54 protein-coding genes and 1 tRNA gene (2 of these 55 only partly in view) are annotated in these 54,980 nt (G+C 64.3%); 26 read left to right on the top strand and 29 right to left on the bottom strand.

The annotated features are described in order from the left end of the window. Positions 1-126 carry the 3' portion of a helix-turn-helix domain-containing protein gene (locus ACZL02_RS18510; RefSeq protein WP_472940359.1) on the top strand. Its footprint begins 99 nt before the window's first position, so 126 of the gene's 225 nt are visible here — the last part of the coding sequence; the start codon falls outside the window, past its left edge; its stop codon occupies positions 124-126. 1,596 nt (positions 127-1,722) lie between these two features. Next, complete coding sequence (locus tag ACZL02_RS18505; protein ID WP_472940358.1) at positions 1,723-4,140, top strand: beta strand repeat-containing protein; 2,418 nt, start codon at positions 1,723-1,725, stop codon at positions 4,138-4,140. A gap of 248 nt (positions 4,141-4,388) precedes the next feature. On the opposite strand, the gene ACZL02_RS18500 is transcribed toward ACZL02_RS18505, so the two are convergent. The 3 genes from ACZL02_RS18500 to ACZL02_RS18490 all read right to left on the bottom strand — a co-directional run bounded on the left by ACZL02_RS18500 (position 4,389) and on the right by ACZL02_RS18490 (position 6,930). Next, a complete protein-coding gene (locus ACZL02_RS18500; protein WP_472940357.1) occupies positions 4,389-4,616 on the bottom strand; it encodes a helix-turn-helix domain-containing protein in 228 nt (75 codons plus the stop codon). A 1,033-nt stretch (positions 4,617-5,649) separates the two neighbouring features. Further along, positions 5,650-6,042, bottom strand: coding sequence for a MerR family transcriptional regulator (locus tag ACZL02_RS18495; RefSeq protein WP_472940356.1), 393 nt, complete (start codon positions 6,040-6,042; stop codon positions 5,650-5,652). 156 nt (positions 6,043-6,198) lie between these two features. Continuing rightward, a complete protein-coding gene (locus tag ACZL02_RS18490; RefSeq protein WP_472940355.1) occupies positions 6,199-6,930 on the bottom strand; it encodes an SOS response-associated peptidase in 732 nt (243 codons plus the stop codon). A 37-nt stretch (positions 6,931-6,967) separates the two neighbouring features. Here ACZL02_RS18490 and ACZL02_RS18485 point away from each other — a divergent pair, with 37 nt between their 5' ends. Continuing rightward, positions 6,968-8,425, top strand: coding sequence for a hypothetical protein (locus ACZL02_RS18485; protein ID WP_472940354.1), 1,458 nt, complete (start codon positions 6,968-6,970; stop codon positions 8,423-8,425). 343 nt (positions 8,426-8,768) lie between these two features. Here ACZL02_RS18485 and ACZL02_RS18480 read toward each other — a convergent pair whose 3' ends face one another. Next, a complete protein-coding gene (locus ACZL02_RS18480; protein ID WP_472940353.1) occupies positions 8,769-9,098 on the bottom strand; it encodes a hypothetical protein in 330 nt (109 codons plus the stop codon). Positions 9,099-9,304: 206 nt separating this feature from the next. Here ACZL02_RS18480 and ACZL02_RS18475 point away from each other — a divergent pair, with 206 nt between their 5' ends. Beyond that, positions 9,305-10,282, top strand: a complete 978-nt coding sequence (locus ACZL02_RS18475) for a class I SAM-dependent methyltransferase (RefSeq protein WP_472940352.1) — start codon at positions 9,305-9,307, stop codon at positions 10,280-10,282. Between the two features lie 2 nt (positions 10,283-10,284). Here ACZL02_RS18475 and ACZL02_RS18470 read toward each other — a convergent pair whose 3' ends face one another. The 3 genes from ACZL02_RS18470 to ACZL02_RS18460 form a co-directional block, all read right to left on the bottom strand. Next, positions 10,285-12,357 carry a glycosyl hydrolase family 28-related protein gene (locus ACZL02_RS18470; protein ID WP_472940351.1) on the bottom strand — a complete coding sequence of 691 codons (2,073 nt, stop codon included), beginning with the start codon at positions 12,355-12,357 and terminating at the stop codon, positions 10,285-10,287. Between the two features lie 154 nt (positions 12,358-12,511). Then, positions 12,512-14,638, bottom strand: a complete 2,127-nt coding sequence (locus ACZL02_RS18465) for a hypothetical protein (protein WP_472940350.1) — start codon at positions 14,636-14,638, stop codon at positions 12,512-12,514. A 55-nt stretch (positions 14,639-14,693) separates the two neighbouring features. Continuing rightward, positions 14,694-15,224 carry a hypothetical protein gene (locus tag ACZL02_RS18460; protein ID WP_472940349.1) on the bottom strand — a complete coding sequence of 177 codons (531 nt, stop codon included), beginning with the start codon at positions 15,222-15,224 and terminating at the stop codon, positions 14,694-14,696. A 417-nt stretch (positions 15,225-15,641) separates the two neighbouring features. Between ACZL02_RS18460 and ACZL02_RS18455 the strand changes: the two genes are divergently transcribed. Continuing rightward, entirely contained in the window at positions 15,642-16,265 is a 624-nt protein-coding gene (locus ACZL02_RS18455) for a recombinase family protein (RefSeq protein ID WP_472940348.1), read from the top strand. Here the strand turns inward: ACZL02_RS18455 and ACZL02_RS18450 are convergent. The 7 genes from ACZL02_RS18450 to ACZL02_RS18420 all read right to left on the bottom strand — a co-directional run bounded on the left by ACZL02_RS18450 (position 16,262) and on the right by ACZL02_RS18420 (position 21,643). Then, a complete protein-coding gene (locus ACZL02_RS18450; RefSeq protein WP_472940347.1) occupies positions 16,262-16,567 on the bottom strand; it encodes a hypothetical protein in 306 nt (101 codons plus the stop codon). The genes ACZL02_RS18455 and ACZL02_RS18450 overlap by 4 nt on opposite strands. Beyond that, positions 16,564-17,145 (bottom strand): hypothetical protein, encoded by a 582-nt coding sequence (locus ACZL02_RS18445; RefSeq protein WP_472940346.1) that lies wholly within the window; start codon positions 17,143-17,145, stop codon positions 16,564-16,566. Before ACZL02_RS18445 ends, ACZL02_RS18450 begins: the two co-directional genes overlap by 4 nt. 346 nt (positions 17,146-17,491) lie before the next feature. Further along, a complete protein-coding gene (locus tag ACZL02_RS18440; RefSeq protein ID WP_472940345.1) occupies positions 17,492-19,981 on the bottom strand; it encodes a DUF5906 domain-containing protein in 2,490 nt (829 codons plus the stop codon). A 100-nt stretch (positions 19,982-20,081) separates the two neighbouring features. After that, positions 20,082-20,336, bottom strand: coding sequence for a hypothetical protein (locus tag ACZL02_RS18435; protein ID WP_472940344.1), 255 nt, complete (start codon positions 20,334-20,336; stop codon positions 20,082-20,084). Positions 20,337-20,340: 4 nt separating this feature from the next. Beyond that, on the bottom strand, positions 20,341-21,024 hold the full coding sequence (locus ACZL02_RS18430) for a hypothetical protein (protein ID WP_472940343.1): 684 nt from the start codon (positions 21,022-21,024) through the stop codon (positions 20,341-20,343). Next, complete coding sequence (locus ACZL02_RS18425) at positions 21,024-21,215, bottom strand: helix-turn-helix domain-containing protein (protein WP_472940342.1); 192 nt, start codon at positions 21,213-21,215, stop codon at positions 21,024-21,026. Before ACZL02_RS18425 ends, ACZL02_RS18430 begins: the two co-directional genes overlap by 1 nt. A 338-nt stretch (positions 21,216-21,553) precedes the next feature. After that, positions 21,554-21,643 (bottom strand) — tRNA-Ser (locus ACZL02_RS18420). Positions 21,644-21,900: 257 nt separating this feature from the next. Between ACZL02_RS18420 and ACZL02_RS18415 the strand changes: the two genes are divergently transcribed. Continuing rightward, positions 21,901-22,200 (top strand): hypothetical protein, encoded by a 300-nt coding sequence (locus tag ACZL02_RS18415; RefSeq protein WP_472940341.1) that lies wholly within the window; start codon positions 21,901-21,903, stop codon positions 22,198-22,200. Positions 22,201-22,420: 220 nt separating this feature from the next. Next, positions 22,421-23,422 (top strand): BMP family lipoprotein, encoded by a 1,002-nt coding sequence (locus ACZL02_RS18410; protein WP_472940340.1) that lies wholly within the window; start codon positions 22,421-22,423, stop codon positions 23,420-23,422. A gap of 167 nt (positions 23,423-23,589) precedes the next feature. Here the strand turns inward: ACZL02_RS18410 and ACZL02_RS18405 are convergent, their stop codons facing one another. Further along, positions 23,590-23,793 carry a SlyX family protein gene (locus ACZL02_RS18405; protein WP_472940339.1) on the bottom strand — a complete coding sequence of 68 codons (204 nt, stop codon included), beginning with the start codon at positions 23,791-23,793 and terminating at the stop codon, positions 23,590-23,592. A gap of 179 nt (positions 23,794-23,972) precedes the next feature. On the opposite strand from ACZL02_RS18405, the gene ACZL02_RS18400 reads away from it, so the two are divergent. The 7 genes from ACZL02_RS18400 to deoA are packed head-to-tail and all read left to right on the top strand — an operon-like array spanning position 23,973 to position 30,692. Beyond that, on the top strand, positions 23,973-25,499 hold the full coding sequence (locus ACZL02_RS18400) for an ABC transporter ATP-binding protein (RefSeq protein ID WP_472940338.1): 1,527 nt from the start codon (positions 23,973-23,975) through the stop codon (positions 25,497-25,499). Further along, on the top strand, positions 25,496-25,981 hold the full coding sequence (locus ACZL02_RS18395; RefSeq protein WP_472940337.1) for a VOC family protein: 486 nt from the start codon (positions 25,496-25,498) through the stop codon (positions 25,979-25,981). The genes ACZL02_RS18400 and ACZL02_RS18395 overlap by 4 nt, the downstream gene beginning before the upstream one ends. Then, positions 25,978-27,117, top strand: a complete 1,140-nt coding sequence (locus ACZL02_RS18390) for an ABC transporter permease (RefSeq protein WP_472940336.1) — start codon at positions 25,978-25,980, stop codon at positions 27,115-27,117. The genes ACZL02_RS18395 and ACZL02_RS18390 overlap by 4 nt, the downstream gene beginning before the upstream one ends. Then, the gene (locus ACZL02_RS18385; RefSeq protein WP_472940335.1) at positions 27,117-28,085 is read left to right on the top strand and encodes an ABC transporter permease; all 969 of its coding nucleotides are present in this window, start codon (positions 27,117-27,119) and stop codon (positions 28,083-28,085) included. The genes ACZL02_RS18390 and ACZL02_RS18385 overlap by 1 nt, the downstream gene beginning before the upstream one ends. Before the next feature lie 45 nt (positions 28,086-28,130). Next, positions 28,131-28,523 (top strand): cytidine deaminase, encoded by a 393-nt coding sequence (locus tag ACZL02_RS18380; protein WP_472940334.1) that lies wholly within the window; start codon positions 28,131-28,133, stop codon positions 28,521-28,523. Continuing rightward, entirely contained in the window at positions 28,520-29,317 is a 798-nt protein-coding gene (locus tag ACZL02_RS18375; RefSeq protein WP_472940333.1) for a purine-nucleoside phosphorylase, read from the top strand. Before ACZL02_RS18380 ends, ACZL02_RS18375 begins: the two co-directional genes overlap by 4 nt. Positions 29,318-29,375: 58 nt before the next feature. Then, positions 29,376-30,692: a thymidine phosphorylase gene (gene deoA, locus ACZL02_RS18370; protein ID WP_472940332.1), complete on the top strand. Its 1,317-nt coding sequence runs from the start codon at positions 29,376-29,378 to the stop codon at positions 30,690-30,692. Positions 30,693-30,699: 7 nt separating this feature from the next. Here deoA and ACZL02_RS18365 read toward each other — a convergent pair whose 3' ends face one another. The 4 genes from ACZL02_RS18365 to ACZL02_RS18350 all read right to left on the bottom strand — a co-directional run bounded on the left by ACZL02_RS18365 (position 30,700) and on the right by ACZL02_RS18350 (position 33,946). Then, positions 30,700-31,242: a retropepsin-like aspartic protease family protein gene (locus ACZL02_RS18365; protein WP_472940331.1), complete on the bottom strand. Its 543-nt coding sequence runs from the start codon at positions 31,240-31,242 to the stop codon at positions 30,700-30,702. Positions 31,243-31,367: 125 nt separating this feature from the next. Next, positions 31,368-31,997 carry a uracil phosphoribosyltransferase gene (gene upp, locus ACZL02_RS18360; RefSeq protein WP_472932106.1) on the bottom strand — a complete coding sequence of 210 codons (630 nt, stop codon included), beginning with the start codon at positions 31,995-31,997 and terminating at the stop codon, positions 31,368-31,370. A 132-nt stretch (positions 31,998-32,129) separates the two neighbouring features. Beyond that, a complete protein-coding gene (locus ACZL02_RS18355; protein ID WP_472940330.1) occupies positions 32,130-33,326 on the bottom strand; it encodes a phosphopentomutase in 1,197 nt (398 codons plus the stop codon). A gap of 137 nt (positions 33,327-33,463) precedes the next feature. Further along, the gene (locus ACZL02_RS18350) at positions 33,464-33,946 is read right to left on the bottom strand and encodes a pilus assembly protein N-terminal domain-containing protein (RefSeq protein ID WP_472940329.1); all 483 of its coding nucleotides are present in this window, start codon (positions 33,944-33,946) and stop codon (positions 33,464-33,466) included. 231 nt (positions 33,947-34,177) lie between these two features. Between ACZL02_RS18350 and ACZL02_RS18345 the strand changes: the two genes are divergently transcribed. The 9 genes from ACZL02_RS18345 to ACZL02_RS18305 all read left to right on the top strand — a co-directional run bounded on the left by ACZL02_RS18345 (position 34,178) and on the right by ACZL02_RS18305 (position 43,306). Continuing rightward, positions 34,178-34,351, top strand: coding sequence for a Flp family type IVb pilin (locus ACZL02_RS18345; protein ID WP_472940328.1), 174 nt, complete (start codon positions 34,178-34,180; stop codon positions 34,349-34,351). Between the two features lie 169 nt (positions 34,352-34,520). Beyond that, positions 34,521-35,015, top strand: a complete 495-nt coding sequence (locus ACZL02_RS18340; RefSeq protein ID WP_472940327.1) for an A24 family peptidase — start codon at positions 34,521-34,523, stop codon at positions 35,013-35,015. A gap of 140 nt (positions 35,016-35,155) precedes the next feature. Continuing rightward, a complete protein-coding gene (gene cpaB, locus ACZL02_RS18335; protein WP_472940326.1) occupies positions 35,156-35,971 on the top strand; it encodes a Flp pilus assembly protein CpaB in 816 nt (271 codons plus the stop codon). Positions 35,972-35,979: 8 nt separating this feature from the next. Next, the gene (locus ACZL02_RS18330; RefSeq protein ID WP_472940325.1) at positions 35,980-37,584 is read left to right on the top strand and encodes a type II and III secretion system protein family protein; all 1,605 of its coding nucleotides are present in this window, start codon (positions 35,980-35,982) and stop codon (positions 37,582-37,584) included. Beyond that, on the top strand, positions 37,581-38,324 hold the full coding sequence (locus ACZL02_RS18325; protein WP_472940324.1) for a CpaD family pilus assembly protein: 744 nt from the start codon (positions 37,581-37,583) through the stop codon (positions 38,322-38,324). Before ACZL02_RS18330 ends, ACZL02_RS18325 begins: the two co-directional genes overlap by 4 nt. A gap of 14 nt (positions 38,325-38,338) precedes the next feature. After that, complete coding sequence (locus ACZL02_RS18320) at positions 38,339-39,607, top strand: CpaE/TadZ family protein (RefSeq protein WP_472940323.1); 1,269 nt, start codon at positions 38,339-38,341, stop codon at positions 39,605-39,607. A 69-nt stretch (positions 39,608-39,676) separates the two neighbouring features. Continuing rightward, on the top strand, positions 39,677-41,179 hold the full coding sequence (locus ACZL02_RS18315) for a TadA family conjugal transfer-associated ATPase (protein WP_472940322.1): 1,503 nt from the start codon (positions 39,677-39,679) through the stop codon (positions 41,177-41,179). 3 nt (positions 41,180-41,182) lie between these two features. Then, positions 41,183-42,190, top strand: a complete 1,008-nt coding sequence (locus tag ACZL02_RS18310) for a type II secretion system F family protein (protein WP_472940321.1) — start codon at positions 41,183-41,185, stop codon at positions 42,188-42,190. Positions 42,191-42,313: 123 nt separating this feature from the next. Beyond that, positions 42,314-43,306, top strand: coding sequence for a type II secretion system F family protein (locus ACZL02_RS18305; protein WP_472940320.1), 993 nt, complete (start codon positions 42,314-42,316; stop codon positions 43,304-43,306). A 108-nt stretch (positions 43,307-43,414) separates the two neighbouring features. On the opposite strand, the gene ACZL02_RS18300 is transcribed toward ACZL02_RS18305, so the two are convergent. Then, on the bottom strand, positions 43,415-44,227 hold the full coding sequence (locus tag ACZL02_RS18300) for a tetratricopeptide repeat protein (RefSeq protein ID WP_472940319.1): 813 nt from the start codon (positions 44,225-44,227) through the stop codon (positions 43,415-43,417). A 113-nt stretch (positions 44,228-44,340) separates the two neighbouring features. On the opposite strand from ACZL02_RS18300, the gene ACZL02_RS18295 reads away from it, so the two are divergent. From ACZL02_RS18295 to ACZL02_RS18285, 3 genes are read left to right on the top strand one after another with little or no spacing between them, the layout of a single operon-like run. Further along, positions 44,341-45,723 carry a leucyl aminopeptidase family protein gene (locus ACZL02_RS18295; RefSeq protein WP_472940318.1) on the top strand — a complete coding sequence of 461 codons (1,383 nt, stop codon included), beginning with the start codon at positions 44,341-44,343 and terminating at the stop codon, positions 45,721-45,723. Between the two features lie 52 nt (positions 45,724-45,775). Continuing rightward, complete coding sequence (locus ACZL02_RS18290; RefSeq protein WP_472940317.1) at positions 45,776-46,126, top strand: MarR family transcriptional regulator; 351 nt, start codon at positions 45,776-45,778, stop codon at positions 46,124-46,126. Further along, the gene (locus tag ACZL02_RS18285) at positions 46,123-46,983 is read left to right on the top strand and encodes a C40 family peptidase (RefSeq protein ID WP_472940316.1); all 861 of its coding nucleotides are present in this window, start codon (positions 46,123-46,125) and stop codon (positions 46,981-46,983) included. The genes ACZL02_RS18290 and ACZL02_RS18285 overlap by 4 nt, the downstream gene beginning before the upstream one ends. 25 nt (positions 46,984-47,008) lie before the next feature. Here ACZL02_RS18285 and ACZL02_RS18280 read toward each other — a convergent pair whose 3' ends face one another. The 9 genes from ACZL02_RS18280 to ACZL02_RS18240 all read right to left on the bottom strand — a co-directional run. Continuing rightward, a complete protein-coding gene (locus ACZL02_RS18280) occupies positions 47,009-47,950 on the bottom strand; it encodes a 2-hydroxyacid dehydrogenase (protein WP_472940315.1) in 942 nt (313 codons plus the stop codon). A 22-nt stretch (positions 47,951-47,972) separates the two neighbouring features. Beyond that, a complete protein-coding gene (locus ACZL02_RS18275) occupies positions 47,973-48,626 on the bottom strand; it encodes an NUDIX domain-containing protein (protein WP_472940314.1) in 654 nt (217 codons plus the stop codon). Further along, positions 48,623-50,284: an ABC transporter ATP-binding protein gene (locus ACZL02_RS18270; RefSeq protein ID WP_472940313.1), complete on the bottom strand. Its 1,662-nt coding sequence runs from the start codon at positions 50,282-50,284 to the stop codon at positions 48,623-48,625. Before ACZL02_RS18270 ends, ACZL02_RS18275 begins: the two co-directional genes overlap by 4 nt. Continuing rightward, positions 50,281-51,393: a cation diffusion facilitator family transporter gene (locus tag ACZL02_RS18265; protein ID WP_472940312.1), complete on the bottom strand. Its 1,113-nt coding sequence runs from the start codon at positions 51,391-51,393 to the stop codon at positions 50,281-50,283. Before ACZL02_RS18265 ends, ACZL02_RS18270 begins: the two co-directional genes overlap by 4 nt. Further along, on the bottom strand, positions 51,390-51,806 hold the full coding sequence (locus ACZL02_RS18260; protein WP_472940311.1) for a type II toxin-antitoxin system VapC family toxin: 417 nt from the start codon (positions 51,804-51,806) through the stop codon (positions 51,390-51,392). Before ACZL02_RS18260 ends, ACZL02_RS18265 begins: the two co-directional genes overlap by 4 nt. An 11-nt stretch (positions 51,807-51,817) precedes the next feature. Further along, complete coding sequence (locus ACZL02_RS18255; RefSeq protein WP_472940310.1) at positions 51,818-52,057, bottom strand: hypothetical protein; 240 nt, start codon at positions 52,055-52,057, stop codon at positions 51,818-51,820. A 10-nt stretch (positions 52,058-52,067) separates the two neighbouring features. Beyond that, positions 52,068-53,189 (bottom strand): ABC transporter permease, encoded by a 1,122-nt coding sequence (locus tag ACZL02_RS18250; RefSeq protein ID WP_472940379.1) that lies wholly within the window; start codon positions 53,187-53,189, stop codon positions 52,068-52,070. 103 nt (positions 53,190-53,292) lie between these two features. Further along, entirely contained in the window at positions 53,293-54,378 is a 1,086-nt protein-coding gene (locus tag ACZL02_RS18245) for a microcin C ABC transporter permease YejB (protein WP_472940309.1), read from the bottom strand. 71 nt (positions 54,379-54,449) lie between these two features. Then, on the bottom strand, positions 54,450-54,980 hold the 3' end of the coding sequence (locus ACZL02_RS18240) for an extracellular solute-binding protein (protein WP_472940308.1). 1,347 nt of this gene lie beyond the right edge of the window; the window shows 531 of its 1,878 coding nt (coding positions 1,348-1,878); its start codon lies beyond the right edge, outside the window — the gene reads right to left on this strand; its stop codon occupies positions 54,450-54,452.

Below are 54,980 nucleotides of genomic sequence, written 5' to 3'. Positions count from 1 at the left end.
AACTACGAGGACGGCAAGCTCGCGCCCAATGAGGCGAACGTGGAAGCTCTTCGGAGAGCCTTTGAAGCCGCCGGCATTCAGTTCGTCACCGAGATCGGCGGGGGAACGGGAGTGCGGCTCCGCTAGACCGCGACCTCGCCTGGCTGGGATCACACGGTCGACACTGCGGCAATGGACGCGGCTAGGCTGAAGGTTCTCGAGACAGGCACAGACATTACGACGGCGCTGGCAGTGACCGGCATGCCGACGCTGAAAACCGCGAATACTGTATCGGCCGTTCGGGGAGCCGAGGCACTAGCTGCGACCCTGCGTTCCATTCCGGGGCTTTCGTCGCAGGCATCGCGAGCGTTCACTATGCCAATTCGCGCGCATCCGAGGACGTGTTGAACGCCGACGTAGAAAGGTAGCGTCTCTCTAGGGATGATGATCGTGCCTCGTCTCTACAAGCCGACCAGCAAACGCCCCTTGAACATCAGCAGCGCCATAAGGAAAACGCCTACTCCAATGTACGGCGTAAGGGCAGTGGTGAGACGTGTCATGCTGTAATCCTTAACTGCTTGTTAAGAACTATCATAGCCAGTCTTTAATGTCGAGTGAGCATATAGAGCCTTTGTGTGTCCCGTTCGGATCCTCCTTTCGGCTTCGTGCCGCGCTGTATCGCCCTTATTCGAAATCAATGCTGCTGGCAGATCGTTAAGTCGCAGGAGGATGAACGACGGTCCAGACACGTTCACTTAACCGTAAACAGTTTCGACTGATTGAGGAAACGCTGACACGGAAGCGCCAACTCGGGCCTTCACGTGGGATCGTAGCCGGCGGACTGTTCGGTGCGATATTCTGGGCGTTGTTCGCGATAGCGATTTCGTAGCACCGATATGAAGATTGGAGAGGCGCCAACGGCGAAATGGGCGCCTCTCCGGCTCACCCCACTGAAATGCGAAGCTTGCAAACGAATCTCGATCAGGCTTGGCGTCCAGTCAAACGTCTACTGAAGGGCGGCTGCAAGCAAACCTGCCACCTTACGCCAGGGCGCGAGCCGCCGCAGACGATCATGGCGCTTTAGAGACTACCAAGCGCGGTCGTAAAATTCCGCGTAGCTTTCGGGCTCTCTCTGGTATTCCCAGCCATCAGCAGTGCGGCGTCGCCAGAGCTGGCCTTCACCCCTTGCGTTCGTGGATCGCACCGGGAAGAGCGTGTTCCACCCGTGCCAGAGCGTATCATCGAAGGGGCGAGTGCGTGACAGGTAGGCGTCGAATAGTCGCTGCAGCCAGACAAATGACATTGAATTGCCTTTAGCAATAAAAAACGTATTGCGGCGAGCATAACCCCTCGCTCCGGCCCGCGCCATCCTCGACGTTTGAAGGATGATTTCCATGACCAACTTAGCCGAAACGGCGGCGCGACGATCTCGCTGAAAGTGAAGCAGCCGACGTCGGGGGCGGGCAAGGACGGCCGTCGCCTTGCGCCTGTAATTGCGTATAAGTCACCGCTCTAGCAGATTGGCCCTCACTTTCACCCGCGGGGCTACACATACGAGTCGACAATGCGTTTAGATGCAGCGCAGTGAACAATTAAATCTAAATTCAACGTGTTCTCTCCAGAGTCAATTCTGGATGTAAAACAGCTACTTAGAGGCTATTGATTTTCCTAACCATCGGCTGAATGCATCAGTCGGTAGGTCCGCAGGCTGACTTGCGGGGTAAAGATTTGGGAGATGAAACAATGGCGACACCGAGCACAAACGGCGACGATTTGATCATCGACGAGTCGACGATGAGCGAGAACATAGATGCTCAGGACGGTGACGACAGCATCACCGTGTCCGGCGGATCGGACACCGTAGACGGTGGTCTCGGCGAAGACACGTTGATCGTCAATTACATCGGGTCCACCGAGGCGATCCGTAGCGTTGGCGGTGGCTTTGGAGCTTTGCCAACAATTACCTCGCCGGATGGCTCAACGAGTGTCGCGTACTCAAATATCGAACATCTCGACATTCGCACTGGGTCCGGCAACGATGCGCTCGTTGGTGGGTTTGGCGCGGATACTATCTCAAGTGGCGCAGGCAACGATCAAATTGACTCTGTCGACCGGCCGGAAAGCATTTTCGGTGCCAGTATCGCGCCTGTTTCGGACGTCGTTAATGCCGGCGACGGCGATGACAACGTTAATGGTGGTCGGCTCGATATTCTAGATGGAGGCGCTGGCAACGATTTCCTTCAAATCAATTTTGGCTTTAACGGTAACGACGCGAACCCGCCCGCGGTAAACCTGGTCCTCGACGCAAATGGGTCTGGCATCGCTAACGATGGAACGTCCATCACCGGCTTCGAAGCGATCAATCTTACGCTTACCAATCTGAACGACACCGTTGACACGGGTGATGTAGTTGCGAGCCTGAACGGCCAGGACGGCGACGATCTCTTGACGACGGGAGCAGGCGACGACCAGATTCTTGGCGGCGCTGGAAATGATACCATCAACGCTGGTAATGGAAACAACCAGCTAAGTGGTGGTGCTGGAAACGATGTCATATTGAGTGGTGCTGGCAATGACAGCATCACCGTTGATCCTGCCAACGATGGAATCGACAGCGTCAATTTGGGTGCCGGAAGCGACCAGGTGACTTTCGTTGGTCAATCTCCCAGCCAAATCCGCGTTACATTCACCAGCGCCGATGTCGGCAACGGGAACGCGCTCGATGGCGGTAATGGCTCGAACGAAGATGCAGGCCTTGCCGTCAGAGTTCAGAGCGAAGATGCGGATGGCAATGTCGTCGGTGTTGCAAGCCGGTACGACGACGAGGGCATTACCTTCTTGGAGGGTACGCAAGGATATAGCTTCGACGTAAGAGACCTCGCCTCCGGAGTCGCTAGGGGCGACCAATTCAAGGGAGTTGTCCTCGGAACATCGGACGGTGACACGCTTTCGTTCTTTCCTCCCTTCCGTGAAGGGCAGGCGTTCTACTACAATGGCGGCGGCGGCAATGACAGCATCATCGCAGGAAGCGCAAATGACTTTCTCGTCGGTGGAGCAGGTGATGACTCTCTGACTGCTAACGGTGGAAATGACACGATATTCGGTGGAGCTGGAACGGATAGCGCGTTCTTCTCCGGCAATCGCCTCGACTATAAGGTGGTTGCGATCGATGCTTCCAACATTCAGGTTACCGATCTCCGCGAGGGCTCGCCTGACGGTATCGATATTATCCAGACCGTCGAAAACTTCACCTTCCAAAACGGAACGTTCGATACCACAACCGTTCTCACCAGCAATGCTTCGGAAATTCCAAGCGCAGGTCCAGACCGATTGACCGGAACAACTGCATCCGAAAGCTTCTTCGGCGGCGCCGGTAACGATACAATCAACGGCGCAGCGGGTAACGATACCATATCGGGCGGGGATGGATCCGATACGTTGACAGCTACGCCGGGCCTCGGCGAGCACGCTGTAGTCTTCGGCGGGTCTATGGTTACGGACCCCAACGATGTCGGCGATAATATATCGGTTTCTGGTGCTGGATCCGCTGATGTATACGGGAACGGAGGAGATGATGTCATTAACTACTCCGCTTCTGGAGCCGGCAACATCTATGGTGGCGTAGGTGGCGATCAAATTAACGTTCAAAACGCCGCCAATAATATGGTGGTCGGCGGGACGGGATCCGGTGACATAATCGTTGTTAACGGCAATGGTAACAACACCGTGCTTGGTGGTTCGCAAATCACAGATGCTGCTGATGGCGCTGACCAAATCACGGTCAACGGAAATGGCAATAATAGCATCTACGGCAACGGTGGTGACGACACCATTCTAGTCACAGGCACTGGCAACAACACCATCTACGGTGGTGTTGGGAATGATCAGATCACTGCAGGCTCCGGAAACGATCTGATCATTGGTGGTCCCGGGGCAAATTCTTACACTGGTGTTAGCGGTGCCGATGCATTTGTGCATGATGCCGGAGCTCAAGATACAATCACTGATTTCAACTCGGCTGAAGGAGACAGCATAGTCTTTAATGACTCTGCCATCTCCGGATACACAATGCGTTCGGATGGCTCGGCTACGTTGAGTTTTTCTGATGGTGGATCAATCACCATTCTCGGAACTGCCCCGATGACATTCGGCGTCGCATAAAACTTGCGCGGGAGCCTCGTCGTTTTTCTAACGGCGGGGCTCAATTCTCTCTGCGGCGGCCTTTCCCACATGCGCCCTGATGGCTTGGTCAATTTCCGCCCGCGTGAAGCCTTGCTGCCTAATTAGTGTCCGACGCATAATTCCGGCGTCAATCATTGCGACTATCTTCCGACGGTCGAAGCCGCACAGATCCCGCTTTGGCTGGTTTCGCATTCGCCGTCTTATCCTCTCCAACAGACGCCGAGGCATTAGCTCCGGATTCCATGTGGCAGATGGAGCGCCTTTCCGATTGCAGCGATCTCCGAAACAGTAGCCGAGGTTCCGCTTTCGATACCGATCAGGCGGCTGACCGGGATGCCGCTGCGGGCGGAGACGTACTGGATCGGCAAGCCTGCGTGGTGGCGGAATGCTTTCGCGGTAGTGAAGCCGTCGATCATCATGGCGACGACCGCTTCAGGAAACTGGTGAGGGGTCATTTGGACATTCCGATTACCGTGAAATTTCCCGCTCCCTACCCCGTCTGGATATCTGACGTGTGACACAGCGGCATGCTTGGCTGCTGCCGCGTCAGGCTCCCAACCTAGACGTTCGCTGCAGACGCGCGCGCTTCTCCCGAGGACGCGCCGGTCGACTAGTGCGTCGGTCGCTCCCAACTTCCGGCGCCGTTGCAGACCCGTACACGGCTTCGCGTACGGGTCTGAAGCGACCATATGGCGACCCCTAGCTGTCGTTAAAATTAGGAGCGACCTTCCTCAAAGGATCACTTGCCGAAATTTCAATGAACTGTTTACCATTGGTGAGACCTGGGAGGGATCACCAATGTATCTGCAGAAGCGCTCGGTCAGAATTGTGCTTGCCGTACTCTCGGTTCTCGCAACTGCCTACGAGGCGGCCGCAAAATCCAATATGCCCCTATTTTGATCTTAGCGGCTGTCGCCTTTCCGAGGGTGACGGCGGCGTTTTAGGGTTTTTGGGTAGCCGCGGACCCCATCGGCTGGCACGAGAAATAGGGAGCCGTCGTGGATATCGAGGACGTCTTAGACGAGAACGACAAGCTGATAGACGAGGCAGACGAGGCCTTGGTAGCTGTAGCAGATTTTGCGTTTCTTATCCGACCTCAAGTCGTAGGATCCGCCAGAAGGCACATCCCGATCAAAACCCCGCTTGACGAGCTTATGGCAATCCGCGCCCGGCTAATCATCAGACAGGCTTATCTGGAAGCTGGACGAAAGCTAAATTCGTAAGTCTCGACATGCACGGAGAGCAACCGGCGACACCAATTTGACCGAGTGTCGCCGGCCATGTGCACCTGCTTCAGCGTGTACACTGGATGATGATTCACCGCTTGTGACTGATACTACAGCTCTGGAACTTGCCCGATCCTTATGCTCGCCAGGCATGTGGTGGCAATCATGCGGAGAATTGTTCGGCTCACGTATGCAGTGCTCGTCGGTCACCTTTGATCGTTCGAAGCGTCATCCCCGTCGATCATGACGCCATCTAGGTTCCCTATGAATCAGGGCGCGTTCTCGTGGCTTTTTCCTGCGACTTTTGACGGGCGACGGCGATTTCGTTCGAAATTTCGCTGAGGACTTGCTGCAGTTGGTCAATCTCAGTGGAGATCTCGTCGTGCCGTCGGTGTAACTCCCCGATCATTTGATCCTCTGTATTGAAGGTAAGCAGCTGCTTTACCTCGATAAGCGAGAAGCCGAAGCGGGCAAGACGAGTGATTTTCTGCAGGTGGGCAACATCAGCATCGCTGTATCGGCGGCGCGTGCTTGAGGTGCGCTCGGGCGAGATTAAATGAAGCTCTTCATAAAAGCGCAGCGTGCGTTGCGTGAGGCCAACCAACGCAGCGACGTCACTGATTGTATGCGGATAGGTATCTGCGATCGAGGCCAACTGGCGCTCCTGATATGTGGGCCTATGCGGCTGCGGATTGGCTCATAAAGGCGGTCTCCTTCCAGGTGAAGGTTTATTGATGGCAAGGACAGCTAGAGCCAGCACATCACTGTCGACGCCTGCGTGCATCTGCAGCGCTATCTATATCGGAGGGAGTCACTCGCTTCGCAGATCGCCTTCGCCATCGCTCTTCTTGCCCCGGGCAACGATCTCGAGCACGCCCTCGGGCAGGGGGCGCTGTAATGCCTTCGCCTCGGACCAGTCTGCCCGCAGCCACACGTCCATTTCCTCAGCCGTGGTGAGGATCACCGGCATCGCTTTTGGGTGGATCGCGCCGACCGTCGGGTTTGGCTCGGTCGTCAGGAAGCCGAAGCAATCGACTGTGACTTCGCCCTCGCGCGCTTTCCTGACCGACGTCCAGGTCGTCCAGATGCCGGCGAAGACCGTCAACGGCCGCTCGGCGCCTGCGGCAAACCATACGGTCTCGCCGGCCTGGCTGTCCCACTCGCTGAACGACGTGAACGGGACCAGACAGCGGTTCGCCGGGCCAAGCCAGCGCGTCCAATGCTTGGAGGCGGTGTTGCGGATGTTGGTGGTGCCGGCGTCGGGCTCCGCCTTTAGCAGGGCAGGGAAGTCGTAGGGCTTGCCCTTTGCCTCAAGCTTGTCGGCCCGCCTCTTCGCCGCTTGGAAGAGTGCCTGCGACGAGCTCGGCATTCCCCAGCGCACCATCGACAGTTCGCGCTCGCCGCCCACGGTGCGGACGATCGGCGCCGGGTAGTCGGGGAAAATGCCAGGCAACGGCGGAAGGTTGCCCGTGGTGTCGCGCATCGCCCGGGTGAACTCGAGGATGGCCGCTTGGCCCTTGGTGACGCTGTAGAGATTGCACATTCGTCATCATGTGGCCGGCGCTTCTCGACTGTCCAGCATGTCTGATGTGTCGGTTGTAGCAGCAGACGCGACCTACAACTTTAAAGACGCCACAATTCCCAAGTTTGAAGGCAGCTTCATTGAGGAGGCCGAGATGTCGCGTGACGTGTTTTTCCGAATGCTTTGGACGACGCCAGTGAAGCACCTTTCGGTGGATCTGAATGTCATGCCGCTGGATGTCCGATGGCTCGCCGAGCTCTACGAGTTGCCCTTGCCGGGTCAGGTTTCCTGGATGAACCTGCCACGGAAGGAGCGGCTGAAGCACCTGCCGCCTCTACCGGAGCACAGCCGGCCGGAGCGCCTGCCGAAACATTGGCCGCTCCAGAAGCCAGGGAAAGACAAGGTCGGCCGCTACGGCCTGTTCGCACGACAGACCATGCCGCGCTCCCTCCATCCTATCGCGAAGGCGACAAACGCGGCTCTGGTCACATCGTTGTCGAGCAACCCAGACAACTGCCGGATTCAGGGAGACGGTCTGTTCTATTGCCGGACTGACGTCAGCTGTCGAGAGAGGGCGGTCGCATTCACGGACACGCTGCTGAAGCTATTCGAGAAGCTGCATTTTCCGATCGCCTCGGAGGACGACTTGGAAGTCGAATGCTTCGGTGTCTGGTTCAATTTCGACCTTCGCTACCGATCTGCCGGCGAGGGCAAACGGAAGCACCAGGAGCCAAAGGTTATTCTGTATGCCACCCCGCTGAGCAGCGCGTACCGCGGACGGCAGCGAGGGGCGTTTTACGGTCGCGGTGACAAGCCATTGGAGGCCTGCATCAACACGATGCTGATCTGGCTGCTACGGACAGCCTTGAGCGTTCGGGACAGTGAGGACGCTTGGTCAGTCGCGCGACGGACCGAGGAGGGATCTGTCGAAGACCGGTTTAAGGAGCGACGCGTCGCAGCCAAAAAGAGAGGGGAGGAGCGGAAGGAAGAGGCAGCCCATAGAGCTGCCGCTGAGGCTGAACATGCTCTGAAAGCGGAGCTCGAAAAAGAGGCCGAAAAAATCAGGGCCGCGGCGGAGGCCCGGCGAGCTGCCGAAGAAAACGTTCCGTTGCACGAACTTGCCCGGGAGGCCCTCCATGAGCGGATATCACGACGAATTTCTGCGACCGTCCGACGAGACGAAAAAGCAGTTCTTACTAAGCAGGAGGCTTTTCTTTGGACCATACAGACGGTTTTAGTCTGCAAAGAGGAAATAGAAGAGTGCAATGAAAATGTTCTTGAAGGGGAATTATTGAGCCTTGAGACGGAAGGGCTTCTCAAGCTGGTCAGTGATGCAATCTATAAATCCTATATTATCCCCCCGACGGTGAGCTTTGATGATGCAGCGTTCGACTTTCTTTCCCATTTTATAACGGAAGGTGTGGAGGCTCGCAATGCGTTTGACTATAGTGGAGCGGACTGGATGGGTGAGCCGACCAACGCAGAAATGCAAGCATTTTGGCGACGATCAAAGTGATAGCCTAGTGTCGACGCCTGCATAGGCACGCCGGCAATAGCAGCATCGGAGAAGCGCATTCTGCTGAAAGTCCAACACTATGCTGTAGGAGCCATTGCCAACATACCGCCCGACATGAGCACGCGCGCGTCAGCATTCCGCGAACAGCAAGGCCGGCTGATACGGCTTGACGCACTCCGTAGCCCATTATCGCGTCGGTGAGCTTGTCACGCTACGCACCTTGCCGAGAGACGGCTTCCCCCGAATTCCGACCGCATCTCTTCCGTTGAGCGGGGCGTTGTCACCGTCTAGGACGGCGCCCACGCCGCTAACCACTGTGAGTTTCGCGCGGCCCGTCAGCTCTCTACGCACCCAACCCCTGCATCACCGCCTGGCGGTATTCCTCGTCGGAGATCGGCGGCCGCTTCGCCGCGGCGGGTGCAGCCGGCGCACCAGAAGAGAAGATCGCGTCGAGCAGCGCGCCAGTCGTCATCCCGGACTTCGACGCGCCGCCTTTCGATGTCACCGAGAGATCGCCCTGGCCCATCAGCGCGTCGGCAATGTCCTGATTGATGCTGTTCCGGCGATAGGTCGATAAGCCGCCTGTGGCTTTGTCCGCGACGCCGGCAAGCGCGTCGCGAAGGTGAAGTTGAAGACTGAGCGTAACGGGGTTTTCTGGCCGGTGTCCGAGCAAGCATGGCGTAGACGGTAATCCCTGCCGGGCTTTGCCGTGTTGCTAGCGTAGCGGCCGTGTAGCGGGCATTCAGCCCCAGATAGGCAAGCACATCAGCAGGACAGAGCTCGCGCGCACGGAGAACCGCTGGCGGGCGAGCGGGTAGACCTTGACGGCCTGCTGACGCAGGGGCAAGCGTCTACCGGGGAACTACTGGGAGTTGTGACATGGACATCGGAAACGACGGCGAACGGATCGTTGGCGAAGAACGAAACTGGAGCTACTACGCTCACCTGTCGATCTACACCTTCGCGGTGCCGTCCCTGGTCAGCAAGCGCGTCTTTGAAGCTGGATGCGGCACCGGGTACGGGGCGGCCTACCTGATGGAGCAAGGTGTCCGGGAACTCGTCGCGGTCGACGCTTCCGCTGATGCAGTCGAGCACTGCAAGGTCCGTCACCGCGGCACCGGCATCCAATTCGAGACCCGCGACCTCTGCGCTCCACTACCGTACCCGGACGCATCGTTCGACGCGATCTTCTCGTCGAACGTCATGGAGCACGTGGCCGATATCGACCTGTTCATGGCCGAGTGCCGGCGCATCTTAAAACCCGAAGGCGTCATGATCTTCGCGGTCCCGCCCATCGCGTCGCCGCAGGGCCTGCGTGCCAACGTCGAGAACATCTGGCACATCACCCATCTGACGACGCGGGGCTGGCACGCAAAGGCGCAGCGGTTTTTCAATGATGTTCAATGCTTCGCGCACCGGCACGCGGGAAAGTGGGTCGAGACTGAAGTCGCTTTGGCCGAGCAACAACTGTGGGATCATGAAACTGTCATTCGAGAGACGGATTTCCAGTTTCCCAACATCTCTGTCGATGAAATGATGACCGGCCCGCTCATCACCGCGGTCTATGTGCTTCGGCGCCCCGCCGGCCAGATCGGGACGAGGAGCGAGCTCGAGAACTTGCCCTACGAGTGGTTCCCCTGGTTGATCGCTGCCGATGTCGTCCGTCAGGCGCGCGTCGCCCCGGTGCCTGCTCCAGCCCCGCTGCCGTCCGTTTCGCCTGAAGACCATGAAGCACTGCTGACCGAGCGTGACGAACTGCGCCAGCAGCTTGAGGCCGCACAGCAAGAGGCCCGCGCGCTGCGGGCCTCTACGTCCTGGCGCATTACGGCGCCGCTGCGCGCCCTCAAGGGTCGCTGAACTTACGAAAGGCGGCGGGCCTCGAAAAAGGTGCTGATATTTGCTTGAACTGTTCTCGTAAGAGATGAGTTAACGCCTACGCGGATAATGTCCCCAACGGCGAAGTAACCTGTGTACGAAAGAGTAATAACCGTAGGCGCGTTGGCAAGCCCATTCACCGCTACTGAATTTATTGCGCTACCGCCAACGGCGTTTTTTTGGAAATTCACTATGACGGTGTCATTCGCCGTAACTGCTGCAAGCTGGCAGCAAGTAGAGAAATGCCACATGCCTGCTGTCGGGATAACAAAAGCCCCGTCTTCCGGGCCGTCCGTAAACCCGCCGCGTTTTACCGACGTAACCGGAAATGTAACAATTGTAGTTGCTGATGCGGTAAGCGTCTGATCAGCGGACTTGGCCCAACGCCCGCCATACCCAGGGAAGAAATTCGTCGGGCCGCTGTCATCGACGGGCGTCCCGACTTCGGGGAGGAACTTATTATCCGGGCTGACGTAGACATTCTTCGCGTTAACGCCAATGTACACGCCGCGACCGCTAATAGCGCCGCCGATCGGGGACGTGTTGCGGAAGTTGTTGCCTGAGATGATAGCGTAATCCACGCTGTCCATCAGGATAGACGTGTTCGGATACGTCCACGAAATGCTCTGGAAATCGTTGCCGATAATCTTAATCTGATTACACAGCGTGTTGATATCGATAATGCACGCGTTAGCATCGACTTGCAGCTGATTATACAGCACGTTCCCCATTACGACGATCTGCGCCATCCTCGAGATAAAGACCGCGCGTTGACTGCCGGCGCCATGATTGCCGATCATGGAGAAATGAGGATCTCCGTAATCGGCCGTGCCAATTCCGCGATAGCAAATGTTGCAACCGAACACCTGATTGCCGGTGAGAATGAACCCCTCGTAATCCTTGGCCTCGATGCCGACCTTTGCATACAGCACGCCGCTTTCGCTGATGTTGGCGACGGTGGGGTGCGGAGAGGTCATGCTATCGTTGTGGCACCGAATGCCATAGAGGCTGTCGTATGTCGGCGCGCCAAGCGTGCTCACCCTGCCGAAGAACGTAAAGCGCTTGATATAGACGTTCGTACAACCGTCAGTGTCGATGCCCTTTTCCCAGCCCTGCTGGAACGCGTTGGTCTCGCCGCCGACATAGACGTCCTCGACCACTACGGAATTGTTGAAGTTGCTACCGGGCGTGGGATTTTCGACGCGGTCCACTTCGATGCCGACGCGACCAGCCACGTACTCCCGCGAAATAAGCGCGAGGCCCTTGAAGTGGCAGGCTGCCAGCTGGCTGACGCCGGCCCCGCTGGCGAGCGCGATCCTGATGCCGCTACTGCTCGAACCCTGCCAGATCAAACGCGACAAGTGATCGCCATCACCATAAATCTTGACGTTGGCGGACTTTGAAAGCCTCCGCTTCAGAAGGTAGTCGCCCTTCGGGACGTAAAGAACGGTGTTGGCGGCAAGCGCGGCCTCGAATGCCGCCGTATCGTCGGTGACGCCATCACCAACGGCACCGTACTGCTTGACCGAGACGAGGACGTTCTCGATGCGGTCCAGACGGGTGTCCCGGGTACCGAACAGCGTCCCGATGTCAGCGCGATTGTAGACGTCTGCGGTGTTGGCTTTCAGCGCGATCGCGGCGTCTCGGGTGCCGAAAAAGGTTGCTATCTCGGCCTTACTGTTGACGTCCGCGATATTGGCCTTCAGCGCAAACTGTGTGGCCGCCGTCGTGGTCCCGAGCTTGCTGGCCAGCGCGGTCAGTGTGGCCGCAGCGTCCGCCTTAAGCGCGACCTGCGCCAGAAGGTCCGTGTAATCGCCCGGATTGACCCCGAGAGATGCGCGGACGTTATTTGCCAGGCTGTCGAGCGTCACGATCTGGTTCTTCAGCTTGCCGTCCGACCGCCGGATGTCCTTGATCGCGTTGACCGCGCCACCGAGCGAGGCGGCGATGTTGAACAGCTCGTTGTCGAGCCGCGAGGCCGGGAGGGGCTTGGCCGGGTTGGCGGTCTGCCAGCCGTTGAAGGAATAGCTCACGGAATAAGGGGTCGGGTCGGCCATTTCAAAGGTTCTTCAGATTGATCGAAATCATCGAGCCATCGGCATTCCTTTTCGTGTCGTAGGGCAGGGCCCATTGGTCTGTTGTTAGACTTTGCCTGCTGCACCCACGGGGCGGTGAGGCAAGCTCGCATGGTGTCGAGTGCGGCCGGGACGCTTAGGCGCCGAAACCTTGCAAGATCGCCTGGCGGTACTCCTCGTCGGTAACAGCCCGGCCGCCCTTGGCAACCGACCCTTGGGCCGGCGCGGGCTTGGCTGCCTGCATGATCGCGCCGATGAGTGCGCCAAGCCCGGCGTTTTCTTCTGGCAAGCGACGGCTGGCCCCGGAAGTCACGGAGAGATCGCCTCGGCCCATCAGCGCTTCGGCGATGTCTTGGTTGATGCTGTTGCGCCTGTATTGCGAAAGGCCACCCGTAGCCCTGTCCAGCATCGTTGCTGCCGCATCGCCGAACTTAAAGTTGCCCGCAGAGCGCAACGCCCCGTTCCCCGACGAAGACGCGCCTTGGATCTCTTGCTGGGCGGCCTGAACGCCGGCCGTCTTGGAGTTGGCGAGCGCCATGTTCTCTGTCTCGGCCATCGACCTTTCGTTGTCGAGCACCTTGTAAAGCTGGTCGACCTTCTCCTTGCCGAAGAGCGTCGAGAGCCGATCATAATTCCAATCACTTTCGCCCTTCAGCAGGCCGTTCAGCGCGGCGCGGTCGTTCAGCTTCGTGCCGACCAGCCGCTCGATCTCGCCGCGAGCACCCTGGCTAAGCCGGAAGGAGACCCCGGACGGGCCGACGACAGAGCCGGGCGGGATGGCGCCGGCGGCCACCTCATCGGCGAGAACCTGCGGCCAAGGCGCTTCGCGGCCGTTGTCGAGCACAGTCTGGCCTCGGTCAAGAGCGCGCTCCTGACTGCCGAGCTCGGCGTATTTGCTGTCGATCTCTTTCATGCCTGGGACGTTGGTTCCCAGCAGCCCGTCTAGCTCCTGTCGTGCTTGCGTCAACACGCGGACAACGTTGCTGTCCTGCTCGGCCTTCAGCATCCCGTCAATGGCGCGACGGGTCTGGTGAAGAACCGCCGGGTCAGAGCTGAGCATGGTCGGATCGGCCGTGTCGTTCAGCATCCCCCGCACAGAGTTCAGCTTGGTCTGCGCGTCGCCGCGCACAACCGCAGCGCCCGTGTCCAGCCCGTCAGCAAGGCTTTTGGCGTCGATGGGCGGCGCGCCAGCGAGCGCACGATCGTATTCCGGTCCGAGCGTCTGCTTATTGGCGTCGATGTCGGCCCTGATATAATCCGGAACCTTGGCGGGACCGAGCGTCTCGTCGATCGCGCCGGTGACGCGGGCCGGGGCGCCCTTCTGCCGCGCGCGCATGGCCTCGACGACGGTCGTCTGCGCCTCGCCGGGGCGCGTGGCGAGCGCGGCGGCCTTGTAGCGCAGGTTGGGGCCGAGATCCGCGACGGACCCGGCCGGGCCGAGCGCCTGGACGCGCGACGCGACTTCGCCCATCGGCACGCCGTCGGCGCGCAGCGCGGAGGCGACGGCGTTCGGTACGGTCTTCCCCGCGCTGTTGACGAGCGCCTTCGGTCCCATCGGCATGGTGCCGCCCGTGACGAGCCCGGCGAGGCCGACCGTCTGCTGCATGCCTTCCTCGGACATCGGGTCGATCGCGCCGGACGCGACCCGCTCGGGCAGCCGCAGCGCGTTGATCGTTTCGGAGATCATGCCGGGAACGGCCCACTCCCGCGTCCCGTCGCTCATCCGCTCGAACGGCAGGATCGACCCGCGATAGACGGGCGTCGGCGCGGCCGCCGCGGGAGCCGAGGTGATAGCAGCGGCGGTCGGATCCATCGGATCGGTGGACGGAGCTGTAGGTGCCGGCGTCGCATACCGGGTCCATGGACCTTCCGGGGCACCTGGCGCCGCCGGCGGCGCCGCGGCCGGCGCCGGCTGTGCGTAACGGGTCCACGGGCCTTCCGGGACGGGCGCCGTACGAAACGCGGCCCACTCGTCCTTGGCAGGCGGCGCGACGGGCGGAGAGGTCCGAAAAGCCGCCCACTCATCAGTCGGTGGCTTGGCGTCCGATGGTGCAGACAGGATCTCACGTACCTCGTCGTCCGTCGCATCGTGCGGCACTTGGATGTTGCGGCCTTCGAACTGGATGGCGCGGGTCGATGCGGCAGACGCGGGTGCGGCGGCCCGACGCCGTTGGGTCTGCTCTTTCGCAACACGCTGGATGACCGCTGGGTCGGTGCCATCAGGGAACTCAAGCACAGTGCCGTCGAACAGTTGCGCTTCCATCAGCTCGAACTCCGATTTTCAAAATGATACTGAGGTGCAAATTCCGATCGGTTGATTACGGGCATGGCTCGGCCTCATGTTCGACGAGCAGCGACGGTGCCGCGGGAGCTACGATTTTGAGAGCGTGCCGCCGGCGAGCGCGGCGCTCGTCCAGCTCTTGAGCCAGCGACAGATTGTGCATTTCATTTCGGAAAATCCGCGCGATGCTTCGCGCGTCGGAGAGGTGTCCACTGTGATCATCGCCGCGCACGGCTAGGTGGGCAGCCTGGGTCGCGAGGGCGTCGAACCCAACGCTGATTTTCGCTCGGTCGAAATCCGGCGGAAGCATTTTGCTCGCTGCGGTTTCGGCCCTTCGGAGGGCCTGGAGCAATTCCTGAAGGTCAGCCTCTGCAAGGGTGCCGGCGCCCAACGTTGCCGATTGGAGGCGGTATGCGGCCTCCGAGATATTGAAAGCGATGTCTTGGCCAACGGCGACACGACGTAGGTAGTCTAGGATCCAGATCATCCGGTCACCAAGGCGTGCCGAGGCGTCTGCGCGGTCTGGCGCTTGCTTCTGCTGGATCTGGCGTGTCGCTGGTGACACCATGTGAAGGCTCCGAGGGTGCTGCTTCGATGACCATGCCTCGGTCGGATGCGCGAAACTACGGGGCTTCTGGGGTGCAAATTCGCGCAAAGAGTTCGGCGCGGGCCAAAATTTCTAGCAACATCAGCTGGCGTTTCTCGCGGGCGCGAGCGACCGGGGGCGGGGGGCCGACCGGGGTCCAGGACGGGGCGGGGCTCGGCCCGACGCGGATCATTGCTGAACGGTGGAGCAGATCTGCATCGATCAGCGCGGCTATAGTCGATCGCTGAAGCATCCGTATCCCAGCGTATCGTTGGTTCATCTAAGGTACACCCCTCGCGAACCAACAGAAGCGTGGTCTATAAAATAGTGATTGACCAATCAAAATGAACCGGTATGGTGTGAACCAATCTAATTGAACCAGTCACTCCCGAGGCTCGAATGAACGTTCGCTGCTACCTCCGCGCTTCAACCGCTGATCAGGATGCTGGTCGCGCCCGATCCGATCTCGAGGCGTTTGCTGCCGAGCGTCACCTGAACATCGTCGGAACCTATGTTGAGAACGAGAGTGGTGCCAAGCTGGCGCGACCTGAGTTGTTCCGGCTGCTGAGCGATAGCCGCCCCGGCGACATGCTTCTGATCGAACAAGTGGATCGCCTGTCGCGACTGACGTCGAGCGACTGGCAGAAGCTTCGGGCCGAGCTCGACGTGCGGCAGGTGCGTGTGGTGGCGCTCGATTTGCCGACTTCCTGGATGCTTACCACCGCGGCGGACGACTTCACCAGCCGCATGTTCGCGGCTCTCAACTCTATGATGCTTGATATGCTGGCCGCTGTTTCGAGAAAAGATTACGACGACCGTCGACGCCGCCAGGCGCAAGGCGTCGTGAAGGCGAGGGAAGCTGGCGCCTACAAGGGACGGCCAGAGGACGCCAAGCGCAACGCCGGCATCGCCTCTATGCTCGCTGCCGGGATATCGTGGACGAAGATCCAGGACGCCACGAGCTGCAGCCGGGCGACGATCGCCAAGATCGCGAAGCGGAATGTGGCGGCGGCGGCAGCTTAATCAAACACGTCCGGGCCGGCATTTGCCTTTTGCTGCCGCCTCAACCGGACCAGACTGGCGGCAATTTCAGCAGCCGACATGTCATGAGGTTCCTTGGTCTCGGCATCAGGGTCATTTCGCCCAAACCCACCGAAGGCATCAGCACGTAGCAGCAGTCCCGCTGCCGTAGCGCGAGCGGCGGGCGGCGCCTTCGGATCCTGGGCAACTGCTATTGCGGCCTCGATTGCCACCCGCGCGCCGGTGACGCGCACCAATTCGCGCAGCTCGCGCTGAATGTCGGCCGGTGACTGCCCGTCTGTCATGCGAAAACACCCCAATCGAAGGCTTCTGGTTCAGCTCGACGCGCCAACTCTGCGCGCAACATGGCGATCTCGTCAGCGATGTGTGCGGCCTCGCCAGTCGCTGGCGGCGAGGTGGTCGAAGATGCGGCGATCATCTTGGCCGCCTCTCGGTCCTGCCGGCGACGCTCGCGACCGGCCGCTCGCTTCTTCGGATCACCTGGACGGTGCGCCTTCTGCCACGCTCGATATCGCTCGAGCTCGGCCGGCGACATCGCGGCGACGCGCTTCGCTCGCCGGCGCTCTGCCTTCGCGAGGTCCGCGGCCTTACGGTCGATCTTGCGGATGGCGTTCGGCCCGTCCTTCGACGGGAATGCTGGTTTATGCCAGCGCGAGCCAGACGGAGTTTTGCCGCCATGCACATAGCACCGCCCATTGGCCATAGCCTTCTGTCGGCAAGGCTCGCCCGTCGACCGTGCTTTGGCTCCACAATACGGTTTGGCCGCATGCGCCGCATTCATCAGCTTGCATTGTCGGCGGGCGATTGCTTTCCAAGCGACCGAGTAGCGCCAGCCGTCGAGTTGGGAGGTGCTCACGCTCATTGACCCATCTCCACGGACATGGCCCCGTGAGGTATCAAGAGCATACCGGCCTCCCGACCGAAAAAACTTGTAACGCAGGGGGTGGTCCTAGCGGTCTTTGCCCTGGTCCTAGCAACCAAAACTCGCAAACCCTTATGGCGTAAGGCTTGGTCCCAGCGGTCCGTGTGGTCCCTGCAATTTTTGAAGTCGTTTACATGCGGGTGCGGTGTCACGGCTATATGCCTTACCCTTATTATTTCTACTAACTTAAAAAGAGATAGGACCACTATGACCGCTAGGACCAAACCCTGCGCCACAAGGGTTTCACTGGTCCGAAACTGGTCCCAGCGGTCCGTGCAATTGGCGCTCATTCGTCCCACCTGACAACTTGTCCTGCCCAAACGCAAAAGGCCGACCGCGCCTCGGCAAGAGGGGGCAGTCGATAGCAAAGCTGACGGGCGTCGCCGACCCTCCTTTTGATGGGCGGCGGGACCTTGAGAACGCTTTGAACCGTTCTCCCGAAGACTGGCGAGGCGATCGCTCGGGACCGATGATCATGCTTCATCGCCTCTTGGAAAAGACGGAATAAGGTCGGGACCGCGATCTCTTCAGGCCAATCGTGGTGCTGACCAATCGATCCTCCGTGAAGGATCTCGTACAGCCACTTCTCGAGCGGCGGCAATCCAAGCAATTTCTGATCCATCAGCGCGCCGGTGTCGGGAGCAGCACGTACGTCAAAATCACTGAGATCGATCGAGCGAAGGTAGGAGGCGAAGCAGGCAGGCCCCTTTCCGTTGAGCTCCGCTCGGAGGTCTGAGAACCAGCGACGATCGCCGCGGCGACGGTCCGACACGTTGAGCACGAAGAACCGTCGCTCGTCCTCGGTGGCGGCGATCACGCGGCGCTCGTTGCTGGTCATGATAATCCGCAGGCGGCTCTTCACCATAAAGGCGTCGATGCCCTTGCGCTCGATTGCGATGTCCGGCGCGGTGATGAGCGACTTCAGGACGCTTTCGCCCTTCTTGTCGCTGGCCAAGATGGCCTCCTCGACATGCAGCAGCAGCTTACCCGAGACGTGTCCGTTGAACTGCCCAGTCACGTGATTATGGTCGGAGACCATCACATAGTAGGGACCCATGATCGGCTTCAAAAACTCGCCTAGGGTATCCTTGCCGGCGCCCTTCTTGCCTTTCAACACGATCGCAACGCCAGGCTTGTCCCCGGGCCGCTGAAGCATATGGGCGAGCCACCCGAGCAGATATCGTTCGGCTTCCGGGTCGTTGTCGCAGATCACTTCTTTAATATGCCGAAGGATTAGAGGACAGCCGGCCTTGGCCGCCTCGCCTCCTGGCAAAGGGGGCAAGCCACGCCACATGTTGAAGACGCCCGCCGGCGTCCCATCCGGATCGAAATCGACGCCGCCGAGAAACTGCTGGCGTTTCGGATGTTCCCACCAGCATTCCGCCTTGGACATCTCCTTGCCGCCGCGCTTGAGAAGTTCGTTGGCATATCTATCGAGGAATGATGCTTTATTTGAAAAAGATATTGCCGAATTGCTCTCAACGTTGACGATCATCGCTCGACCGTCGTTCATGACGAACGCATGCCGCTTGTTGAGCTCCCGCACGAAAGGGGGCAGCGCATCATCTTCTACGTTTGTCGGGTCAACGTCTTCCGCCGCCGCAGATGACGCCGGCGCTGGCGCATCAGCGTCGATCGCTCCGAAGTGCTTCTCCGAAGCCGCGAGATGAACGCGATATCCTGGCTCGACTTCCTGAATCGTATGCAGCAGCGTGCCAGCCGACAAATCGTTGGGTGGGTAGGAGCCCCAATGCGACCAGCGGTTCTCCGCGACCTCGGGATCGTACCGCGGGTCTTTTTGGCTCCAGGCGTGGAAGGCCTCTAGGCCATCATTCGAAGCGTGAGAGGCGTCGTAGAACGCCATGCCGATCGTGTTCCACTTATCCCAGGTAAGACCCTCGTTCGGAATGAGCCGGGCGGCGTCGTTCAGGGCGTTCTCGTCCCAAGGCTGGGTGGTCTTGAAGCCAGTCCTGATGCCTGCAACCGCGGATCGACCGTCAACCTCTAGGCCAACTAGATCCAGGGCTTCATCGAGCTTTTCCGCCGCCCATGCCAGAACGACATCGCGTTTCGGATCACCGCCGACGATGCGGCACAGGACTGTCTTTTCGTTCTTCGTGTGCCACGACCCCGGCCAACGCATCGGGTGCGACAAGGAAATCGCGGTTTCGTCGCCACCAGCCAGCTTCGCCGCGGCGGCCCTAGCGCGCACCAGCACCGCGATATCCTCGGACGTCGTCGCCGGTTTGACCAGCCGCCAGTAAGCATGCAGCTTGGGTTCTATCGATCCGTCCGGCGTCGCCCACACGCCGCCTGAGGCGACAACAATCGTCGGCTCGCCGAGCACCGCGGTCAGAACTGCAAGCCCCGCTGTTGGCCTCTCGTCCAGCTCGACCACGATCACCGGCCCTGCCACCACGTTGGCGGCCTGGGCCGATCGGAAGGAGCTGCCGTTCTTTCGAACTACGGTCATTTCTCCGAACAGACAGACTGGCGGTGCGAACACCGCGCGTTCGGCGAAGGGGCGGTTGGCAATGTCGGTGGCAATCTTGACGGAGTCGGCCACCGGGTTCTGATCCAGCTGAACCCAGTCGAATATCAGCGACCGCTCCTTATCGCCGTGCTCGAAGCCGCGCGGGGCTATCGCGCCCTCTACGCCAACGCAACGACAGAACACCCCATCAACGAATTTCTGCATCATTGCGCGGTCAGCCGTGAGCCGAGGCGAGGCGGCGAAGCGAGACGTTACCGGCACGATCGCGACGGGCCGGCTCACGAAGTCGCCGAACAGTTGCCCAGACTGGCCTTCAGATGCTAGACTTTCCAATGCGATACCTTTCTGCGGCGTCGCCGGCTTCAGCCCCGGCGACGCCGTGTCATTTTAGGTTAGGGTTGGACCAAACGAGGCGAGGGGCCGGTGCGGCGGCCGGCTGGCTCTCTGTGTGGTGGGCCAGTAATTCACGCAGACTGGCCGAGGACACGACAATCCTGCCGTCTTCGCGGCGGCTGGCTGTCAACAGCCGGGCAACTGCCTTGTTGCGCGTCCACGTGTAGGACTTGCCGGCAATTTCGGACGCCTCGACGAGCGTCAGGAATTCCGCCGCGCCTTCGTTGATCGGCTCGAGTTTCATCGTATCACTCCGTTCTAGGAACAGAGTGCGCCTCCCAATTGCGCGTTGAAATCGGTGGGCCGGGGGTCCTGGACGCGCAATCCTGATCCACCTGGACCAAAAATTTCGAGATGCGAAGAAGCGCGAGCATGTTTAGCCTGACCATATCTTCAGGCAATCTACCCAAGCCTCGCCGGAAGCGACGGATGACACGGCGGACATGGTCTCGGTCGCAGCCGCCAAGGCGCTCGGCGACCATCTCGTATGCTTGATTGTCGGTTCTTGCGCTCGCAAGCGCGTCTGCATAAGCGCCCAAAATAACCATCCTCGCGACGCTTTTGTCCGCGCTGTGTCGGCGGTGGCCACGAAGTGATGTTCTGGCGTTCCTATGAAGGAAAGTGCTTGTTGCACCGTCGAGAAGCGACTTCTGCCAAGGAGCGACGGCACCGGTGGTCGGCATGCCTAACTCGACAAGCGGGCGGACTACGAAATGTTCTAGAACAACGGCACGAGGCAGCTCACCGATGTTAAGAGCGGAAGCCAACTCATTCTGGATGATGATAGTCCGTTCGTCCTCGCTAGCTTCGCCGAACCAATCGAGGTCAAAGGCCAGCTTCCGGCTTATGGACGAAACATACTGGCTCAACATCGTCCCGGCCTTGGGCGATGCAATGGTAATGCGGGAGCCCGCCATCTCCGGCTCTCGCATCACGAAGCTCCATTCACAGCACGCTCAAGAAGCGCGTCGGCGTCGATCCGGCGAACCAAAGTTCTGCCTCCGATCTTGGCAGGTTTGAGCTCGCCGGACTTGAACAGCTTGTAGAGGTTAGCCCGGGAGACCCGGAGGTAGTTCGCAGTTTCGTTGACCGTCATCGCGGCAGGCAGTGCATAGTCTCTCACGGGGCACCTCGTTTATCTATCCGAGATTTGATTTAGTGCCATCTGAATACAATTGTCTACAGCTGCATCGGCTGATTATGCGCAGATTGTCGAAGTATAACAACATACAAGTGACATACATATATTCGGGAAATCGTAGACGCGGACGAAGCTTATCGAGGCCACGAGAGATGTCATTTCAAGGCTGCTTTTATTTTTTGATCCCAGTCAAAGTTTTCCGACCAGCAGGCCTACGCCAGGGACATGGGACAGCTGGCGGCCGTTAGGGGTAACTTATGGGGTGGATCGCGGTGGTCGCAGAAAATCTGCAATGAAATCAGTAGGTTGCGGGGCGGTACTGGCGGAGAGAGGGGGATTCGAACCCCCGTTACGCTTTCACGTAAACACACTTTCCAGGCGTGCGCCTTCAACCACTCGGCCACCTCTCCATCCCCGTTCCGTCGGCGCGGGGCCAGGCGGGTTGGGGGCTCGCGGGCTTACTGGAAGCCGGCGAGTCGGTTGGGGGCGACTTATAGCGAGAACCCCCTTCTGTTCAAGGGGCTTTCGGCGATGGGGCGCGTGGGCTCTGCTCCTGGCGGCCGCGTATCGCTGGATCGGCGGGCAATTCCGCTCTAGAAGGGCGGGTCTAGAAGGGCGGGGCTGCGGCGCGGGAAGCGCTCCACGTTCGCCTGTCCGGGGAGGCCGCATGATCCGTTTTCTGTTTCGCCTCGCCGGCCAGGTCATCCTTGCCGTGGGCCTGGTCTTCGCGGTCGCCGACATCGCCCGTTCGCTCGCCAACGATGCGCTGAGCCTCACGACGCTCGCCGAGGCGGCGGCGGCCTTGCGCCTGCCGCTCGCACCGTCGGAGGGCGATGCGAGCGTGCTCGACGTGATCGCGCTGGTCTCGGCCTGGCCGGCGGCGCTGGTGCTGGCGGTGCTGGCCTTCGTGCTGATGTTTCTCGGTCGCCGGCGCCGCCCTGCCCGCGGCCAGCCGCCCCGGCGCTGATCGCGCTTCCAAGCCGTGCGGAAGCCGGGCGGAAGCCGGGCGGCCGAAGCGGTCCGGCGGGACCGGCGTCAAACCCCGTGGAGCTTCGTCGCGCGGCGCAGAAAGAGCGTGAAACTTCACCCCGCGCATGCCAGTCTCGCGCCTTCAAGGCCGGGATTGAGGGCGATCCCGCCGGCTCAACGGGGCGGCCCCGCTGCCCATGGCAAGGATCAAGAGCGAGATGAAAAACTTTGTGGCGGGCCTTCTGGCTGCGACCGTCCTGACCGCGACGCTGCCGACGGCCGAGGCTGCCGAGATCAGCCCGGCGGTGGTCTATGACATGGGCGGAAAGTTCGACAAGTCGTTCAACGAGGCCGGCTACACCGGCGCCGAGAAGTACAAGAAGGATACCGGCACCGAGTACCGCGACTTCGAGATCCAGAACGATTCGCAGCGCGAGCAGGCGCTGCGCCGCTTCGCCCAGCGCGGCGCCTCGCCGATCGTCGGCATCGGCTTCAGCCAGGCCGCCGCGATCGAGAAGGTCGCCAAGGAGTTTCCGGAGACGAAGTTCGTCATCATCGATTCCGTCGTCGACCTGCCGAACGTGCGCTCGGTGCTGTTCTCCGAGGAGCAAGGCTCCTACCTCGTCGGCATCCTCGCCGGCATGAAGTCGGCGACCGGCACGGTCGGCTTCGTCGGCGGCATGGACATCCCGCTGATCCGCACCTTCGCCTGCGGCTATGTCGGTGGCGTCAAGGCCGCCAAGGCCGACGCCAAGGTGCTGCAGAACATGACGGGCACGACCGGCTCCGCCTGGAACGATCCGGTGCGCGGCGGCGAGCTGGCGAAATCGCAGATCGACCAGGGCGCCGACGTGATCTTCCATGCCGCCGGCGGCACCGGCATCGGCGTGCTGCAAGCCGCTTCCGACGCCGGCAAGTTCGGCATCGGCGTCGATTCCAACCAGAACGCGCTGCATCCCGGCCATGTGCTGACCTCGATGGTCAAGCGCGTCGACAACGCCGTCTACAAGGCGTTCGACGATGCGGCGAACGGCAAGTTCACCGGCGGCGCGACGACCTTGGGCCTTGCCGACGACGGCGTCGGCTATTCGCTCGACAAGGACAACGAGGCGCTGATCACGCCGGAGATGAAGGCCGCGGTCGAGAAGGCCAAGGCCGACATCGTCGCCGGCACGGTCAAGGTCCACAACTACAATTCGGACAGCGCCTGCCCGTATTGAGCTAGACCGATCTCCCCCCTTTGAGGGGGAGATCGCGGCGGGAAGAGGGGCGAGCTGCGCCTCTCGTGATGTCGCGACAGGGCCATGAGCGGGAAGCCGCGGCGCCCTATGGCGCCCCTCTCTGGCCTGCCGGCCATCTCCCCCTCCGGTGGGGAGATCATCCTTCTTCAATAGTGTGGCGGCTTGGTCTGCTCGGGGGCGGGGGCCATGTCCTCCAGCGCCTGGAAACGGTCGCCGAGACTGCGGGCCGCCTTCAGCAGGCGATCGATCGCCTCGCCCTGGCGCTGGACCTCGGCCGAGAGATCGTCGATCACCTGCTGCTGGTGGGCGAGCGTCATCTCCAGCGCATCGATGCGGTCGGTGTCGGTCATGGCATGTCCTCGTCGGTATGGGCGAACCGAAGCTTGCCGGCGCGCCGGCCCAAGATCACGAAGCGGCCGGTCTTGTCGAGGCCGTTCCCCGGTGGATGCCGGCCGACCGTCGGTTGGGGCGGGGAGGCTGGCCTTCCGGCGGCGGGCCCCTTAAACTTCGCCGGCACAGGGGAGCAGGCATGGCGGCCATCGAACTCATCGGGATCGGCAAGAGTTTTGGCGCGGTGCGTGCCAATCACGACATCTGCCTGACGGTCGAGAAGGGCTCGATCCACGGCATCGTCGGCGAGAACGGCGCCGGCAAGTCGACGCTGATGTCGATCCTCTACGGCTTCTACCAGGCCGATGCGGGGGAAATCCGCGTCGGCGGCAAGCCCGTCGCGATCGCCGACACCGCGTCCGCCATCGCCGCCGGCATCGGCATGGTGCACCAGCATTTCATGCTGGTCGACAACTTCACCGTGGTCGAGAACGTCATGCTCGGCGCCGAGCAGTCGCCCTTCCTGCGCGCCGGCATCGGCAAGGTGCGGGCCGAGCTGAAGCGGCTGGCGCGCGAGCACGCGCTCGACGTCGACCCCGATGCGGTGGTCGGCGAGCTGCCCGTCGGCCTGCAGCAGCGGGTGGAAATCCTGAAGAGCCTCTACCGGCGCGCCGACATCCTGATCCTCGACGAGCCGACCGGCGTCCTGACGCCGGCCGAGGCCGATCATCTCTTTGGCGTGCTGCGGCAGCTGCGCGACGAGGGCAAGACGATCATCCTCATCACCCACAAGCTGCGCGAGATCATGGATGTCACCGACACCGTCTCGGTGATGCGCCGCGGCGAGATGGTGGCGACCCGCCGGACGGCCGAGACCAACGTCGCCGAGCTCGCCGAGCTGATGGTCGGCCGCCGGGTGCTGCTGCGGGTCGATAAGGCGCCGGCGACGCCCGGCCCCGTCAAGCTTGCCGTGCGCGGCCTGACCGTGCGGGACGGGCGGGGCGTCGCAATGGCGAAGGACATCTCGTTCGAGCTGCGGGCCGGCGAGATCGTCGGCATTGCCGGGGTCGCGGGCAACGGCCAGTCGGAGCTGCTCGAGGCGCTGGCCGGTATCCGCCGCGCCGAGGCGGGGGCGGTGACGCTCCTCGGCCGCGACATCGATCCAGCATCGGGCGCCGTCGATCCCGCCGAGATGCGCCGGATGGGCCTTGCCCACGTGCCGGAGGACCGTCACCACATGGGTCTCGTGCTGGCGTTCGAGGAGGCCGAGAACGCCATGCTCGGCTATCACGGCGATCCCAGCTTCACCCGAAACGGCCTGCTCGATCTTGCCGCCATGCGCCGCGACGCGTCGGAGAAGATCGCGGCCTACGACATCCGCCCCGCCGACTGCCGGGCGAAGACCGCGAACTTTTCCGGCGGCAACCAGCAGAAGATCGTGCTCGCCCGCGAGATGGAGCGCGACCCCGCGGTGCTGCTCATCGGACAGCCGACGCGCGGCGTCGACGTCGGCGCCATCGAGTTCATCCACCGCCGCATCGTCGCCATGCGCGATGCCGGCAAGGCGATCCTCCTCGTCTCGGTCGAGCTCGACGAGATCCAGGCCCTCTCGGACCGCATCCTGGTGATGTTCGACGGGCGGATCGTCGGCGAATGCGCTGCGGGCGCGGCGGAAAACCAGCTCGGCCTGCTGATGGCCGGCATTGGCAGGGAAGTGGCGGCATGATGCGCGACGCCCGGATTTCGCTGGTAACGCTGGCGGTCGACGATCTCGACCGGGCGGCGCGCTTCTACGTCGCCCTCGGCTGGACGCGCACCAGCGCCGGCAATGACGGCGTCGTCTTCCTGCAGGGCGAGCGCATGGTGCTCTTGCTGTTCGGGCGGCGCGACCTTGCCGCCGATGTCGGCCTGTCGAGCCAGGGCGACGTGCCTTTCCCGAACACGGCGCTGGCGGTGAACTTTCCACGCGAGGCCGATGTCGACCGCGTGTTCGAAGCCGCCACCGCCGCAGGGGCGCGGCCGATCAAGCTGCCGGAGCCGACCATCTGGGGCGGCTATTCCGGCTATTTCGCCGATCCCGACGGCCATCTCTGGGAACTGGCGCACAATCCCTTCTTCCGCCTCACCAAGAAAGGCCATCTTGACCTCGGCCGGCCGCCGAGAGACAGCGGCGCCGAAGAAGCTGCCGCCGCGAAAGGCCTTGCATGAGCCGTCCCTATGCCAAGCTGCCGCCGCTGGTGGATTTCGGCCTGATCCCGCTGCTCAACGTGGTGCTCGCCTTCGCGGTCGCCGGCCTCGTGGTGCTGGCGGTGGGCGAGAGCCCGGTCGAGGCGGCTGAGCTGATGTGGCGCGGCGCCTTCGGCTACGGCGAGGGCATCGGCTTCACGCTCTACTACACCACCAATTTCATCTTCACCGGCCTCGCCGTCGCCGTCGCCTTTCATGCCGGCCTCTTCACCATCGGCGGCGAGGGGCAAGCCTATCTCGGCGGGCTCGGCGTCGCGGTCGTGGCGCTGAGCCTCGGCGACTTCGCGCCCTGGTGGGTGACGCTGCCGGTCGCGGTGCTCTCGTCGGCCGCCTTCGGCGCGCTCTGGGCCTTCGTGCCCGGCCTGCTGCAGGCCAAGCGCGGCGCGCACATCGTCATCACCACCATCATGTTCAACTTCATCGCCGCCAGCCTGATGAACTATCTGCTGGTCGGGCCGCTGAAGCTCGCCGGCTCGATGCAGCCGGCGACCCGCACGTTCGGGGAGGGCGGGCAGGCGCCCAAGCTGACCGGCCTGTTCGAGATGATCGGCCTCGACCTCGGCGGCGCCCCGCTGAACGTCACCTTCCTCATCGCGCTGGTCGCGGCGCTCGCCGTCTGGGTGCTGATCTGGCGCACCCGGCTCGGCTACGAGCTGCGAACCCTTGGCCATTCGCCGAGCGCGGCGCGCTATGCCGGCATGTCGGAGACGCGGCTGATCCTCGTCGCCATGACGCTGTCGGGGGCACTCGCCGGCATGATGGCGCTGAACCCGGTGATGGGCGACCAGGCGCGGCTGCAGATCGACTTTCCCGAGGGCGCCGGCTTCGTCGGCATCGCGGTGGCGCTGATGGGCCGCGGCCATCCCGCCGGCATCTTGCCCGCGGCGCTGCTCTTCGGCGTCCTCTACCAGGGCGGGGCGGAACTCGCCTTCGACATGCCGGCGATCTCGCGCGACATGATCGTTATCATCCAGGGGTTGGTGATCCTGTTCGCCGGCGCATTGGAAAACATGATCCGGCCGGGTGTCGGCATCGCCTACGGCTTTCTGTCGCCGCGGGCGAAGACGCCGGCGGTCACGGCCGGGGAGCGCGCGTGATGGATTTCAGCACAGTTCTCAACGTCGCCGATTCGGCGATCCGGCTGTCGACGCCGCTGCTCTTCGCAGCCCTTGCCGGGCTCTACTCCGAGCGGGCGGGGGTGTTCGACATCGGCCTCGAGGGCAAGATGCTGATCGCCGCCTTCGCCTCGGCGGTCGCGGCCGCCGCGACGGGTTCGGCGCTGCTCGGACTTGCCGCGGGCGTCGCTGCCGCCGTCGGCTTCGCGCTGGTGCACGGCTTGGCGTCGATCACCTACCGCGGCAACCAGATCGTCTCCGGCATGGCGCTGAACTTCGTCGCGATCGGGCTGACCGTGCTGCTCGGGCAGAGCTGGTACGGGCAAGGCGGGCGCACGCCCTCGCTGCCGGAAAGCGCGCGCTTCGGCGCCGTGACGCTGCCGGGGGCCGAGACGATCGGGGCCATTCCGGTGCTCGGGCCGATCTACCAGACGCTGGTGTCCGGGCAGAACGTCCTTGTCTACGTCGCCTTCCTGATGGTGCCGCTGGCCTGGTGGGCGCTGTTCCGCACCCGCTTCGGCCTCCGGCTGCGGGCGGTCGGCGAGAACCCGGCGGCGGTCGACACGGCCGGCATCTCGGTCGCCTTCCTGCGCTACCGCGCGGTGATCGTCTGCGGCGTCCTGACCGGGCTCGCCGGCACCTATCTCGCGCTCGCGCAGTCGGCCGGCTTCAACCGTGACATGACCGCCGGCAAGGGCTACATCGCGCTCGCCGCCTTGATCTTCGCAAAATGGCGGCCGGTGCCGGTGATGTTCGCTTGCTTCCTTTTCGGCTTCCTCGACGCGGTGTCGATCCGCATCCAGGGCGTCGAGCTGCCGGTGGTCGGCCAGGTCTCGGTGCAGTTCGTCCAGGCGCTGCCCTACCTCCTGACCGTGGTGCTGCTCGCCGGCTTCGTCGGCAAGGCGGTGCCGCCGAAAGCCGGCGGCGTGCCCTATGTGAAAGAGCGGTAGTTCCGCCATCCGAACCGGCCTCGGCCCTACCGCAAAGGAAACGTGATGTCCGACGACCTGTTCTCGCTGGCCCGTTCGGCCCTGCGAAAATCGCATGCGCCCTATTCGAAGTTTCCGGTGGGCGCAGCGATCCGCACCCGCGACGGCCGGCTGTTTGCCGGCTGCAATGTCGAGGTGGTGAGCTTTCCCGAGGGGTGGTGCGCCGAGACCACGGCGATCGCCCAGATGGTGATGGACGGCGGCGGGCGCATTGCCGAGATCGCCGTGCTCGCCGAGAAGCTGGCGCTCTGCACGCCCTGCGGCGGCTGCCGCCAGCGCATCGCCGAGTTCGGGTCGCCCGAGACGAAAGTGCATCTCTGCGACGAGACGGGCGTGCGCGAGACCATTTCGCTCGGCGAACTGTTCCCGCGCGGCTTTGCGGCGGAGAATCTCGGATGAGCGTCGACATCGAAGCGCTGAAGGCCCGGCTTGGCGGTCGCAAGGCGCGGATCGCCCTGATCCTCGGCTCCGGCCTCGGCGGCCTCGTCGGGGAACTCGAGGATCCGCTGGCGATCCCCTACGCCGATATTCCCGGCTTTCCGCAGAGCGGCGTCAGCGGCCATTCCGGCGAGCTGGTGGCCGGGCGGCTGAACGGCGTCGACGTCCTCCTCCTCTCGGGCCGCGTGCATTACTACGAGAAGGGCGATGCCGCGGCGATGCGGCCGGCGCTGGAGGCCTTGAAGGCGCTGGGGGTCTCGATCCTCGTCCTCACCAATGCGGCGGGATCGCTGCGGTCCGACATCCGCCCCGGGGCGGTCATGCTGATCGAGGACCACATCAACTTCTCCGGTGAGAACCCGCTGATCGGCGAGCCGTCGGAGGGGCGCTTCACCGGCATGACCGAGGCCTATCACGAAGACCTCCGCCGGGTGATGAAGGAAGCCGCCGTGGAAGTGGACGCGCCGTTGTCGGCAGGCGTCTACATGTGGTTTTCCGGCCCGTCCTTTGAGACGCCGGCCGAGGTCAACATGGCGCGCATTCTCGGCGCCGACGCCGTCGGCATGTCGACCGTGCCCGAGACGATCCTCGCCCGCTTCCTCGGCCTGAAGGTCGTCGCGGCCTCGGTCATCACCAATTACGGTGCCGGCATGACCGGCGCCGAGCTCTCGCATGCCGAGACCAAGGACGTGGCGCCGCGGGGCGGGGCGATCCTTGCCCGCATCCTCAAGACGGCCCTGCCGCGGTTTCTTTAAGGCCGCCGATGCCTCCTTGCTCACCTCTTGCCTGCCGCCTGAAGAAAGGCCTTCGCCGATGACCCGTCTCCCCCAGGAAATCATCCGTCAGAAGCGCGACGGCGGCACGCTCGCGGCCGAGGACATCAAGGCCTTCATCGCCGGCTTCGAGGGCGAGCGCGTCACCGAGGGACAGGTCGCGGCGTTCGCGATGGCGGTGTTCTTCAACGGGATGCAGAAGCCCGAGACCGTGGCGCTGACCGAGGCGATGCGCGATTCCGGCGATACGCTGGACTGGTCGGGCTTCGACCGGCCGATCCTCGACAAGCACTCGACCGGCGGCGTCGGCGACAACGTCTCGCTGATGCTGGCGCCGATCGTCGCGGCCTGCGGTGGGGCAGTGCCGATGATCTCCGGCCGCGGCCTCGGCCATACCGGCGGCACGCTCGACAAGATGGAGTCCATCCCCGGCTATTCCGTCACGCCCGACAATGCGCTGTTCCGCAAGACGGTGGCCGAGGTCGGCTGCGCGGTGATCGGCCAGACCGGGCGCCTCGCCCCCGCCGACAAGCGCTTCTACGGCATCCGCGACGTCACCGCGACGGTGGAGTCTATCCCGCTGATCACCGCGTCCATTCTCTCGAAAAAGCTGTCGGCGGGCCTGCAGGGGCTGGTGCTCGACGTGAAGTCCGGCTCCGGTGCCTTCATGGCGCGGGAGGAGGATGCGGCGGCGCTGGCGGCAAGCCTCGTCGAGGTCGCCAACGGCGCGGGCCTCAGGACCACCGCGCTCCTGACCGGCATGGACGAATCGCTCGCTTCCGCCGCGGGCAACGCCGTCGAGGTCGAGAACGCCGTGCGTTTCCTTGCCGGCGACCGGCAGGACGCGCGGCTGCTCGATGTCACCCTGGCGCTCGCCGGCGAGATGCTGGCGCTGGGCGGCCTTGCCGCCGACGCCGGCGAGGGACGGCGCAAGGCCGAGGCGGCGCTCGGCGATGGCCGGGCCGCGGAGGTGTTCGGGCGCATGGTCGCAGCGCTTGGCGGTCCGGCCGATTTCGTCGAGCGCTTCGACGCCTACCTGCCGAAGGCCGAGATCGTCCGTGACGTCGGGGCGGCGGCGGGTGGCTACGTCACGGCCGTCGACACCCGGGCGCTCGGCCTTGCCGTCGTCACCCTCGGTGGTGGTCGGACGCGGCCGCAGGATCCTGTCGACCATGCCGTCGGGCTGACCCACCTCGTCGGCCTCGGTGCGCGGCTGGTGCCGGGAGACCCGCTCTGCCGGATCCATGCGCGCTCGGCGGAGGCGGCGCAGGCTGCCGCGGATCGTATCCAGAAAGCGTATACAATCGGACCGGAGGCCGTCGCCGTCCGTCCGGCGGTGCTGACTCGCTTCGGCTGAGCCGTTCCTACTGCACCAGGCTCAACTGGTCCGACTGGACCTCGAAGCGCTTCAGCTTGGAGAGGAAGCTCATGCCGAGCAGCGTCGTCGGCAGCCCGGTGCCGCGGGCGACCATGATGTCCACGTCGTCCACGGCGACATTGCCGATCTGGATCCGGTCGAGCCGGGCCAGCGCCACGGCGGTCTCGCCATTGGCCGTCTGCGCCTTGTGGCGGTAGTCGGCCGCGGAGAGCTGGATGCCGAGCTGGCGCGCGGTGGCCTCGCTCATCGAGACATAGGTCGCCCCGGTATCGATCAGCACCGGCACCGGACGCCCGTTCATCCGCGCCGCCGTGCGGAAGTGGCCGTCCGGATCGGCGTCGATGCGGGCGCGGCCGGACAACGGCGGAGCAGCGTTCGGCCGCGCGGCGACCTCGACCACCGCGGGCGCCGCGGTGACCGTCTCGGCCCGCTGCTCGTCGGCCATCCGCTTCTGGTAGCGCTCGAAGGTCGAGGGAAACAGGAAACCCAGGACGGCCGCGCCCGCCATGAACACCACGACTTTCTGCATTCGATCTCAAGCTCCGCCCACGCTCCCCGCGAGGAGAGCCATGGCCGAACCCTGTCACGCCGTGCCTTAACGCTGCGCCGTGCGTCGGGCGGCGATTGCCGAAAGGGTTGCCGAGCGGTTAACGGCTACTTGGTGCCGTACATCCGATCACCGGCATCGCCGAGGCCCGGGACGATGTAGCCCTGCTCGTTGAGGTGGCTGTCGATCGAGGCGGTGTAGATGGCGATGTCGGGATGCGCCGCGCGAAAACGCTCGATGCCCTCCGGGGCCGCCAGCAGACAGAGGAAGCGGATGTTCTTCGCGCCGCGCTCCTTCAGCCGGTCCATGGCGGCGATCGCCGAATTGCCGGTGGCGAGCATCGGGTCGACGACGATGACGAGACGGCTGGCGAGGTCTTCCGGCGCCTTGAAGTAGTACTCGACCGGCATCAGCGTCTCGTGGTCGCGGTAGACGCCGACATGGGCGACGCGGGCGGCGGGCACGAGGTCCAGCATGCCCTCGAGCAGGCCGTTGCCGGCGCGCAGGATCGAGGCGAACACCAGCTTCTTGCCTTCCAGCACCGGCGAATCCATCGCCACCATCGGCGTCTCGATCCGCTTGGTGGTGAGGTCGAGATTGCGCGTCACCTCGTAGCAGAGCAGCGTCGAGATCTCGCGCAGCAGCCGGCGGAAGCTCGCCGTCGAGGTTTCCTTGTCGCGCATGATCGTCAGCTTGTGCTGGACCAGCGGGTGATCAATGACGGTAACGCCGTCCATGCCGCAAACCTTTCCTCGAAATTTCTCGCGCCGAACCTAGTCGGTGGCAGCGCGCGCGCCAAGCGCGGCGTCGCCCGCACGCTTGCCGCGGCCATCGAAGTCCACGCTTTTCACACTCGGCACCGGATCCGGCTAGAGGAAGCTCGTGCCGTGCGGTCCGGCGGCGAGGCCGAGATGGGCAGCCACGCTCTCGCCGATGTCGGCAAAGCTCTGGCGATGGCCGATCCCGCGGGGGGCAATGCCCGGGCCGAAACCGAGCACCGGCACGTTCTCGCGGGTGTGGTCGGTGCCCGGCCAGGTGGGGTCGCAGCCGTGATCGGCGGTGACGAGCACGAGATCGCCAGCGCGGAGCACGGCAAAAAGCTCCGGCAGCCGGGCGTCGAAGGCCTCCAGCGCGGCGGCGTAGCCGGCGACGTCGCGGCGGTGGCCGAACAGCGAGTCGAAGTCGACGAAGTTGGCGAAGACGAGGTCGCCGTCTTCAGCATCGTCCAGCGCGCCGAGAAGCGCGTCGAACAGCGCCATGTTGCCGTCGCCCTTTTGGACCTCGCTGATGCCCTGGTGGGCGAAGATGTCGCCGATCTTGCCGATGGCGATCACCCGGCGGCCGGCGGCGACAGCGCGGTCGAGCAGTGTCGGCTCCGGCGGCGGTACGGAATAGTCGCGCCGGTTGGCGGTGCGGCGGAAGTTTTCGGCCGTCTCGCCGGTAAAGGGGCGGGCGATGACCCGGCCGATGTTCAGCGGGTCGACGTGCTTTCGGGCGCTTTCACAGAGCCGGTAAAGCCGATCGAGGCCGAAATGCGTCTCGTGCGCGGCGATCTGCAGCACGCTGTCGGCCGAGGTGTAGACGATCGGCTTTCCCGTGCGGATGCTCTCCTCGCCGAGCTCCGAGATGATCTCGGTGCCCGAGGCATGGCGGTCGCCGAGGATGCCGGGCAAATCGCCGTCGTCGATCAGCTGCTGGACGAGCGAGGCCGGAAAGGTCGGGATCGTCTGCGGGAAATAGCCCCAGTCGAAGGTGACGGGAACGCCGGCGATCTCCCAATGGCCCGACGGGGTGTCCTTGCCGCGCGAGATCTCGCCGGCCGAGCCCCAGAGACCGCTCGGCGCGACGCTTGCTGCCGGCGCCCCGGCGGCCCGGAAAAGCCCGAGCGTTTCGAGGTGCGGCAAGGCGAGCGGGCCTTGCCGCAGGCCGGCGCGATCGCCCCGGCCCGCCGCGCAGGCTTCCGCGATGTGGCCGAGCGTATCGGCGCCGACATCGCCATAGGCGGCGGCATCCGCCGCGCCTCCGATCCCGAAGGAGTCCATCACGATGAGAACGGCACGGCCCAAGACATCTTCTCCCACAGCGCGCCGAGGCTTTCGGCGCGGGCGGTCAGTCTACGACATCGGCGGGGAAGGGGGAATCGCGGATGCAGCACGGCTGCTTCCGTCGGCGTGCCGCCAGTGGCCCGGCAACGGCGCCGGGGCTACTTGTTGCCGCTGGTCGCCATGGTCTGGCGTGCGGTGAACTGGCCCGAGGCGCCCGCGAAGGCGGTCTCGTTGTCGCCGATGGTCACCGTCGGCTCGCAGGTCGGCAGGCAGGCCAGCGTCGTCCGTTCCGCCTGGCGATAGACGCGGACGGTGCCCGCCTCGAACCCCTGTACCGCCACTTCCTCGTCGACGATCGACTTGCCGTCGCCATCGAGGATGACGAGGTTGGTGATGCCGTAGGACCGTCCGGTGAGGACCAGCGTCGTCGAATCATGCACGGTGACGTCGACGATCGAAGGGTTGCCGATGATCACCGTCTCGGCGGCGCGGTCGATCTTCAGGACGCGGGCATGATCGACAGAGACGTGGAGGCGCCCGTCGGCAGCCGTGGCCGGAGCGGCCGCTGCCGGGATGATGAAGGCCGCGCCGGAGGCAGCGATGGCGATCGCGGCGAAGGTGACGCGGCTGTGCCTGAACATGAGAGAGCCCGCCTTGACGCTGGTTAAGGCTTCTTCCCTAACATGGCTTGGTGAATGAAGGTTTAAGCGAACGGCATCCTGATAAGTCCTTCAGCTGCCAACGTATTTTTCGGGATAAATTAAGCTTATTCTTTAAATCGATCGAAATCAGCCGCGGCTAGAGTTGCTTCATCCGATCGACGAGACCGCGTCGCCGGGCCAGTTTCCCCACACGGATCCAAGGAGCTTTCCATGTCCAACCTGATCAAGCGCTTCGCCAAGAACGAGTCCGGCGCGACCGCCATCGAGTACGGCCTCATCGCCGCCCTCATCGCCGTCGTCATCATCACCGCCGTGACGACCCTCGGTACCAACCTGAGCACCGTGTTCACCAACATCGGCACCAAGCTTTCCGGCAAGGGCTGAAGACGAGGATCGCTTCAGCCGGGAATAGGTCAGCGGCAGCGATGACGTCTTGTTCCCTGTTGTGCGATCACCAGACGATGTGAAGTAACTGTGTGGGATGGTGGTGAGGCTTAGGCCTCACCACATTCCCTCCCCGAAAAAAGGGTTGTAGTCGATGCTGGCGGCCGCCTTGTTGGTCATCTTTCCGTTCGCGATGATCTACGCGGCTTTTTCCGACCTCGTCTCGATGACCATTTCCAACCGCGTTCCGGTGATCCTGTCGGTCGCCTATATCGTGCTGTCGCTGGCGCTGGGTGTCCCCGCGCTCGAAATCGCGATACATGTCGGTATCGCGATGGTTTGCCTCACGGTCACCTTCGGCTTCTTTGCCGCGGGATGGATGGGGGGCGGCGACGCAAAACTCGTGGCCGCGACCGCCTTGTGGTTCGGACCAAGCCAGACCCTGATGGAATATCTCGTCATCGGCAGCGTCTACGGTGGTTTCCTGACGCTTGGCCTTTTGGCCATACGGATCAATCTCGTCCCTGCGACGGGCATCGACTTCGTCGACCATCTGCTCGACCAGAAGACCGGTATTCCCTACGGCATCGCGCTCGGCGCGGCCGGGCTGACCAGCTATTCCTCCAGCGCCTGGATCGAGTACGCCCTCAAGAGCATGGGGTGAACTGGTCCTTGCGGAAGCCTGAACAAAACGTCACCGGGGCTGCCGTGGCGTAGGGCTTCGTTAACCATATGGTGAGGGTTTGTCCGCCATAAGGATTCCAACCTGCCCGTGTTCTGCGGGCGCTCGAGAGAGGGTTGGACATGAATATCGCCCGCCTTGCGGTGCTCGGAATTGCGATCCTCGCGGCAGGCGGTGCCGGTCTTCTGGCCATGACCATGTCGTCGCAGGATTCCGCCGAGCCCGTGATCATCACGGCGGCGCCCGCCGAACCCCCGATCAAGCTGACCGAAGTGCTCGTCGCGTCGAAGGACGTGCCGATGGGCTCGTCGATCGCCGACGCGCTGACCTGGCAGAAATGGCCGGAGGACGGCGTCAGCAGCACCTTCATCCTGCGCACGACGCGCCCGGAGGCGATCGAGGAACTGAAGGGTTCCGTTGCCCGGCAGTCGTTCTTCAGCGGCGAGCCGGTTCGCGAGAGCAAGCTGATCAAGACCGATCGCGGCTTCATGTCGGCGATCCTCCCCGCCGGCAAGCGCGCCATCGCCATCCAGATCTCGGCCGACACCTCCGCCGGTGGCTTCATCCTGCCGAACGATCACGTCGACATCATCATGACCCGGCGCAAGGTCGACGGGCAGGTGGCCGGCACCTACGACACCGAGACCATCCTGCGCAATCTGCGCGTCCTCGCCATCGACCAGACGATCGAAGAGCAGGACGGCACGAAGGTCGTCGTCGGCTCGACCGCGACGCTCGAGGTCGATCCGACGCAGGCCGAAGCGCTGATTGCCGCCCAGCCGATCGCCGAGAAGATGGTGCTCGCGCTGCGCTCGCTGGAGGACTCGATCCCCGGCTCCGCGGGCTATGCCGCCTTCCTTCTCGAGGGTGAGAAGAGCCCGAACCGCATTCGCCTGGTCCGCTACGGCCAGACGTCCGACATCACGACCAAGAAGTGACGAGCGCCATGCTGATCTCCCCACAGACGCGTCCTCGCCGTGCATCGGGCGCCCGCAGCCTTCTCGCCGGCTTGCTGGCTCTCACCACCGCGCTCTCGCCGGTCGTCGCCTTGGTGTCCCCGGCGGCCGCGGCCAACAGCTCGATCGTCCAGGTCAACCGGCCGCAGCAGACGATCAGCCTTGGCCTCGACAAGTCCAAGGTCATCGACCTGCCGGTCGACGCGCACGACATCCTCGTCGCCAACCCGGCCGTTGCCGACGCGGTGACCCGGACGGCCCGGCGCATCTACATCTTCGGCAAGCAGATCGGCCAGACCAACATCTTCATCTTCGACGCCAAGGGCAAGGAGATCGCCGTTCTCGACCTCCGGATCGAGCGCGACATCAGTGGGCTCGAGAGCTCGATCCGGAAATACGTTGCCGATGCCGACGTCAATGTCGAGATCCTCAACGACAACGTCGTTTTGACCGGCACCGTGCAGACGCCGCAGGACGCGGCCCGCGCCGTGCAGTTGGCGGAGATCTACCTTACCGGCGGCGAGGCGACGACCGGCTCCTACATCAAGTCGGCAACCTCCGGCGCCGGCCCCGAGGGCGGCGCCGTCGCGCTCGCGCAGGAAAACCGCCGCCAGAGCCAGATCGTCAACCTCCTGCAGATCCAGGGCGACGACCAGGTGACGCTGAAGGTCACCGTCGCGGAAGTTCAGCGCTCGGTGATCAAGCAGCTGGGCTTTAACGGCACCGCCAGCGCGGTGATGGACGGGATCACCATGGGGGCGATCTCCGACAATCCCTTCGCCCTCGGCAAGGCCGCCACCGACTCGGCGCTGAACGTTGCCGGGTCTATCGGCTCGGGCAGCATCGACGCCCAGCTGAACGCGATGGAACAGGCGGGTGTCATGAAGACCCTTGCCGAGCCGAGCCTGACCGCGATCTCCGGCGAGTCCGCGAGCTTCAAGGTCGGCGGAACCTTCAATGTTGCCGCTGGCAAGGACGAGACGGCCCAGAAGCGCACGCCGATCGTGAATGCCGCTGGCAACATCGTCGCCTATGACACGACGCCTGCCTCGGTCACCTACAGCAGTAAGGAGATCGACTACGGTATCGGCCTCGACTTCACCCCGGTCGTGCTGTCGCCGGGCCGCATCAGCCTGAAAATCCGCACCGCTGTTTCCGAGCCGACGTTCGAGAGCCCCTTCAATATTCCCAAAGGCGCGGCCCCGGCGGTCAACCAGATCGGCGTCCGCAAGCGCCTCGCCGATACGACGGTCGAACTGCCGTCCGGCGGTTCCATGGTCATCGCAGGCCTCGTGCGCGATGAGCAGCGCCAGGTGATCTCCGGCTTTCCCGGTCTGTCGAAGATCCCCGTCCTCGGCACGCTGTTCCGCAGCCGCGACTTCCAGCGCTACGAGACCGAGCTGGTGATCATCGTCACGCCCTATCTGGTGCGCCCGACCGCCCGGGCGAAGCTGGCGCGGCCGGATGACGGGCTCAACTTCTCCTCCGATGGCGCCAGCAATTTCCTCGGCCGCATCAACCGCGTCTACGGCGCGATGGAAACCAAGCTCCCCCCCGGCCGGTACCACGGCGTTGTCGGATACATCTACAAATGAGCGCTTCGAGGAAAGTCTCCGTCCTGTCGCCGTTCTCGCCGAGCCTTGCGCCGGGGAAGGGGCGGCGTGCCGCGCCCACCCTGATGCTGCTGGCGGGTCTTGCGCTCCTCGGCGGCTGTGCCGACCGGCACTCGATAGAGGTCGGCGCCATCCCCGACGACTACCGCACCCGCCACCCGATCACCGTCGGCGAGGCGGAGGAGACGCTGGACATTCCGGTCGTCTCGTCCGAGAGCCGCCTGCCGTCGGCATCGCGCGACCGGATCAGCCATTTCGCGACGCGCTTCCTGCGCTCGGGCTCGGCCGCCATCCGCGTGCTGCTGCCCTCGGGCTCAGAGAATGCGGGGGCCGCGGAACTTGCTTCCCGCGACGTGATCCGCACCTTGCGCCGGGAGGGCATCAAGGCCGACCGCATCCTGGTGCAGCCGTACCGGACCGCCGGCTTCACCGGACCGTCGCCGATCCGGCTGTCGTTCGCCACCCTCAAGGCGTCGACCGAGCGCTGCGGCCGCTGGCCGGAAGACCTCGGCGATACCAGCGATAACAAGAACTACTTCAACTTCGGCTGCGCCAGCCAGCAGAACCTCGCCGCGCAGATCGCCGATCCGCGCGATCTTCTGGAGCCGCGCGGCCTCGGCGAGATCGATGCGGAGCGCCGCACCAACATGCTGAGCGACTACCGCCGGGGTGCCGCGACGAGTTCGGACCGGTCGAACACCGAATCTGACTACGACTGGTAGGCGGGAACACGACGATGATCGACAGAAGCAGTACCGATCGCCTGGACGACGCTGTCGGCGAGGAGGCGTCGCTGATGGACGCCGTACGCCCGATCCCGCGCATCTCGATCCAGGCGTTCTGCGAGAGCGAGGGCGTCGCGCGGCCGATCGAGCGGGCCGGCGAGGACCGGCGTATGGCCAAGGCGCACGTGCGCGTCCACATGGGCGGCATCCGCGCGGCGACCGACCATTATGCCAGCGCCCCGACGCCGAACCTCGTGATCCTCGAATCGCGGTTCGCGCCGACCGAGCTCATCGCCGAGCTCGAGGGGCTTGCCGATGTCTGCGATCCCGGCTCGAAGGTCATCATCGTCGGCCACTACAACGACGTGCCGCTGTACCGCGAGCTGATCCGCCGCGGCATCTCGGAATATCTCGTCGCGCCGATCTCCATGGCCGACCTGATGTCGGTGATCTCGACCCTCTTCATGGCGGCCGATGCAGAGCCGATGGGCCGCACCGTCGCCTTCGTCGGCGCCAAGGGCGGCGTCGGCTCCTCGACCGTCGCCCACAATGTCGCCTGGTCGATCTCGAAGCTGTTCTCGAGCGACGTCGTCCTCGCCGATCTCGACCTGCCTTTCGGCACCGCCAACATCAACTTCGACCAGGACCCAGCGCAGGGGATCGCCGAGGCGGTGTATTCGGCCGACAGGATGGACGACGTCTTCCTCGACCGGCTGCTGTCGAAGTGCGCCGAGCACCTGTCGCTGCTGGCGGCGCCCTCGATCCTCGACCGCACCTACGACTTCGACGCCGAGGCTTTCAGCGCGCTGATCGAGACCGCCCAGCGTTCGACGCCGATCGTCGCGCTCGACGTGCCGCACGGCTGGACGGAGTGGACGAAGAGCGTCCTGTCGCGCGCCGACGAGATCGTCATCACCGCAACGCCGGACCTGGCGAACCTGCGCAACGCCAAGAACCTCATCGACACGCTGAAGCGCAGCCGGCCGAACGACCGGCCGCCGCACCTCGTCCTCAACCAGCTGCAGATGCCGAAGCGCCCGGAGATCAGCCCGCAGGAGTTTTCCGACCCGCTCGGCCTGACCCCGATCGCGCTGATCGGCTTCGATCCGGCGGTCTTCGGTACGGCGGCCAACAATGGCCGGATGATCGCCGAGACCGACGGCAAGCATGCCTCGGTCGAGGCCTTCCAGCAGATCGCCCATCTCCTGACCGGCCGCACCGAGGCCAAGAAGGCGAAGAAGCCAAGCCGCGATTTCCTCGGAAGACTGCGGCGCAAGTAGCCAGACCGCATGCCGGCATGCCCGTCCGCAAGGGCCGAGGGCGGGGCTGAGGCCCAGAAAGAGTAGACCATGTTCGGAAAACGCGGAAACGAAGGGACCAAGGACCGGGCAGCGGGCGCGGGCGGGCTTGCCGTCGCCGAGCGGCCTTCGCCGGCCCCGCAGCGCGACCCCGCCCCGAGCCGTGCGATCGAGCCGGTGAGGGCGCTGCCTTCCGACGTCCGCGAGCCGTCGCGGGCCGCACCGACGATCATTCCGCCACCACAGGCGGCTTCGCCGCGCGAGCGGTCCGGCAGCTATTACGAGACAAAGACGCAGGTCTTCGCCGCGCTGATCGACACGATCGACCTGTCGCAGCTCGCGCGGCTTGATGCGGAGAGCGCGCGCGAGGAAATCCGCGACATCGTCAACGACATCATCGCGATCAAGAACTTCGCGATGACGATTGCCGAGCAGGAGGACCTCCTCGGCGACATCTGCAACGACGTGCTCGGCTATGGCCCGCTCGAGCCGCTGCTGATGCGCGACGACATCGCCGACATCATGGTCAACGGCGCGCGCAAGACCTTCATCGAAGTCGGCGGCAAGGTCATCGAGACCAATGTGCGGTTCCGCGACAACCAGCAGCTCCTCAACATCTGCCAGCGCATCGTCAGCCAGGTCGGCCGGCGCGTCGACGAATCGTCGCCGATCTGCGACGCGCGCTTGCCCGACGGCAGCCGCGTCAACGTCATCGCCCCGCCGCTCGCCATCGACGGCGCCGTGCTCACCATCCGAAAGTTCAAGAAGGACAAGCTGACCCTCGACCAGCTGGTGGATTTCGGCGCGATCTCGCCGGAAGGGGCGACGATCCTCCAGATCATCGGCCGCGTCCGCTGCAACGTCATCATCTCCGGCGGTACCGGCTCGGGCAAGACGACGCTCCTGAACTGCCTGACGCGCTACATCGACGAGGACGAGCGCATCATCACCTGCGAGGACACGGCCGAGCTGCAGCTGCAGCAGCCGCATGTCGTGCGCCTCGAAACCCGTCCGCCCAACATCGAGGGCGAGGGCGAGGTGACGATGCGTGAACTCGTCAAGAACTGCCTGCGCATGCGGCCCGAACGCATCATCGTCGGCGAGGTGCGCGGACCGGAGGTCTTCGATCTCCTGCAAGCGATGAACACCGGCCATGACGGCTCGATGGGAACGATCCACGCCAACAGCCCGCGCGAGTGCCTCAACCGCATGGAATCGATGATCGCCATGGGCGGCTTCACCTTGCCGGCGAAGACCGTGAAGGAGATCATCGTCGGATCCGTCGACGTGATCGTCCAGGCCGCACGCCTGCGCGACGGTTCGCGCCGGATCACCCACATCACCGAGGTGGTGGGCATGGAAGGCGACGTGATCACCACGCAGGATCTCTTCGTCTACAACATCCTCGGCGAGGGCGCCGACGGCAAGCTGCTCGGCAAGCACTCGTCGACCGGCATCGGGCGTCCGGTGTTCTGGGACCGGGCCCGCTACTACAACGAGGAACAGCGTCTGGCGGCAGCGCTGGACGCGGCCGACGTGAGCTCGAGGCTCTAGCCGATGTCCGGTCTCACCATCCTCCTCTTCGTGATGCTGACGACCGTGTCGGCCGGGGCGATCGCCTACGTCTTCCTGCAGCCCCGGATGGCCGCCGAGAAGAACGCCGAGGCCCGGCTGAACCAGTTCAAGCGAGCGGAGACCGACGGCAATTCCAAGCGCATCGCCCGCGACCGCGTGCAGGAGGCGAGCAAGCGCCGCAAGACGATCCAGAATTCGCTGAAGGAGATCGAGGAGAAGCAGAAGGTCCGCTCCAAGCATGCGGCGAGGCCCAGCCTGCGCCGCCGGATGGACCAGGCGGGCATGTCGATGAGCGAGAAGCAGTTCCTGTTGATGAGCATCGCGTCCGGCCTGCTGTTCGGGCTCGTCGCGCTCATCGTCCAGTCCTCGGTGCTGGTCGCGCTCGGTATCGGCATCGTCGCGGGCTTCGGGCTGCCGCGCTGGGTGATCAACTATCTGCGCAACCAGCGGCAGAAGAAGTTCATCGCCGAGTTCCCGAACGCGGTCGACCTCATCGTGCGCGGCGTCAAATCCGGCCTGCCGCTGAACGACACGCTGCGGATGATCGCCAGCGAGGCGGCCGAGCCGGTGCGCTCGGAGTTCAAGAAGATCGTCGAGGCCCAGCAGATGGGCATGACCGTGCCCGAATCCGTCGAGCGGCTCTACCAGAACATCCCGCTGTCGGAGACGAACTTCTTCTCCATCGTCATCACCATCCAGGCCCAGGCCGGCGGTAATCTCTCCGAGGCGCTGGGCAATCTGTCGCGGGTGCTGCGCGACCGCAAGAAGATGAAGCAGAAGATCCAGGCCATGTCGATGGAGGCCAAGGCATCCGGCGGCATCATCGGCTCGCTGCCGTTCGTCGTCGGTGGTCTCGTCTACGTCACCAGCCCCGACTACATCTCGCTGCTGTTCAATACCTCCACCGGCAACATCATCCTCGTCATCTCGGCGTTCTGGATGATGCTGGGCATTTTCGTGATGAAGCAGATGATCAACTTCGACTTCTGAGGCGGCGGGCCTGCCAGTGCCCGGTTTCAAGAAGATAGAGCGTCCTTTGTGCGTCCTTCCGGCCGCATGGCGCTCTAGGGCTCGCTCGGCCCAGACAACCCCGAGCGGAATGGAAACGGTGCCATGCAAAGCCTTTTCGCCCTCGTCGGGCTCACCAATGCCCAGGCGCTGGCGATCTTCGTCTGCGTCGCCGTGTTCGCGACGATCATGACGATCGCGCTGCCGCTGCTGCAAGGCAACGAGCTAAAATCGCGGATGAAGGCCGTCGCCCTCGAGCGCGAGGAGGTGCGGGCCCGCGAGCGGGCGCGGTTGTCGATCGAGAAGGAGCGCGGGCGCAAGGGCTCGGTCCGCCAGGCCGAAAGCAAGGGCTTTGCCGCCGCCGTCGTCGAAAAATTCGACTTGAAGAAGGCGCTGGCCGACGAGAAGACCGTCGGCCAGCTGCGCATCGCCGGCTATCGCGGCCAGCGCCCGCTGACGCTCTTCCTGTTTGCCCGCGCCACGCTGCCGCTGTTTTTCCTCCTGGCGGCGATCGTCTACATCTTCGTCATCGGCGCGCTGGCCGACCGGCCGTTCATGATCCGGGTGCTGATCTGTATCGTCGTCGCCTATCTCGGCTTCTACCTGCCCAACATCTTCATCTCGCAGAAGGTCTCCAAGCGGAAGCTCTCGATCGGCCGGGCCTGGCCCGACGCGCTCGACCTTCTCTTGATCTGCGTCGAATCCGGCCTGTCGATCGAGTCGGCGTTTCGGCGGGTTTCCGACGAGATCGGCATCCAATCGGTGCCGCTGGCCGAGGAACTGGTGCTGGTCTGCGCCGAGCTCTCCTACCTGCCCGACCGCAAGACGGCCTACGAGAACCTCTTCCTGCGCACCGGCATCGAAGACGTCCGCTCGGTGACGACCGCGCTGATCCAGGCCGAACGCTACGGCACGCCGCTCGGCCAGGCGCTGCGCACGCTTTCGCAGGAAAGCCGCGACACCCGCATGAACAAGGCCGAGAAGAAGGCCGCCGCCTTGCCGCCGAAGCTGACCGTGCCGATGATCCTGTTCTTCCTGCCGGTCCTCTTCGCGGTCATCATCGGACCTGCCGTCATCCAGGTCATGTCGCGGACCTGATCGCCGAGCCGTCGCCGGCAAGGCTGCAGGACCTCAACAGACCTCAACAGAAAAGGCCGCATCCCGGTGGGAGCGGCCTTCGGCATGTCGGGTTGCCTTTTAGAGAGATCAGGACTTCTTCGGGTCCTGGTCCTTCAGCATCGACCAGGTGTTCTGCTGCTTCAGCATGCCCCTGAGATAGGCGACGTTGGCGGCGGCGTCGTCGGGCGAGAGCTCGGCCCGGGCGATCTCCTCGGCCTCGGCGAACCGGCCCTGCAGGCCGATGACGAGCGCGAGGTTCTGGCGGATGCGGCTATCGGCGCCGGGCCGCTCCACCGCCTGGCGAAGGTAGGTCTCGCCCGACTTCAGATCGTTGGCGAGGACATAGGACATGCCGAGATTGGAGAGGATGGCCGGCTCGTTCGGCTGGATCTCCAGCGCCTTGCGGTAGAGCGTGCGCGCGCCGTCGGACTGGCCGAGCTGGTCGAGGATCGCCCCCTCGGCCGAATAGAGCTTCCAGTCAGGAAAGTCCGGGGTCTGGGCGCGGCGGATGGTCTCCAGCGCCTTTTCGAGTTCGCCGGCGGCGGCCAGCGCCTTGCCGTAGGCGGCCAGCACCGCCCGGTCCTTGGGATGGGCGATCGCCATCTGCTGCATCACCGCCAGCGACTGGTCGTTGCGGCCGGCCATCTGCAAGGCGGCGGCGTAGCCGAGGCCGACCGACTTGTCCTTCGGGGTCTTCTCGTAGGCCATGCCGTAGGTGGTGAGGGCGCCCTGCAGCTCGCTGCTGGACATGCGGTCCATCGGCTTGGCCGTGCGCGGCGCGCCGATCGAGCCGGTATGCATCTTGGAGGTCTGCGCACACCCGCCGAGGAGACTTGCGGCGACGGCGACGACAAGGGCCTTCCGATAGGCGCCGCGGCAGCTATGATCCATATGACGCATGTCGGTCCTCGCCTGGTCCCCGCGGTAACCTGCGGGGGAATGGGTAGGCCGACAATAAATCGTTAACCCTAATGAGGTGTTAACGCAGCCTTCTGCCGAAAGGACACCCCGACATGACGAGCCTCCTGCCCGCCGACACCCGCAGCACGCACCCGGTCTGGGCGGTGACGCCCGACGCGCTCGACGGCCTTCCGGCGCCGGCGGCCCGCTGGGCCAAGGCCAGCGCCTTCGCGGCGGGGGCCGGCGAGATCCTGCTGGTGCCGGGGGAGGAGGGCGCGTTGGTCGGAGCGGTCCTCGGCCTCGGCAGCGACAAGGCGCCGGACGGGCCGCGACGCTCGCTCCTCGCCGGCGCCCTGGCCCGCCTGCCGGAGGGAACCTGGCACCTGGCGGAAGGGCACGGTCTCGATGCCGACATCGCGGCGCTCGCCTTCCTTCTCGGCGGCTATCGCTTCGACAACTATCGCGCCAAGCCGAGCCAGGCCGTGCCACCGCGGCTAGTATTCGCCGGCCAAGGCGAGCAAGGCGAGACGGAAGCGCTCGCCGCCGGCGTGTTCCTCACCCGCGACCTCATCAACACGCCCGCCAACGACATGCTGCCGGACGCGATCGAGGCGGCGGTGCGCAGGCTCGCGGCAGACCACGGCGCGGAAGTGTCCTCGATCGTCGGCGACGATCTCCTCGCGCAGAATTTTCCGATGATCCATGCGGTGGGCCGGGCAAGCTCCGTCGCGCCGCGGCTGATCGACATGGTCTGGGGCCGCGCCGATGCGCCGTCGGTCACCTTAGTCGGCAAGGGCGTCAGCTTCGACACCGGCGGGCTCGACATCAAGCCGGCCTCCGGCATGCTCCTGATGAAGAAGGACATGGGCGGCGCCGCCAACGTGCTCGGCCTCGCGCGCATCGTCATGGCGCTTAAGCTCGACATCCGGCTGCGCGTGCTGATCCCGGCCGTCGAGAACGCCATCGCCGGGGCCGCCTTCCGCCCGAGCGACATCCTCAAAAGCCGCAAGGGAAAGACGGTGGAGATCGGCAATACCGACGCGGAGGGCCGGCTGATCCTTGCCGACGCGTTGGCACTGGCCGACGAGACGGCGCCGCAGGTGCTGATCGACATGGCGACGCTGACCGGGGCTGCCCGCGTCGCGCTCGGACCGGACCTGCCGCCCTTCTTCACCGACGACGAGCCGCTCGCCGCAGACCTTGCCGCTGCGTCCGTCGAGGTCGCCGATCCGATCTGGCGGCTGCCGCTCTGGCAGCCCTATGCCAAGAACCTTTCCTCCAAGATCGCCGACGTCAACAACGTGACGCCGGATGGATTTGCCGGCGCGATCACGGCCGCGCTGTTCCTGCAGGATTTTGTCGAGAAGGCCGGCGCTTGGGCGCATTTCGACGTCTATGGCTGGCGTCCGCAGGCGTCGCCGGTCGGTCCCGTCGGCGGTGAGGCGCAGGCGATCCGGGCGATCTTCGGCGTCCTGAAGCAGCGCTACGGGCACTGAGCCGCGGCGGAACTGAAACGGAAGCGAAACGAACGCATGCTAGAGCAAGGTCATGGGCATCGAGCTTAGACCTGCGCAGGCGCTTCGGCTTCTCCACCAGACGGCCTTGCTGCAGGCCTGGGAGGACGCGCACGATCTGACCTTGCGACAGACCGCGATCCTCCTCACCATCTATCTCGAGGCGCCGCCGCATACCGTGCGGGGCCTCGCCGCCCGGCTGAACGTCACCAAGCCGGTGATCACCCGCGCGCTCGATACCATGGGCGCGCTCGAATTCGTCGAACGGCGGCGAGACCCGGCGGACAAGCGCAACGTCCTCATCCGGCGCACCGTCAAGGGCAGCCTCTACGTCTCCAAGATGGCGGACCGGCTGGTCGAGCAGGCAGGGACCCTGGCACCATGAGCGACACCCTGGACAAGCGGCTGAACGCCTATCGCCCCGATCTTGCCGACATCCGGCTGAAGGGCAAGGTCGACGCGGACGTGTTCGTCGAGGGTCGGCTCGAGCGGGTTCTGGTCGCGTCGGCGGCGCTGCGGCGCGAGCCGCGGCCGGATGCGGCGCAGGAGACCGAGGCGCTGTTCGGCGAGGACGTCCTCGTCTTCGAGACGACCGAGGAAGGTTTTGCCTGGGTGCAGCTGGCCGCCGACGGCTATGTCGGCTGGATGGCGGCGGCGGCGCTCGGGGCTGCCGACGGGGTGCCGACGCACCGGGTGGGTGTGCCGCGCACGCTGCTGTTCCCCGGTCCCGACATCAAGATGCCGCCGCTGATGGGCTTGCCGATGGGGGCCCGTCTGACGGCGCGGGGCGAGGCAAGCGACCGGAACGCCGCTTATGTGCTCGCCGCTCCCGCCGGCGCAGTGGTTGCGCAGCATCTCCGGCTTATCGACCACGCCGTCGCCGATTTCGTCGAAGTCGCCGAGCGGTTCGTCGGGGTTCCCTATCTCTGGGGCGGCAAGACGACGCTCGGCATCGACTGTTCCGGCCTCGTCCAGGTCGCGCTCGGCATGGCCGGCACCGCCGCGCCGCGCGACACCGACATGCAGGAGCGCGGGCTCGGCACCGGGCTTGCCGAGGGGACGCCGCTGCAGCGCGGCGACCTCGTCTTCTGGAAGGGACATGTCGGCATCATGCTGGATGCCGACCGCCTGCTCCACGCCAACGCGCACCATATGATGACGGCGGTCGAGCCGTTGGCCGATGCCACGGCACGGGCCGAGGCGCGCGGGTCGGCCGTGACCTCGATCCGGCGTCTCGGCTGAGGCTGCCGAGACAAGATAAGCCTGCTTAGTACCCGGCGCCGCGGTCGACGAGGTGCTTCAGCGGCTCGCCGCGCTCGAAGGCGTCCATCTGTGCAAGGATCAGCGGCACCAGCGCTTCCGCATCGGAGGATGCGGCCGCGTGCGGCGTCACGAAGACCCGCGGGTGCTTCCAGAGCGGGCTGGAGGCTGGCAGCGGCTCGGTCTCGAAGACGTCGAGCGAGGCCTCCATCAGCACCTTGTCATCCAGCGCCTTCAGGATGTCCGCATCCACCTGCAGGCCGCCGCGGCCGGCATTGATCAGCACCGGGCCGCCGATCGGCGTCTGCTGCTTCATCCTGGCGAACAGGCCAGCATTGAGAATGCCGCGGGTGTCCGGCGTGACCGGCAGCAGGACGACCACGATGTCGGAGATGGCGAGGAAGCCGTCGAGACCATCGTTGCCGTGAAAGCTGCTGACGTCAGCGACCTCTTTCGGCGAGCGCGACCAGCCGGCGATCCTGAACCCCAGCATGGACAGCTTCCGCGCCGCATCGGTGCCGAGTTCGCCAAGCCCCATGATGCCGACGGTGATATCCGATGCCGCCGGCTGCATCCGCTCGTTCCAATGGCCCGCCGCCTGCTGCGCGCGGTAGGTCGGCCCGCGCCGGAAATGGTCGAGCACCCGCCAGACGACGTACTCGCTCATCCGCGCGCTGAGGTCCGGGGCGACGATGCGGGCGATCGGCACGTCCGGCAGATGCGGGTCGGCGAGGACGTGGTCGACGCCGGCACCGAGCGAGAAGATCGCCTTGAGGTTCGGCAGCTTCTGCAGGATGCCGGCGGGCTGCTTCCAGACCACGGCATAGTCGATCGTGGCATCGTGCTCGCTCGCCGGCGACAGCACCACCGAGCGGCGCGGCGCGTGCCGGTTCAGGACGTGCAGCCAATGGTTCGGCTGAAAGCCGGTGACAGACAGGAGAATCGTCAATTCAGGTCCTCTGTGGGGCCGGTCAGCTGCGTTCCGGCAAGGTGGCAAGAAGGCTCGCCGCCCGGGCGCGGCCCTTGCGGGCGAACCAGTGGGTGCAGGCGATGAGGAAGCCGTTCTCGATCCGGCCCTCGTCCACCGCCTCGACCAGTGCGTCGACGCCGGCCGCGATCGGCCGGATGTCCTCGTGCTCCTCGGCCAGCCCCGCCGCGCTCGCCAGCGCCGACGCGTCGACGAGGGCGAGGAAGACGAAGGCATATTCGTCGGTGAGGCCGGGCGAGGGCAGCATGGTGAAGCAGCGTTCGACGCCGAGCGCGACGAGGCCGCTCTCCTCGCGCAGTTCCCGCACGGCCGCCGCCTCCGGCGCCTCGCCGTCGTCGACGAGGCCGGCGGGCAGTTCGAGCGCTGCGGCATTCGCCGTCTTCAGCGCGGCGCCGATGCGGAACTGGCGGATGATGACGATGCGGTCGAGGACGGGGTCGTAGGGAATGACGATGACCACCGAGCCGGTGGCGATCAGCTCCCGCCTGAGCGGCCCGATCTCGCTCTCCCCGTCGAGCGAGCGGTGCCGGAGCGTCACCGCCTCGAACGGGCGAAAGCCGTCGCAGAGACGCTCGCGGCGCTCGATGCTGACGGCGAGCGGCTGGTCGGACAGGGCATCGCGGTAGTGGCTGGTCATTGCGCGGCGATGTCCGTCGGTGCGGTGGCAATGTCGAAGGCGGCTGCCATCAGCGCCTTGGTGTAGTCGGTCTTCGGCCGCTCGAAGATCTCGGCCGCCGGCCCGCGCTCCATCACCTCGCCATTGCGCATGACGATCACCTCGTTGGCGAGCGCGCGGACGACCTTCAGGTCATGGCTGATGAAGAGATAGGCGAGGTCGTGCTTCTGCTGGAGGTTGCGCAGGAGATCGACCACCTGCGCCTGGACGCTCATGTCGAGCGCCGAGGTCGGCTCGTCCAGCATGACGAAGCGCGGGCTCAGCACCATGGCGCGGGCGATCGCCACGCGCTGGCGCTGGCCGCCGGAGAATTCGTGCGGATAGCGAAAGCGGGTCGCCGGGTCGAGCCCGACCTCGCTCAGCGCCGAGACGACGCGGGCGTCCCGCGCATCGGCCGACAGCTGCGGTTCGTGCACCTTCAGCCCTTCCGCGATGATGTCGGCGATCGACATGCGCGGCGACAGCGAGCCGAACGGGTCCTGGAAGACGATCTGGATGCGCTTGCGCAAGGGGCGCATGGCCTTGAACGAGCGCTGGTCCAGCCGCTCGCCCTCGAAACTGATCGCGCCCTTCGACGAGATCATCCGGCAGAGGGCGAGGCCGAGCGTCGTCTTGCCCGAGCCGGATTCGCCGACGACGCCCACCGTCTGGCCGGCGCGCAGGCTGATGTCGACGCCGTTGACCGCTTTGATGTGGTCGGTGGTCCGGCGCATGAAGCCGGTCTTCACCGGGAACCAGACCTTCAGCCCCTCGGCCGCCATGACCACGGGGGCGTTGAGGTTGGCCGGCGGCGGTGTGCCGCGCGGCTCGGCCGCGAGCAGATGCTTGGTGTAGTGGTGCTGCGGGTTGGCGAAGATCTCTTCGGTCGGGCCGGTCTCGACGATCTTGCCGTGGTACATCACGCAGACCCGGTCGGCGATCTTGCGGACGATGCCGAGGTCGTGGGTGATGAAAAGCATCGCCATGCGGCGCTTCTGCTGCTGGACCTTGAGCAGCTCGAGGATCTGGGCCTGCACGGTGACGTCGAGCGCCGTGGTCGGCTCATCGGCGATCAGGAGGTCCGGCTCGTTCGCCAAGGCCATCGCGATCATTACACGCTGGCGCTGGCCGCCGGACAGCTGGTGCGGATAGGCGTCGAGGCGCTTTTCCGGATCGCGGATGCCGACCTGGTGCAGCAGTTCGAGCGTCCGCCGGTTGGCCTCCTTGTCGGAGACGCCGCGGTGGATCTTCAGGACCTCGCCGACTTGCCGCTGGATGCTGTGCAGCGGGTTGAGCGAGGACATCGGCTCCTGGAAGATCATCGAGATCTTGTTGCCGCGGACCTTGCGAAGGTCGCGCTCGTCGTCGTCGATGAGGTTCTCGCCGCGGTAGAGCACGGCGCCGCCGGGATGGCTGGCGGAGGGATAGGGCAGCAGCTTCAGGATCGACAGCGCCGAGACCGACTTGCCCGAGCCGCTCTCGCCGACCAGCGCCAGCGTCTCGCCGGCCGCGATGTCGAAGGAGACGTCGTCGACGGCGAGCGTCGTCTTGCCGTTCTGGTGGAAGGCGACCTTCAGCCCCTGCACCGACAGCAGCGGACCCTCGGCATTAACGAGCGGCGCGGCGGAAGCAGGGCTCATGCGAAGGATCCCGTCAGGTTGGCGCGGTGGCTGTGTGCGGGGTGGCCATGGGCATGCGGTTTGGCCGGGGCTGCGTGGTCGTGCCCGGCGTGATCTTGCGCATGGCTGTGACCGGAATGGTCGTGACCCGAATGAGGATGGCTGGCATGGTTTTCGCCATGACGCGCGCCCGAACCGCCGCAGTCATGGCGGCCATCGGCGCAAGGCCCGCTCTCGATCTCGACGGTGGCGTGGTCGATAGCAAAACGTTCCGCCAGCGCCCGCTTCACCGCGCGCACCGTCTCGGTCGGGTCGGTGCCCTCGGTGATCCGGGCATGCAGGGTCGCCGCGCGGATCTTCGGCGTGATCGCCCAGACGTGGAAATGGTGGACGTCGACGATGCCGGCCACCGTCGTCTCGAGATGAGCGCCGACATCGGGCGCGGCGACGCCCTTCGGTGCGCCCTCGAGCAGGATGTGCCCGGAATCGCGGACGAGGCCCCAGGCATTGCCGAGGATCAGCAGCGAGACGAGCACCGAGAGGAGCGGGTCGATGGGCGTCCAGCCGGTCGACAGGATGACGAGCGAGGCGACGATCGCGGCGACCGAGCCGAGAAGATCGCCCATCACGTGCAGCAAGGCGCCGCGCAAGTTGAGATCCTCCTTGTCGCCGCCGTGCAGGACGAAGAAGGCGGCGATGTTGACGAGGAGGCCGCCGACGGCGACCACCAGCATCGGGCCACCGAGGACGGGCGACGGATTGTCGAGCCGGTGCCAGGCCTCGAGGATGATCAGGCCGGCGATGCCGAACAGGACGAGGCCGTTGGAGTAGGCGACGAGGATCTGGAAGCGGCCATAGCCATAGGTCTTGCTGGCATCGGCCGGCCGGCGCGACAGGCGGATGGCGAAGAAGGCGAGGGCGAGGCCGGCGAAGTCGACGAACATGTGCCCGGCATCGGCCAGCAGCGCCAGCGATCCGGAGATCACCCCGCCGGCGATCTCCGCCAGCATGAACCCGCCGGTGAGGGCTGCGGCCCAGAGCAGGCGCTTCTCGCTGGCATGGCCGGCATGATCGTGCCCGGCATGGCCGCCGGGGCCGTGATCGTGTCCGGCGTGGTCGTGGGAGGTCATGATGGGTCTTCCAATCGCGATGCCGCGTCGATTTCAATCCGGACGATGCCTTGAGGCGTCTTGAAGCGCCGGTCGGAACTGATGATGAACTTGCATCCGGAGAGTTCAGCCGTCGCGCAATGAATAGCGTCCATTCCCTTGCTGCCGAACTTCGCCCTCAGTTCAGCACTGCGCCGTAAGACAAGTCGATCAATTGGGACAACCAAAAGGACTTCGTCTCCTTCCAGAAACTGCTCGTAAAGCAATCGTAATTTCTGATCATTTGTACGAGCCGGTACGACCAGAGCCTCCGCCAATGTCAGTTCGCTTGTTACCAGGCGGAATCCTTCATTTTCAGCCCTGCGGAAAAGCAATATGAGCTCTTGTTCTCGACTTTCGATAAATCGGATGACCGCGTTGGAGTCGAGATACACCGGCCTCGGCATCAATCCCACTCATCCCGCCACTCGCGGACGCGGGCTACAGCCTCATCAACACTCGTGTTTCTATACGCTGCGATCCCAGCGAACTTCATATACCGCGGCACTTCTGCTTCGGCCGGAGTTTCAGTCCTGGCCTCCAGCGTGACGCGGACGACTTCTTCGGGGCCGAAATCGCCGCGGACCGCCTCTGGTAGATCGCTGACCGCGACATCCTCGGTCACCACTTTCCTCGCCTTGTCCATCTCCCTCTCCTCACCGGAAACTCTTGCGCGGATCGAAGGCGTCGCGCACGGCCTCGCCGACGAAGACCAGCAGCGAGAGCATCAGCGACAGTACCACGAAGCCGGAGATTCCGAGCCAGGGCGCCTGCAGGTTGTTCTTGCCCTGCGCGAGGAGCTCGCCGAGCGAGGGAGAGCCCGGGGGCAGGCCGAAGCCGAGGAAGTCGAGCGAGGTGAGGGTGGTGATCGAGCCGTTGAGGATGAACGGCAGGAAGGTCAGCGTCGCCACCATGGCGTTCGGCAGCAAATGCCGGACCATTATCGTCCAGTCGCCGACGCCAAGTGCCCGCGCCGCGTTCACGTACTCGAAATTGCGGGCGCGCAGGAACTCGGCGCGGACCACGCCGACGAAGGAGACCCAGGAGAACAGCAGCATGATGCCGAGAAGAATCCAGAAGCCCGGCGGCAGGATCGCGGCGATGATGAGGAGGAGGTAGAGCACCGGGATCGACGACCAGATCTCGATGAAGCGCTGGAACAGGAGGTCCACCCATCCCCCGAAATAGCCCTGCACCGCGCCGGCGGAGACGCCGATGACGGCCGACAGGCCGGTGAGGATCAGGCCGAACAGCACCGAGATGCGGAAGCCGTAGATCAGCCGCGCGGCGACGTCGCGGGCCTGGTCGTCGGTGCCGAGCCAGTTGGTGTTGCCGAGGACGCAGTTCGGATCGTCGACGCCCAGCGGATAGCGGGCGCAGCGCTCCTCCTTGGTGAAGGTCCAGGACGGGGCGGAGGGGGCGGGCGTCGGGATCTCGTTGTTCACCGTGCGGTACGAGTAGCGGATCGGCGGCCAGACCATCCAGCCGTTCGCGGTGATCTCCTCCTGCACGAAGGGGTCGCGGTAGTTGGTCACCGGCAGGAAGCCGCCGAAAACCTCTTCCGGATAGTCGACGAAGATCGGCGCGTAGTACTCGCCCTTGTACTCGATCAGCAGCGGCTTGTCGTTCGCGACGAACTCGGCACCGAGCGTGGCGAAGAACAGGAACAGGAAGATCCAGAACGACAAGACGCCGCGCCGGTTGGCCTTGAAGCTCTGAAGGCGCCGGGCGTTGAGCGGTGACAGCCGGCTGCGCGCGACCTGGGCGCCGGGCGCCATCTGGGCGATGCCCGCGGTATCGGCATTGGCATCCTCGCGCGCCTCGACGGCGGCGGGAACCGACGACTTGCCCTCGGTGTGGTCCTGGCGGGTCGTATCCATCTCAGACCTCCCGCTTCTCGAAATCGATGCGCGGGTCGATCCAGGTATAGGTGAGGTCGGATATCAAGGCGGTGACGAGGCCGATCAGCGAGAAGATGTAGAGGGTGGCGAAGACCACGGGGTAGTCGCGCTTGTAGATGCTCTCGAAGCCGAGCAGGCCGAGGCCGTCGAGCGAGAAGATCGTCTCGATCAGCAGCGAGCCGGCGAAGAAGGCCGAGATGAAGGCACCGGGGAAGCCGGCGACGATGATCAGCATCGCGTTGCGGAAGACGTGTCCGTAGAGGACCTTGTTCTCGGTGAGGCCCTTCGCCCGGGCGGTGGTCACGTACTGCTTGCGGATCTCGTCGAGGAAGGAGTTCTTCGTCAGGAGCGTCGTCGTCGCGAAGGCCGAGAGCGACAGCGCGATCAGCGGTAGCGTCAGGTGCCAGAAATAGTCGGCGATCCGCGCCGGCCAGGACAGCTCGCTCCAGTTTTCCGATGTCAGCCCCCGCAGCGGGAAGAGATCGTAGAACGAGCCGCCGGCAAACAGCACGATCAGAAGGATCGCGAACAGGAAGCCGGGAATGGCGTAGGCGACGATGATGACGCCGGAGGTCCAGACGTCGAAGGTCGAGCCGTCCTTCAGCGCCTTGCGGATGCCGAGCGGGATCGAGATGCCGTATGACAGGAGCGTAATCCAGAGGCCGAGCGAGATCGACACCGGCATCTTCTCGATGATGAGGTCGAGCACCGAGACCGAGCGGAAATAGCTCTCGCCGAACTGGAAGCGGCTGTAGTCCCAGATCATCTTGCCGAAGCGTTCGAGCGGCGGCTTGTCGAAGCCGAACTGCACCTCGAGCTTCTTGATGAAGGCGGGGTCGAGCCCCTGCGCGCCGCGGTAGCCGCTGTCGGTGCTGCCCTGGCCGCCGAAGTCGCTGGCGCCGCCGCCGATGCGGTCGGCGCCATTGCTGCCTTGGCCCTGAAGGTTGGCGATCACCTGCTCGACCGGGCCACCCGGCGCGAACTGGATGACCGCGAAGGAAATCGCCATGATCCCGAGCAAGGTCGGGATCATCAGCAGCAGCCGTCGGAGGATGTAGGCGCCCATAGGGTCTCGTCACCTTGGTGGGAGCCTCCGCCGGGAGAGCGGAAGCCGGTCGTCGTCTGACTTGGGACCTGTCAGGCCCGGCCGATGGCCTTCGCCTTGGCTTCGTCGAACCACCAGAGCGATTCGACGGGAAAGCCGAAGTCGGGTTTCTCCTCCTTGAATCCGAACATGTCCCAGTATGCAACTCGGTGCACCCCGGCGCTGATGTTCGGGAGCCAGTCGAGGCGGCTGCGCAGGACCCGGTCGAGGCAGCGCATGGCGAGCGTCATCTCCTCGCGGGTCTTTGCGCCACCGACCTTCTCGATCAGCGCGTCGACCGCCTTGTCGGCCATTCCCGGCAGATTATAGGAGCCGGGATAGTCGCGCGCCGCACTGCCGAAGAAGATCGACAGGCCCTCGCGCGTCTGCGTCGCGCCGAGGCTGAAGGCGGCCAGCACCATGTCGTAGTCGTAGCTGTTCTGCCGGTCGGTGTACTGCGCCTCGTCGACGAGGCGGAAGCTTGCATCGACGCCGAGCCGCCGCAGCGTATCGAAGAACTTGCCGTAGACGCGTTGCTGCTCGGCGCCGTTGATCATGTGCTCCAGCCGGAACACCTCGCCCTT

This window comes from Mesocryomonas fontinalis (assembly GCF_055730125.2).
This window is presented reverse-complemented; position numbering and strand designations above follow the sequence as displayed.

Excerpts from the sequence above, each read along its gene's own strand:
- ACZL02_RS18405 (WP_472940339.1), bottom strand. The coding sequence starts at position 23,793 with ATGACCGACACCGACCGCATCGATGCGCTGGAGATGACGCTCGCCCAC.
- deoA (WP_472940332.1), top strand. The coding sequence starts at position 29,376 with ATGACCCGTCTCCCCCAGGAAATCATCCGTCAGAAGCGCGACGGCGGC.
- ACZL02_RS18490 (WP_472940355.1), bottom strand. The coding sequence starts at position 6,930 with ATGTGCAATCTCTACAGCGTCACCAAGGGCCAAGCGGCCATCCTCGAG.
- ACZL02_RS18295 (WP_472940318.1), top strand. The coding sequence starts at position 44,341 with ATGACGAGCCTCCTGCCCGCCGACACCCGCAGCACGCACCCGGTCTGG.
- ACZL02_RS18300 (WP_472940319.1), bottom strand. The coding sequence starts at position 44,227 with ATGCGTCATATGGATCATAGCTGCCGCGGCGCCTATCGGAAGGCCCTT.
- ACZL02_RS18415 (WP_472940341.1), top strand. The coding sequence starts at position 21,901 with ATGATCCGTTTTCTGTTTCGCCTCGCCGGCCAGGTCATCCTTGCCGTG.
- cpaB (WP_472940326.1), top strand. The coding sequence starts at position 35,156 with ATGAATATCGCCCGCCTTGCGGTGCTCGGAATTGCGATCCTCGCGGCA.
- ACZL02_RS18320 (WP_472940323.1), top strand. The coding sequence starts at position 38,339 with ATGATCGACAGAAGCAGTACCGATCGCCTGGACGACGCTGTCGGCGAG.
- ACZL02_RS18435 (WP_472940344.1), bottom strand. The coding sequence starts at position 20,336 with ATGAAACTCGAGCCGATCAACGAAGGCGCGGCGGAATTCCTGACGCTC.
- ACZL02_RS18325 (WP_472940324.1), top strand. The coding sequence starts at position 37,581 with ATGAGCGCTTCGAGGAAAGTCTCCGTCCTGTCGCCGTTCTCGCCGAGC.
- ACZL02_RS18410 (WP_472940340.1), top strand. The coding sequence starts at position 22,421 with ATGAAAAACTTTGTGGCGGGCCTTCTGGCTGCGACCGTCCTGACCGCG.
- ACZL02_RS18385 (WP_472940335.1), top strand. The coding sequence starts at position 27,117 with ATGGATTTCAGCACAGTTCTCAACGTCGCCGATTCGGCGATCCGGCTG.
- ACZL02_RS18450 (WP_472940347.1), bottom strand. The coding sequence starts at position 16,567 with ATGACAGACGGGCAGTCACCGGCCGACATTCAGCGCGAGCTGCGCGAA.
- ACZL02_RS18270 (WP_472940313.1), bottom strand. The coding sequence starts at position 50,284 with ATGAGCCCTGCTTCCGCCGCGCCGCTCGTTAATGCCGAGGGTCCGCTG.
- ACZL02_RS18275 (WP_472940314.1), bottom strand. The coding sequence starts at position 48,626 with ATGACCAGCCACTACCGCGATGCCCTGTCCGACCAGCCGCTCGCCGTC.
- ACZL02_RS18305 (WP_472940320.1), top strand. The coding sequence starts at position 42,314 with ATGCAAAGCCTTTTCGCCCTCGTCGGGCTCACCAATGCCCAGGCGCTG.
- ACZL02_RS18395 (WP_472940337.1), top strand. The coding sequence starts at position 25,496 with ATGATGCGCGACGCCCGGATTTCGCTGGTAACGCTGGCGGTCGACGAT.
- ACZL02_RS18285 (WP_472940316.1), top strand. The coding sequence starts at position 46,123 with ATGAGCGACACCCTGGACAAGCGGCTGAACGCCTATCGCCCCGATCTT.
- ACZL02_RS18470 (WP_472940351.1), bottom strand. The coding sequence starts at position 12,357 with ATGGCCGACCCGACCCCTTATTCCGTGAGCTATTCCTTCAACGGCTGG.
- ACZL02_RS18375 (WP_472940333.1), top strand. The coding sequence starts at position 28,520 with ATGAGCGTCGACATCGAAGCGCTGAAGGCCCGGCTTGGCGGTCGCAAG.
- ACZL02_RS18245 (WP_472940309.1), bottom strand. The coding sequence starts at position 54,378 with ATGGGCGCCTACATCCTCCGACGGCTGCTGCTGATGATCCCGACCTTG.
- ACZL02_RS18380 (WP_472940334.1), top strand. The coding sequence starts at position 28,131 with ATGTCCGACGACCTGTTCTCGCTGGCCCGTTCGGCCCTGCGAAAATCG.
- ACZL02_RS18390 (WP_472940336.1), top strand. The coding sequence starts at position 25,978 with ATGAGCCGTCCCTATGCCAAGCTGCCGCCGCTGGTGGATTTCGGCCTG.
- ACZL02_RS18445 (WP_472940346.1), bottom strand. The coding sequence starts at position 17,145 with ATGAGCGTGAGCACCTCCCAACTCGACGGCTGGCGCTACTCGGTCGCT.
- ACZL02_RS18465 (WP_472940350.1), bottom strand. The coding sequence starts at position 14,638 with ATGGAAGCGCAACTGTTCGACGGCACTGTGCTTGAGTTCCCTGATGGC.
- ACZL02_RS18350 (WP_472940329.1), bottom strand. The coding sequence starts at position 33,946 with ATGTTCAGGCACAGCCGCGTCACCTTCGCCGCGATCGCCATCGCTGCC.
- ACZL02_RS18365 (WP_472940331.1), bottom strand. The coding sequence starts at position 31,242 with ATGCAGAAAGTCGTGGTGTTCATGGCGGGCGCGGCCGTCCTGGGTTTC.
- ACZL02_RS18315 (WP_472940322.1), top strand. The coding sequence starts at position 39,677 with ATGTTCGGAAAACGCGGAAACGAAGGGACCAAGGACCGGGCAGCGGGC.
- ACZL02_RS18460 (WP_472940349.1), bottom strand. The coding sequence starts at position 15,224 with ATGGTGTCACCAGCGACACGCCAGATCCAGCAGAAGCAAGCGCCAGAC.
- ACZL02_RS18330 (WP_472940325.1), top strand. The coding sequence starts at position 35,980 with ATGCTGATCTCCCCACAGACGCGTCCTCGCCGTGCATCGGGCGCCCGC.
- upp (WP_472932106.1), bottom strand. The coding sequence starts at position 31,997 with ATGGACGGCGTTACCGTCATTGATCACCCGCTGGTCCAGCACAAGCTG.
- ACZL02_RS18290 (WP_472940317.1), top strand. The coding sequence starts at position 45,776 with ATGGGCATCGAGCTTAGACCTGCGCAGGCGCTTCGGCTTCTCCACCAG.
- ACZL02_RS18255 (WP_472940310.1), bottom strand. The coding sequence starts at position 52,057 with ATGGACAAGGCGAGGAAAGTGGTGACCGAGGATGTCGCGGTCAGCGAT.
- ACZL02_RS18475 (WP_472940352.1), top strand. The coding sequence starts at position 9,305 with ATGGACATCGGAAACGACGGCGAACGGATCGTTGGCGAAGAACGAAAC.
- ACZL02_RS18265 (WP_472940312.1), bottom strand. The coding sequence starts at position 51,393 with ATGACCTCCCACGACCACGCCGGACACGATCACGGCCCCGGCGGCCAT.
- ACZL02_RS18455 (WP_472940348.1), top strand. The coding sequence starts at position 15,642 with ATGAACGTTCGCTGCTACCTCCGCGCTTCAACCGCTGATCAGGATGCT.
- ACZL02_RS18505 (WP_472940358.1), top strand. The coding sequence starts at position 1,723 with ATGGCGACACCGAGCACAAACGGCGACGATTTGATCATCGACGAGTCG.
- ACZL02_RS18485 (WP_472940354.1), top strand. The coding sequence starts at position 6,968 with ATGTCTGATGTGTCGGTTGTAGCAGCAGACGCGACCTACAACTTTAAA.
- ACZL02_RS18400 (WP_472940338.1), top strand. The coding sequence starts at position 23,973 with ATGGCGGCCATCGAACTCATCGGGATCGGCAAGAGTTTTGGCGCGGTG.
- ACZL02_RS18345 (WP_472940328.1), top strand. The coding sequence starts at position 34,178 with ATGTCCAACCTGATCAAGCGCTTCGCCAAGAACGAGTCCGGCGCGACC.
- ACZL02_RS18500 (WP_472940357.1), bottom strand. The coding sequence starts at position 4,616 with ATGACCCCTCACCAGTTTCCTGAAGCGGTCGTCGCCATGATGATCGAC.
- ACZL02_RS18250 (WP_472940379.1), bottom strand. The coding sequence starts at position 53,189 with ATGGCGCCCGGCGCCCAGGTCGCGCGCAGCCGGCTGTCACCGCTCAAC.
- ACZL02_RS18310 (WP_472940321.1), top strand. The coding sequence starts at position 41,183 with ATGTCCGGTCTCACCATCCTCCTCTTCGTGATGCTGACGACCGTGTCG.
- ACZL02_RS18430 (WP_472940343.1), bottom strand. The coding sequence starts at position 21,024 with ATGCGAGAGCCGGAGATGGCGGGCTCCCGCATTACCATTGCATCGCCC.